Origin of the sequence: Bartonella sp. CL434QHHD (genome assembly GCF_042195145.1) — a bacterium.
Lineage (GTDB): Bacteria > Pseudomonadota > Alphaproteobacteria > Rhizobiales > Rhizobiaceae > Bartonella.
Map to the genome: position 1 here is coordinate 1 of NZ_JBHINT010000040.1, position 57,671 is coordinate 57,671.

At 35.5% G+C, this 57,671-nt stretch carries 41 protein-coding genes and 2 pseudogenes (1 of these 43 running past the window's edge); 15 read left to right on the forward strand and 28 right to left on the reverse strand.

Annotated features, from left to right (window positions below; translation table 11 throughout):
• The first annotated feature begins 2,268 nt into the window (after positions 1–2,268).
• The 3 genes from ACFILN_RS06840 (at position 2,269) to ACFILN_RS06850 (ending at position 4,778) form a co-directional block, all read left to right on the forward strand.
• Positions 2,269–2,607: a P-II family nitrogen regulator gene (locus tag ACFILN_RS06840; RefSeq protein ID WP_015856528.1), complete on the forward strand. Its 339-nt coding sequence runs from the start codon at positions 2,269–2,271 to the stop codon at positions 2,605–2,607.
• Positions 2,608–2,666: 59 nt separating this feature from the next.
• Positions 2,667–4,076 carry a type I glutamate--ammonia ligase gene (gene glnA, locus ACFILN_RS06845; RefSeq protein WP_273791493.1) on the forward strand — a complete coding sequence of 470 codons (1,410 nt, stop codon included), beginning with the start codon at positions 2,667–2,669 and terminating at the stop codon, positions 4,074–4,076.
• Positions 4,077–4,232: 156 nt separating this feature from the next.
• The gene (locus tag ACFILN_RS06850; RefSeq protein WP_375621407.1) at positions 4,233–4,778 is read left to right on the forward strand and encodes a hypothetical protein; all 546 of its coding nucleotides are present in this window, start codon (positions 4,233–4,235) and stop codon (positions 4,776–4,778) included.
• Positions 4,779–4,812: 34 nt separating this feature from the next.
• Here the strand turns inward: ACFILN_RS06850 and ACFILN_RS06855 are convergent, their stop codons facing one another.
• Positions 4,813–5,595 (reverse strand): ATP12 family chaperone protein, encoded by a 783-nt coding sequence (locus tag ACFILN_RS06855; protein ID WP_375671151.1) that lies wholly within the window; start codon positions 5,593–5,595, stop codon positions 4,813–4,815.
• Positions 5,596–6,395: 800 nt separating this feature from the next.
• On the opposite strand from ACFILN_RS06855, the gene ACFILN_RS06860 reads away from it, so the two are divergent.
• From ACFILN_RS06860 to ACFILN_RS06880, 5 genes are all read left to right on the forward strand, one after another.
• Positions 6,396–6,713: a hypothetical protein gene (locus ACFILN_RS06860; protein WP_375631307.1), complete on the forward strand. Its 318-nt coding sequence runs from the start codon at positions 6,396–6,398 to the stop codon at positions 6,711–6,713.
• A 71-nt stretch (positions 6,714–6,784) separates the two neighbouring features.
• Positions 6,785–7,540 carry a hypothetical protein gene (locus tag ACFILN_RS06865; RefSeq protein ID WP_375671153.1) on the forward strand — a complete coding sequence of 252 codons (756 nt, stop codon included), beginning with the start codon at positions 6,785–6,787 and terminating at the stop codon, positions 7,538–7,540.
• Positions 7,519–7,989, forward strand: coding sequence for a hypothetical protein (locus ACFILN_RS06870; RefSeq protein WP_375663648.1), 471 nt, complete (start codon positions 7,519–7,521; stop codon positions 7,987–7,989). The genes ACFILN_RS06865 and ACFILN_RS06870 overlap by 22 nt, the downstream gene beginning before the upstream one ends.
• Positions 7,986–8,933 carry a DMT family transporter gene (locus tag ACFILN_RS06875; RefSeq protein WP_375671156.1) on the forward strand — a complete coding sequence of 316 codons (948 nt, stop codon included), beginning with the start codon at positions 7,986–7,988 and terminating at the stop codon, positions 8,931–8,933. The genes ACFILN_RS06870 and ACFILN_RS06875 overlap by 4 nt, the downstream gene beginning before the upstream one ends.
• Positions 8,930–10,195, forward strand: a complete 1,266-nt coding sequence (locus tag ACFILN_RS06880) for an acetyl-CoA carboxylase biotin carboxylase subunit family protein (RefSeq protein WP_375671158.1) — start codon at positions 8,930–8,932, stop codon at positions 10,193–10,195. Before ACFILN_RS06875 ends, ACFILN_RS06880 begins: the two co-directional genes overlap by 4 nt.
• Before the next feature lie 972 nt (positions 10,196–11,167).
• Here ACFILN_RS06880 and ACFILN_RS06885 read toward each other — a convergent pair.
• From ACFILN_RS06885 to ACFILN_RS06925, 9 genes and pseudogenes are all read right to left on the reverse strand, one after another.
• Entirely contained in the window at positions 11,168–13,921 is a 2,754-nt protein-coding gene (locus tag ACFILN_RS06885) for an autotransporter outer membrane beta-barrel domain-containing protein (protein WP_375660580.1), read from the reverse strand.
• Positions 13,922–14,822: 901 nt separating this feature from the next.
• Positions 14,823–15,272 carry a hypothetical protein gene (locus ACFILN_RS06890; RefSeq protein WP_375671160.1) on the reverse strand — a complete coding sequence of 150 codons (450 nt, stop codon included), beginning with the start codon at positions 15,270–15,272 and terminating at the stop codon, positions 14,823–14,825.
• A gap of 162 nt (positions 15,273–15,434) precedes the next feature.
• The gene (locus ACFILN_RS06895) at positions 15,435–15,836 is read right to left on the reverse strand and encodes a hypothetical protein (protein ID WP_375631301.1); all 402 of its coding nucleotides are present in this window, start codon (positions 15,834–15,836) and stop codon (positions 15,435–15,437) included.
• 363 nt (positions 15,837–16,199) lie between these two features.
• Entirely contained in the window at positions 16,200–16,613 is a 414-nt protein-coding gene (locus tag ACFILN_RS06900; RefSeq protein ID WP_273791503.1) for a hypothetical protein, read from the reverse strand.
• Positions 16,614–16,828: 215 nt separating this feature from the next.
• Positions 16,829–17,119, reverse strand: a pseudogene (locus ACFILN_RS06905) (hypothetical protein); the annotation flags it as partial.
• A 740-nt stretch (positions 17,120–17,859) separates the two neighbouring features.
• Positions 17,860–19,236 (reverse strand): amino acid permease, encoded by a 1,377-nt coding sequence (locus ACFILN_RS06910; protein WP_273791505.1) that lies wholly within the window; start codon positions 19,234–19,236, stop codon positions 17,860–17,862.
• Positions 19,237–19,685: 449 nt separating this feature from the next.
• The gene (locus tag ACFILN_RS06915; RefSeq protein WP_375631298.1) at positions 19,686–20,045 is read right to left on the reverse strand and encodes a hypothetical protein; all 360 of its coding nucleotides are present in this window, start codon (positions 20,043–20,045) and stop codon (positions 19,686–19,688) included.
• Between the two features lie 415 nt (positions 20,046–20,460).
• On the reverse strand, positions 20,461–21,999 hold the full coding sequence (gene hutH / locus ACFILN_RS06920; RefSeq protein WP_273791578.1) for a histidine ammonia-lyase: 1,539 nt from the start codon (positions 21,997–21,999) through the stop codon (positions 20,461–20,463).
• A gap of 1,305 nt (positions 22,000–23,304) precedes the next feature.
• The gene (locus tag ACFILN_RS06925) at positions 23,305–24,081 is read right to left on the reverse strand and encodes a class I SAM-dependent methyltransferase (protein ID WP_375671164.1); all 777 of its coding nucleotides are present in this window, start codon (positions 24,079–24,081) and stop codon (positions 23,305–23,307) included.
• A gap of 423 nt (positions 24,082–24,504) precedes the next feature.
• Here ACFILN_RS06925 and ACFILN_RS06930 point away from each other — a divergent pair, with 423 nt between their 5' ends.
• From ACFILN_RS06930 to parE, 4 genes are all read left to right on the forward strand, one after another.
• Positions 24,505–25,137, forward strand: coding sequence for a LemA family protein (locus ACFILN_RS06930; RefSeq protein ID WP_273724085.1), 633 nt, complete (start codon positions 24,505–24,507; stop codon positions 25,135–25,137).
• Positions 25,137–25,988, forward strand: coding sequence for a TPM domain-containing protein (locus ACFILN_RS06935; protein ID WP_375664707.1), 852 nt, complete (start codon positions 25,137–25,139; stop codon positions 25,986–25,988). The genes ACFILN_RS06930 and ACFILN_RS06935 overlap by 1 nt, the downstream gene beginning before the upstream one ends.
• A 146-nt stretch (positions 25,989–26,134) precedes the next feature.
• Entirely contained in the window at positions 26,135–26,872 is a 738-nt protein-coding gene (gene lipB / locus ACFILN_RS06940) for a lipoyl(octanoyl) transferase LipB (protein WP_375660573.1), read from the forward strand.
• A gap of 81 nt (positions 26,873–26,953) precedes the next feature.
• Complete coding sequence (gene parE, locus ACFILN_RS06945) at positions 26,954–29,020, forward strand: DNA topoisomerase IV subunit B (RefSeq protein WP_375654498.1); 2,067 nt, start codon at positions 26,954–26,956, stop codon at positions 29,018–29,020.
• Positions 29,021–29,037: 17 nt separating this feature from the next.
• Here parE and recJ read toward each other — a convergent pair whose 3' ends face one another.
• A complete protein-coding gene (gene recJ / locus ACFILN_RS06950; RefSeq protein ID WP_273791583.1) occupies positions 29,038–30,822 on the reverse strand; it encodes a single-stranded-DNA-specific exonuclease RecJ in 1,785 nt (594 codons plus the stop codon).
• Positions 30,823–31,118: 296 nt separating this feature from the next.
• Between recJ and rplM the strand changes: the two genes are divergently transcribed.
• On the forward strand, positions 31,119–31,583 hold the full coding sequence (gene rplM / locus ACFILN_RS06955; protein WP_015856544.1) for a 50S ribosomal protein L13: 465 nt from the start codon (positions 31,119–31,121) through the stop codon (positions 31,581–31,583).
• A gap of 2 nt (positions 31,584–31,585) precedes the next feature.
• Positions 31,586–32,071: a 30S ribosomal protein S9 gene (rpsI, locus tag ACFILN_RS06960; RefSeq protein WP_015856545.1), complete on the forward strand. Its 486-nt coding sequence runs from the start codon at positions 31,586–31,588 to the stop codon at positions 32,069–32,071.
• 311 nt (positions 32,072–32,382) lie between these two features.
• Here the strand turns inward: rpsI and ACFILN_RS06965 are convergent, their stop codons facing one another.
• The 7 genes and pseudogenes from ACFILN_RS06965 to ACFILN_RS06995 form a co-directional block, all read right to left on the reverse strand.
• Entirely contained in the window at positions 32,383–32,748 is a 366-nt protein-coding gene (locus ACFILN_RS06965) for a response regulator (protein ID WP_005773308.1), read from the reverse strand.
• 538 nt (positions 32,749–33,286) lie between these two features.
• Positions 33,287–33,646, reverse strand: a complete 360-nt coding sequence (locus tag ACFILN_RS06970; protein ID WP_273791584.1) for a hypothetical protein — start codon at positions 33,644–33,646, stop codon at positions 33,287–33,289.
• Positions 33,647–34,632: 986 nt separating this feature from the next.
• On the reverse strand, positions 34,633–34,992 hold the full coding sequence (locus ACFILN_RS06975) for a hypothetical protein (protein WP_375631292.1): 360 nt from the start codon (positions 34,990–34,992) through the stop codon (positions 34,633–34,635).
• Positions 34,993–38,033: 3,041 nt separating this feature from the next.
• A pseudogene (locus ACFILN_RS06980) lies at positions 38,034–38,821 on the reverse strand (ABC-2 family transporter protein).
• The gene (locus ACFILN_RS06985) at positions 38,805–39,629 is read right to left on the reverse strand and encodes an ABC-2 family transporter protein (protein ID WP_375631291.1); all 825 of its coding nucleotides are present in this window, start codon (positions 39,627–39,629) and stop codon (positions 38,805–38,807) included. Before ACFILN_RS06985 ends, ACFILN_RS06980 begins: the two are co-directional and overlap by 17 nt.
• Positions 39,604–40,623: an ATP-binding cassette domain-containing protein gene (locus ACFILN_RS06990; protein WP_375631290.1), complete on the reverse strand. Its 1,020-nt coding sequence runs from the start codon at positions 40,621–40,623 to the stop codon at positions 39,604–39,606. The genes ACFILN_RS06985 and ACFILN_RS06990 overlap by 26 nt, the downstream gene beginning before the upstream one ends.
• 783 nt (positions 40,624–41,406) lie before the next feature.
• The gene (locus tag ACFILN_RS06995) at positions 41,407–42,390 is read right to left on the reverse strand and encodes an RluA family pseudouridine synthase (protein ID WP_375637442.1); all 984 of its coding nucleotides are present in this window, start codon (positions 42,388–42,390) and stop codon (positions 41,407–41,409) included.
• 206 nt (positions 42,391–42,596) lie between these two features.
• Between ACFILN_RS06995 and ACFILN_RS07000 the strand changes: the two genes are divergently transcribed.
• Positions 42,597–44,378, forward strand: coding sequence for a glucan ABC transporter ATP-binding protein/ permease (locus ACFILN_RS07000; RefSeq protein ID WP_375637441.1), 1,782 nt, complete (start codon positions 42,597–42,599; stop codon positions 44,376–44,378).
• A 1,211-nt stretch (positions 44,379–45,589) separates the two neighbouring features.
• Here the strand turns inward: ACFILN_RS07000 and alaS are convergent.
• From alaS to secY, 10 genes are all read right to left on the reverse strand, one after another.
• Positions 45,590–48,256 (reverse strand): alanine--tRNA ligase, encoded by a 2,667-nt coding sequence (gene alaS, locus ACFILN_RS07005; RefSeq protein WP_375671162.1) that lies wholly within the window; start codon positions 48,254–48,256, stop codon positions 45,590–45,592.
• Between the two features lie 205 nt (positions 48,257–48,461).
• Positions 48,462–49,505, reverse strand: a complete 1,044-nt coding sequence (recA, locus tag ACFILN_RS07010) for a recombinase RecA (protein ID WP_273791424.1) — start codon at positions 49,503–49,505, stop codon at positions 48,462–48,464.
• A 965-nt stretch (positions 49,506–50,470) separates the two neighbouring features.
• Entirely contained in the window at positions 50,471–51,796 is a 1,326-nt protein-coding gene (locus ACFILN_RS07015; RefSeq protein ID WP_375643221.1) for a replication-associated recombination protein A, read from the reverse strand.
• Between the two features lie 8 nt (positions 51,797–51,804).
• Positions 51,805–53,199: a DegQ family serine endoprotease gene (locus ACFILN_RS07020; protein WP_273791422.1), complete on the reverse strand. Its 1,395-nt coding sequence runs from the start codon at positions 53,197–53,199 to the stop codon at positions 51,805–51,807.
• Between the two features lie 268 nt (positions 53,200–53,467).
• Complete coding sequence (rplQ, locus tag ACFILN_RS07025) at positions 53,468–53,896, reverse strand: 50S ribosomal protein L17 (RefSeq protein WP_273791421.1); 429 nt, start codon at positions 53,894–53,896, stop codon at positions 53,468–53,470.
• A 24-nt stretch (positions 53,897–53,920) separates the two neighbouring features.
• Positions 53,921–54,934 carry a DNA-directed RNA polymerase subunit alpha gene (locus ACFILN_RS07030; protein ID WP_273791420.1) on the reverse strand — a complete coding sequence of 338 codons (1,014 nt, stop codon included), beginning with the start codon at positions 54,932–54,934 and terminating at the stop codon, positions 53,921–53,923.
• A 94-nt stretch (positions 54,935–55,028) separates the two neighbouring features.
• Positions 55,029–55,418, reverse strand: a complete 390-nt coding sequence (gene rpsK / locus ACFILN_RS07035; protein WP_007347762.1) for a 30S ribosomal protein S11 — start codon at positions 55,416–55,418, stop codon at positions 55,029–55,031.
• A 116-nt stretch (positions 55,419–55,534) separates the two neighbouring features.
• On the reverse strand, positions 55,535–55,903 hold the full coding sequence (gene rpsM / locus ACFILN_RS07040; protein WP_026500557.1) for a 30S ribosomal protein S13: 369 nt from the start codon (positions 55,901–55,903) through the stop codon (positions 55,535–55,537).
• A 180-nt stretch (positions 55,904–56,083) separates the two neighbouring features.
• Positions 56,084–56,662 carry an adenylate kinase gene (locus ACFILN_RS07045; RefSeq protein WP_375631284.1) on the reverse strand — a complete coding sequence of 193 codons (579 nt, stop codon included), beginning with the start codon at positions 56,660–56,662 and terminating at the stop codon, positions 56,084–56,086.
• Positions 56,659–57,671: the 3' portion of a preprotein translocase subunit SecY gene (gene secY / locus ACFILN_RS07050; RefSeq protein WP_273791418.1), read on the reverse strand. The gene runs 334 nt beyond the window's last position; 1,013 of the gene's 1,347 nt are visible here — the last part of the coding sequence; the start codon falls outside the window, past its right edge; it ends in the stop codon at positions 56,659–56,661. The genes ACFILN_RS07045 and secY overlap by 4 nt, the downstream gene beginning before the upstream one ends.

The following is a 57,671-nucleotide window of genomic DNA, read 5'->3' on the forward strand; positions in this document are numbered from 1 at the left end:
TTATGGTTATAAACGCATATAAAATGCATTGCTATAAACATATCATAAAAGAGAGAGTAAAATAAAAAAAAGCCGTGCCAAGTGATATGACGCGGCTTTCAAATAGCGTTTTTTATTGATTAAAATGAATCATCCACAATGGAGTAATGAATGCATATATACAAAATGTATCATATTGCAAGCGCTCTATTAGAGATATGAAAACTTATCAAAAGGAATGTAAATGTGCGTATGATCTTTAATCACTCATTTGAATGAGAGAGCCTATAAAACGCTTGTTATGGCTATCAAACGTATCAAACAAATCAAAACGCTCGGTAGCTTTAACAATCCAATCAAAAGCAAATTCATATTAAGTGAATGTCTTGTAAAAACGTTCTTTTTACATTTACGAGCGTTAGGTTTCAAAAGCAGCTTTTCATAAGATAAATAAACAAACGCTTTTATAAAGTGTAAGGTTTTTAAGATTTTGCTCTGCTGTGAAATCTAGATCTTCATTTTTCATAAATGAAACGTTCTTAAGAGCAAATGATAACTAAGTTACAACTGTAATAAAAAAAAGTTTTAACGTTTCTTATAAAGATCTCATTTTATGTTTCAAACGTTTAAAGGTTCATTTAAAGAGGTTCTCATAAGCGTATTTGTACTTTTCTTTAAAACCTAATTTCTTTAAATATTAGCCGGTCCATTTTTGGGGGCGTTATCTTAGAATAGAGCATTCTTTAAACATTACAGCTTTTGACTCAAAATTAAGTAAAAACCGATACCTTATGATGTTACAACGATTTTAAATTTTACTTGCTTATCTTGTCTAAATAGCTGCCCCAAATTTGGGGTGACTAAATTCACTCAGCCCATATTTGGGCTCTGTGCTTTAAATGTAACTTTTAAACGTTTTTTTGATAGCTTGCTTTTATTCATTAAAAAGGCTTTTGATTTCATAAGATATAACTTTTTGAATTTCATATCTGTTGTGATGATAGGATCTGTATAATGCCTGCCTATCGTTTTCTAAATTTTTAGAAAGCGTTTTAAATATGATTTTGTCTTTAAATCTTTTTATGCAATTTTATAAATTAAACTTATAAGCTTATAATAGTTTCGCTAAAAATTTAGCGAAATTAAAAAAGTCTATATTACTAACTTCAATGCGATTTTTAAGTGATAAAAACGTATCATAAAATTTATAAACTGTTATGAATGATAACAGCTTTTCATTTCATTTGAATACACACATGCGTTATAATCTTTACATCATGATTTGCTTTTTATGCTCTATTCATACATGGCAATCTTATATCAAAAATGGTCAAATGAATCATGCATAAAAGAATGGATTCTTAAGTGGATTCATATAAAATAATTGCAAACAACATATTGACTTTATTGCGTTTTTTGATATGATATCTTNGAATGGATTCTTAAGTGGATTCATATAAAATAATTGCAAACAACATATTGACTTTATTGCGTTTTTTGATATGATATCTTTTAAGGTTTCAAAGGAATCCGCGGCAATATCTTATAATGAAGATTGCCATTGCTTCACGCTTTTATTCATCGCGTTCCTTAATGGGATCATATTCCTCACGAAGGGACAAAACGCCCCAAACGGAATATATTTGCATTGCCAATTCACACATCTGTTTTAAAGAAACATTTCTCAATGCTCCCAAGCCCATTTCACAACAGCAGCTATGAATGCTATAATGATAAACTCATTTATTGTACACCACCATTTTTACGTTTATGAAGAAGCATAATCAGCAACATCACACTCTTTTCCAATATTTATCTCCCCTACTCCCTAATATTGTAAAGCCTTTAGTTATCGAAAGCTTTCATAAAAAACATTTTATTTCTTTTTTCAAATGTTGTTACCCACACACTCGTACTATTTATGATATATAAAGGTATTGTTTTGATTGATTGACGACAAAAAGATCTAAAATGAGAAAATCCTACGCTATTAGAGTTTCTCATTTAATGTGGAAAATGTCTAATTATCCTTATAAGTAAATGTGTTATCTAAAAAAAAAGAAACAAAACTCTTTTATTGTATAATTTGAATTCTTGTAAAAGAATTGTAAGGTTTTTTCCCAAAAAACAGTATTTGGCTGTATTCTACAAAAGAAACTCTCCTAACAGAGCTTAGAGTGTCATTATTTGCGACTTTTTGTGCACAAAGTATCTGTTGGACATCTTACAGTTGTCAATATAATGTGATGCAGTCTAAAAAGACAAAATAACGTTGGAGATAATTTCAGCATGAAAAAAATTGAAGCCATTATAAAACCTTTCAAACTTGATGAAGTGAAAGAAGCGCTTCAAAAAATTGGGTTACATGGTATTACAGTAACAGAAGCGAAAGGTTTTGGTCGTCAAAGGGAACATACAGAACTTTATCGTGGTACGAAATATGTTGTTGACTTTCTACCTAAAGTAAAGATTGAAATTGTTGTGTCCGATGAAAAACTGGAACAAACTGTTGATGCAATACGTAAAGCAGCTCAAACCAAACATATAGGAGATGGAAAAATATTTGTCTTTTCCATTGATGATGCAATTCGTATAGGCACGGACGAAACCGGTATCGATGCCCTTTAATAAATAACGAGAAAATTCACTTTTTTATCCACCTCAACGCCACATTAAGGAAATTGAATATGACAACCGCATCAGATATTATCAAACAGATTACAGACAACGAAATCCGTTTTGTTGATTTACGTTTTACTGATCCACGAGGAAAATTGCATCACATTACAATGGATATCGCAGAGATCAGCGAAGATACTTTTAGTGATGGTGTCATGTTTGATGGTTCTTCAATTGCTGGTTGGAAAACAATTAATGAATCTGACATGGTTTTAATGCCAGATCCAGAAACAGCACACATTGATCCTTTTTTTGCTCAATCTACTTTGGTCATATTTTGTGATGTACTTGATCCTGTCTCTGGTGAATTTTATCGTAGAGATCCTCGTTCTATCGCCAAAAGGGCTGAGGTTTATATGAAATCTTTAGGCATTGGAGATACAATCAATGTAGGTCCAGAAGCAGAGTTTTTTATCTTTGATGATGTGCGCTATAAAACGGACCCTTACAACACAGGGTTTAAACTCGATTCAAGTGAACTTCCCTCCAATGATGATACGGAATATGAAACAGGAAATCTAGGGCATCGCCCACGAATAAAGGGAGGCTACCTTCCTGTTCCGCCAATTGATTCCTGCCAAGATATGCGTTCTGAAATGCTCACAGCACTCAAGGATATGGGCGTACAGGTCGAAAAACACCATCACGAAGTAGCAGCAGGCCAACATGAATTGGGTATTCGTTTTGATACACTCGTTCGCGAAGCTGACAAGATGCAAATTTTTAAATATGTTGTACATCAAATAGCAAACAGTTATGGGAAAACAGCAACCTTCATGCCAAAACCAGTTTTTGGTGATAACGGCTCTGGAATGCATGTCCACATCTCCATTTGGAAAGATGGCAAACCCATTTTTGCAGGAAATGAATATGCCGGACTATCAGAAACCTGTCTGTTTTTTATCGGTGGTGTTATTAAGCACGCAAAAGCAATCAATGCTTTTACAAACCCATCCACAAACTCCTATAAACGTTTGGTTCCTGGTTATGAAGCTCCTGTTCTTCTTGCCTATTCAGCACGTAATCGTTCTGCATCTTGCCGTATTCCAATGAGCTCCTCACCAAATTCAAAACGCGTAGAAGTTCGTTTTCCAGACCCAACAGCAAATCCCTATTTGGCATTTGCAGCCCTTTTAATGGCTGGTCTTGATGGCATCAAAAACAAAATTCATCCCGGACATGCTATGGATAAAGATCTTTATGATCTTCCCTTAAAAGAACTCAAAGAAATCCCTACCGTTTCAGGAAGTCTACGTGAAGCGCTTGAAGCACTTGACAAAGATCGTGGCTTTCTTAAAGCTGGCGACGTTTTTGATGATGATCAGATTAATTCCTTCATTCAAGTAAAGATGCAAGAAGTCTTGCGCTACGAAACAACACCTCATCCTGTTGAATTTGATATGTACTATTCTGTTTAAACAATCAATACGCATTCTTTTGATTTTGAAAATGGAGGCAAAAGCCTCCATTTTTGTGGATATTCTTCTCATGCAAAAGCGCAAGAGGCTTTTTGCTCATCCGCTTTTCCTTTATAATGTGTTGAATCTCTTCAAATGAATTAACAAAGGTTTCTAATGCCGCGAATTTGTTTTCTCGTTCCCGTTCTTTTATGCATTGTCTTTATCACATCAACAACTAAAGCACATACAATAACCAACCAAAAACTTACAACTCTTGAGAAAGCAACATCTGCTTATAGTAAAGCACTTAAAAATGCCGATGCAAATGCCATCTTAAATGCTATTCCTCCCCAAGTCATCAACCGCTTAACCGCCAAAAAAAATCTTAATCAATCACAATTTCTACAAATCATGAAAAGCCAAATAGAACGGTTGGCAGAAAGTTACAAGATTGAAACGATCAACATTGATCAAAAACAAAAACGTGAAGGTACCCTTGATAATGGTACCCCTTATTTTGTTATACCCGTGGAGCTTGTAACCACAACAAATGCTGGAAAAAAATGCTCTATTCAAACTGAAATTATTGCCCTACTTCACGATAACCAATGGTATTTTATCCGTGGTAATGACGAAGCGCTCTTAACCATAACCAATGAACTATTTCCTGGACTTGATAAAGTAAAAACCAATCCTCAAAAAGTCACAAAAATACTCTGAGCCAAAAGAATGCACGTAAATAAAAGATTTTCCCCTATAAACAAGTTGTAACAATTGTAGCAGCAGCCTTAAATTCAACTTTTTTATGAGCACGACGTACCATTGTTTCTTTATCTATTCCCCATTGTTCCATCATCCAATCTTCATCTAAATGGGCAATAGACCAAGCATGATCAGCATCAATGTTTCCCGCAGCAACAGCAAGAGCAATGAGAGCAGATCCCGTTAAGGTTGTCATCATATGAAGTGCAGCAAGCATATAAGCAGACTCAACGCTACGTAAATAATGACTCACAGCTTGAAGTGCTTCTGGTGATTGTTCCACATGCATCAGCCCTTCTGTCAAATAAAACCTTGCACCCAGTTTTTTTTCTGCCCAATCTAATAAAGGATCCCATTGCTCAGATTGTTTTTGCACCAACTCTTTAGGTGTCTGTGCACGATAAAAGATCATATCACATGCAACGAAACGCAATAAATCTTCAAAAACCACCTGCATATCATCAGCGATACCATCAATAACAGTATTAACCAAACGCGTCATCGGCATTTTTGCAGGATCAACAACGTGCTTTTGGTTCTCAAATTCCTGAGCAACATATTCAGCAAACACTTCTGTTGGCACATGAAAATGACGCCTTGCGGGCGTTTTTACGGGACGTTCATCCAACAAAATCGTAAAGCCGACCTCCTCACAAGCGATCTTCACTTGCTTATAAAACCGTTTTGGGTGTGATTGGCATGAAAGATTTTGAATCTTTTGAACAGAACTCTTCTTATTCAATGGTATATCAAAACGATCCAAAATCCCACGCATATTTGTTTACCTCTGATCTTTTCAAAAAAACGACTGTTTTTTTAGGTTCTATAGCTTCAATAAGGTTTAATCTGACCTTCTTAACGATTCCAAAGAAGAAAAAATCTAGCCAATCCCACTCTAATTTAAGAGTTATATTTCATGTTTCTTTTTACAAACAAGACAATGATGATTGCTTTTTATATATTCAATACAATCATAATAGTAAAACAATTTTTAAAAGTATGATCTTAATTAAGAAATTAAATATATTGAGTTTTATAGCAAAGATGTTCACGCCTTACCAATTTGCTTATTATTCACCTACAATAGTATTATCAATATGAATAGATTCAAAAACGCTGATCATCCAAAAAATGATAGAGCAGTACGGTTTACGTATCATTCACCTTCGCTTAACCATTCCAATAATTCTCTAACATATCCAATAAATACCCTGCATAGAATTTTTCCTGCTCAATCACTCCCCTAAACGACGATGTTTTACGGCATGATAGAATAATGAACAAACAAAATTATATCGTAAATTTTATTTCACATATACATGATTTTATAAAGCACTAAATTACTTAACGCATTGTGCTTGATATACTCTATCATATTACACTAATTTAAATTTAGTCGCATAATTAAAAGAATAGAGATCATGTAATCTGAAAATAATGCCTTTACACTTGTCCCTGCAGATACTAACTGTGCAACTACAGAATAATGGTGGCTTAACAATCACAATAAAAATATTTTGTCCACTGACTCGAGATCCCGTATTATCTTATACGCAACTCTTGAAGAAGCATTTAATGAACTTGCTCAAAAAAAAAGATAGGTATCTTCTAAGCCGTGCTGCTTACCCTGATTTACATACACTCATATTTACCCGTTTAGGTGATATGCAATTATTTGACAGCTTTATCATGCCTACTCACTCTATGGTTTTAGCTAAACGCAATAACATTGATGAAATTAAAACCGTAGCGACTCATCCTGCCCCACAATCTCTGGTAGCTCATCAATATGACAAAGTATTTGCCAACAGCAATGCTGATGCAGCCGTTCTTTGTAAGGCTGAAAAAGCAAGATTCTTGTATCACAACATCGGTTGCGGCAAATCGCTATAGGCTGAATATTGTTGAAAATTTTGGACAAGTGCCAATGGCCTTTTTGCTCCACTCGCTAAAGTCAACTAATCATGAAAAAATCTGAAGCGCTTCTTTCCATTGTTAACTTGGTTGACAAATTCCGTATGCGCCAAGAACGAGATGGGAGCATTAAAGAACCAACTTCAGCAGATAATAATATGATCAATGAATTGATCACTCTGCTGAACCACCATGCCAATATTCTTGACGGATTATCTCCAAAACTTTTAGCGACCATTTCTGATGATCTTCATCAGTGGATAATCAGCGGTTTAACGACCCCTCCTAAATTTGATAACACTTTGGCTGCTTTCAAAGCCCCATTACCAGATGCTCCCTTGTTTTTCTTGGCTCCAATGCGTGCAACAAATGGACCTGATCCAGAAGGATTCCGGCTGGAATTAGTTACAGGATATCGTCATGAAACGGCCTATCTTGCTGACGCCTCAAAATATACAAATAATTATGTATCACCTTTTCAATGTATAAAAATGGGAATAGCATCAAGAAGTTTTTTAGAAGGCAATTGCATTGTTCTATTCCCAGAATCTGTAGCGGCTGCTCAAAAAAAACAAAGCAAGCATTTGCTTTGTTTTTTTTCAGTAAATTCTTTGATATTTACAACAAGCAGACAATTGTGGAAGCTGAACGTTTACTCGGTCGAGATAGTAAATTCCTGTTCGGTCAATTGCATAGTCGTAACTTATCTAAAGAAGACATTTTCGATGCTTGCTGTTTGTGGGGCTATTATCATGACTATGCACATCATACCGGACCGCGGCCATTGGATAAAAATCTGTATATAAAATTAAATTGGTTTACAGGTCTTCTAGAAGAAACTAAAGTTGATTTAATTACAGTGCGTATTATGCTACAAAATCATCCAAAATTTTGGAAAGAAATAACTGAATTTATCCTATTAGAACGCATATTTCGTTATCCAAAAGATTCTGATCAGCATATGACATTCGATGCTGGTACAGGGATCTTGCTTTTTGAAATATTGATGCGGAACAAAGCATTGATTGAAACAAATCAAGGTTATCTTCAATTTGATTTGGAGCGTCTTGAAAAAGTAATAATATTGATGATAGCAGATATAGAAGCACTTGAAGCATTAGATGATGACGCTTATTTGGCAGGAGCTAAAGATTATATCCAAAATAATCTTGGAAAACCACAGACCTCAAAGTCACGATTTAATTTTTCAACATCATCTTATGCACAGCGAGTGATTAGAGGATTAAATCATTGAGTTTTATAAAAGGACGATTATTATTATTTACTTTTGCCATTCTAGCATTGTTTTCCATAAGTTGGTTATTATCTAAGAATTTGGTTAGCAATATACCCGTCATGCATGCGGTTGGACTTAGGTTGTTTGCCACCGCTGCCACCTTATGGCTGATTGCAATATTTCGTGAGAAAGCTGTTTTCAGATCCCTACCATTGCTTTCCATGATACCTTCTTTTTTAATTCTCTCAGTGTTAGGATTCTCGCTGTATTTTGTATGCAGCTTTGGTGCATTAAAATCACTCAAAGCCAGTGATTTAACTATGGTTCTCGCTACTATTCCAGGGATTACTTATATATTAGGTGCATTGACAAATGTCCTTAAATTCTCATGGCTGAAGTTTAGCGGAGTGATAATTGTCAGTGTAGCAGCTATAGCATTTAATATAAACAGTGGAGAAGGTGGATATTATAACCTAATAGGAATAGCTCTTGCTTTAACAGCAGCACTTTCTTACTCTGCTTATGGCTTATTGTCTAAACGTTATCTTAAAAATTTACCTTTGCTCACCTCACTGGCTTGGATCACGACAATTTCTGCAGCATCATTTATGCCATTATTTATTTTTGATCCTGCCCCACTCTTATATCTTAAGTTAGAAGATATATTTAAAATATTGATTTTAGGAACTGTTTGCTCGGCACCAGTTTACGTATTATACCAAAAAGTTTTAGCCGAAGGAGGCGTATTATACGCCAACACTATCGGCGTATTATCCCCTTTTGCAGTGGTTGCATGTGAATGGATAATCGGCTCGAGCCCTTCTCTCAATATGATCAAAATAATTGCTATGATTGTAGTTGTTATAGGGATGACACTCTTATTTATAGATGCATCAAAGGTATCTACATGGCAACAGAAACGTCGTGCCCAAAATTCCAAATTTAATGAGGAAACAAAATGAAAAAACTTGCGTTAATTTGCCAGCGCAATGCAAAATTACCATTTATATTTGAAGCAGCACAAGCAGCTAATATCGAATTAATAATGATCTATGATACCGCTGAAAGCGCTCCCTCTCAACACCCCGCAGCAGTAACTTCAACTTGGCAACTTCCTGTTTTTGATAACCCAGAGGCAGCTTTAGACACTTTTGCAACAGGAGCAAAAGAACGCAATATTTCTGGGGTTATAACCCTTCGCGAAGAAGCCATTCTATGGACAGCTTTGGCTGCAAAAAAAATCAACACTCCAAGTATTGAACCAGAAGTAGCAGCATTAACCAGAAATAAATATCTCATGCGTCAAGCTTTTGCTAACGCAGGCTTAAGAACACCAGGATTCTTTTATATAGATAATCCAGAAAACCTATCACAAACACAAGCCTTAGACTATCCGCTCGTTATTAAACCCGTCTCTGGATGGGCAAGTACAGGCGTAATGTTAGCTAAAAATCCCGTTGAACTTTCTAATCTCATTAAAGCCGTATGGAATGTTCAGCATAAAGATATGGCACGTTTTAATGATAAAAGTAAACCTGTAGGTTTAATCGTAGAACAGTATTTGCCAGGAAAAGAGTTTGTCGTAGAATGCTTTGTTGATACAGCAGGTGTACACGTTCTGGCCGTTGGAGACAAGGGACAGCCTGAGGGACCATGGTTTGAAGAAACAATTTATCGTCAACGCTGTGATATAGATGATCCTTTAATTATTGCTTTATGTGAGGCTGCATGCTCTGGAGTTAAAGCTCTTGGTATAAATATGGGGGCTGCCCATGTAGAGCTACGCCTAGATGCTAATAATTTACCTTATGTCATTGAGATAGGCGCTCGTATAGGTGGTTCGGGTGTCTCCCATTTTATTGTTGAGCAAGGTACAGGGATTTCATTTGCAAAACTATGTATGAATGCCGCTTTAGCTGAACAAACCCCAGACCTTCCCGATATACTCCCAGCTGAAAAAGTGGCAGCAAATTACATTATTCCTCTTCGTGGTCATGGACGGTTTTCTGGATTTTTAGGTCTAGATAAGGTTGCACAGCATCCTCAAACCGCCAGAACTATCATTTTCTTTGAAACCAATCATCTTTCACCACCTCCACCAGCATTTGGTGGATATCCTGGTTTTATTTTCTCTGTTCATAACTCAAACGAAGAAGCACGCAATTATCATAAATGGCTCGATGATACCTTAAGCATCATATGGAAACACCATGTTTATCAATAGTCCGATAAAGATATTTTTACTGCCCCTGAACTTTAATATAAATCTTATCGATACAAACGAACTCACAATGCGAATGCGATTGCCTAAAACTTTGCAAACATCTTCCATTAAAGGTGCATATTTCAAAAAACAGGAATTGAGGAAGATATAATCTACTTTTACACTCCATTTTAATAAAAGCTCTTCAATGTTTCTATATTTGAAACAATAATAAAAACTTCTAAACGACTTTTTTGATACGATCAACCTCTTCTCCCCACGTCTTAAAAGAAGAAAAAAAGATCTTACCTCCCCCACTTTGATTTAAAACTTATATTTCATATCTATTTAACAAAGAAGACATGATCTTGTTCATATATTCAATACAGCCATTAGAACAATTTTTTTAAAGGATTTATCTTTATTAAGAACTGAAAATATTGAATTTGATGTTAAAAGTGTTCAAGCTTTACCACTTTTCTCATTATCCACCTACAATAATGCGATCGATACGAACAGCTTCAAAAACGCTTTTTGCAAAATTTTAAAGCATAAAAATACGCATCATCCACGAAACGATCGAGCTGTATATTGTACATATCTCCTCCTTTGCTTAACAGCAAAAGCTTTTAATCAACAGTCAATATCTCCCTGCCTTTCATGATTGATATCAGCGACCTCAAACGCCAGTACTTTACAGCATGATCGGATAATAAGGCTACTATTTTAAAAAGCTGATGACAAACACATCCCCAATATTTATAGTCAAAATAACACAAATAGATTCACAGTCCCATTATCAATTTTTTTGAAGCATTTAAGCTCCCCTATCAACCAGATAAAAAAATAAATCAACGTGATCCTTCCATACTTATTAAAACACATGATAGCATTATTAAAAGAAGCAATTAAAATTCTGCACCATCAATGGTTTAAATCCCGACAATAAAATAAAACTTTAAAAATTACATTTATTATTTTTAAAAAGATTTATTAAAAATGATAGCGCAAACCACCAGAGAAATGAACTCCAGAAAAACCAGCCTTGGTTAACCTATGCTGATAGCTAAGATCACTGTGAAGTGTAACTTTAGAAGAGAACTGCGCATTGATACCCAAACCTGTTTCTAAGGAAGACCCGAAAGAACCCAACTGGAAAACATCTTTAAAATGAACAAATTGTTCTTTATCAAAACAATGAGCAAGATGAATAGTGCTATAAAAAGAAATGATACGATCCTTTTCAGAGGCTGTAAATGTTTTACTTAAACGCCCACCAACACGCATAAACCATTGATCTATTTTTTTCATCTCAACATCAAATCCGTCAATATCAAGAAACTTATCAAATTGAAGATGTTGATAAATAAGCTGAAATTGCGGATCAAAAATAAGACCTTCACGTCCTATCATAGACACTTTACCAGCAGAAAAAGAAACGTTGAGAGGTTTTGCTTTTAATGTCGCCGTCTTACCCCAAACACGGCTATGCACATCCCCTTTAAACAAGCCATAAGATAAAAGACCGTCTACGTAAAAATCAGTGTAATGTTTCACACTAGCATATGCCGTAAATGACCATTTATTAAATGTACTCTTTTGACTTTGTTCCACATTATGAGGTTGTAAGGAAAGTTTTCCATAGGTTCCCATAATCCCAAAAGATGTCGTATTATGTGCACTCTCTACCGTTTTAAGCAAAAGATCTGTTTCTATAGCGTTATAATCAACATGTCCATCGTACCCATATTTAAGTGTAGAAAGATCTGAGACATAACGATAACGTCCACCATAACTCTGAACAGATAAAGCAAAATTCCCTTCAACTTTTAATAATTTACGAGGCATAGACCGCCTAACTTGCAACTGCTTTTGTTGATGACTAATATCCATGAGCCCAACATGAAACAAAGCATTTGGTACCAGAAGGTAAGTGGGAACCTGTGGAACAACCTCCCTGATCTTTAACTCAGAAGGGGGAATAGCAGACACCTCTAAAGCAGGCTGAATATATTTACTTTCAAGGCGGAAATCCCAAAAATCTCCATCTCCTTCAACCAATCTTTGAGAAGTTTGTGCATTTCCAAGAGCAGAAGCTGGACCATAAGCATGAAGATAATATTGGTAAGGCAAACCCTCTAATGCGATATAAGCACGATTTAACTGAAAAGAATCCTCTGCCGCTTTTCCAGAAACCTGAATAAGTGAAATACTATGAGCATTTTCACCGGTTGCTATCTCACCCTGATTTCCTGAAACAAATTGCACATAAACTGTCGTTTTTCCAGAAACATCACCATGTATCAAAAGCCGATCAGTTTTTTTATTATCGAGCAAACCATCACTACTGAGATGTGTATTGAGATAAATATCTGCCCTATCTTGCGCACTATAAACTTCTTTTTCTCCCTTCCCAATATAAAGTGTCTGATACTCCTGAAACATTGGAATCTCAAAAGCAATAAAACTATCAGAAACTTTCACAAATGAAATAGACGAACTTGTACGGTTTGCAACTTGCAAATCTATCCCTTTTCTTTTTGTCAAAAACCATTTTGATCCCCCTGTTAAATAAAGTTCAGCAATAGAATCATCGGCAACACGAGTCCCTCCTATCAATGAAGAGGAATCAGCCAAAATCGCTACAGTCCCCCCCTTTTCAGCTGTTAATAATAAATCACCAAAAATTTTTGTACCTTCTGTTACTCCAATATAACTACGACTTTTATTACTATGAATAGCTGTTCCGTCTGGAACCTCAAAAATTGTCCTTTTCAAAAAGACAAGTCCCTGTTCATACGCATCATTTTCCCCATCCCTCTCAAAATACATACCATGTTTGTTACCGATTGCTTTAATTGTTGAATCTTCAATATTAACCCGTGAAATTAAAATATTTCCTTCCCTGCCATTATTGGATGGTGTGTTAGAATCTTGTCCAACTGTTAAAACATGAACATCCGTAGAAATAATATTCGTATTTTTTACATAAACAGAACCATGATGTTTTACATTGAAAACTGTATGTGTAATTTTTTCATTTGTATTTTCTTTGTCTTCTGTTTTTTGATATTTTGAAGCAATGGTAACACCATCTAAAGTCGCACTACCCCCTCTCCCCACATAAAGCGCAGCAGCATCATTCACATCAATAAATCCACTTTTCATCTGAATACTCGCATCAGCCCTAACGAAAAGAGCACTCTCTTGACCGATACCCAAACCTTCCACTTTAATTTCTGTATCCGTTAACGTAACAGATGCTCCTAGATTCTCTGCATAAGCAGCAATCTGAGAAGCCTCAATTGTTCCACGATTAACCTCAATCATTCCACTATCAGCTTTAAGACCTATTGATACATTTTTAAAAGCTGAATCGCTCAAAACAATTTTGCCCCCTTGTGATACCAAAACACCATAAATATCTTCTATACCTGCAGTAGCTTCAACCTCTACACGCATTGCCTGAATAACTGTATTTGGCTCCTGCACTACTATAGCAGCAGGTAACATGAGAGACCGCCCCTCCCCATTCTTTTCTTTAACAGGTGCCGTGAATTTATATACTTTATCACTAATTGTATGCTTTGAACCATCACTGCATTCATAAGGTAATTTGTTTTTGTCACATGACAGTGATGTATATGAATGAGAATGTGCCTCAATATTTATATTTAACAAAAAAGAAAAAATAGCTGCTGTAAAAACGCACGAATACAAGTGATTGTTAGATACCTTGACTATCATTGTTTTTCAAAACTTTCTTTTTTCAACAAAAAAAAATGCTGGCAAAAAAATAAACCACAAATTAAACACAACAAGAATGAAACAAACAAAATTATTTTATTTTTTATGATAAATTACAGCATTAAATAATATGTTTTGTGTCTTATGTAAAGAAAGAACAAAAAGTTTAAAAATACCATTTAAGATGACAATCCCTTTAAAGAAGGCATCTCAAAAACCGCTGAAAACTGCAATTACAAAGTGCCGAAACACCAATCTTTAAAAAAACGTGAAAAAATGCGAACTTTGAAGAGATACAATATTCAATTTATCTCACCACCGAAAAATTAAAATACAACAAAATGAGAATAACTTTTAAGATTAAACGATTAAAACGTTTTAATAAAACACAGCACAAATAAGATACAGTATACGCAATCTATAACCGCATTATTCCTTCAACCACAACAAAAAAACAAGAAATTGCACACTAATGTATAAGCTAATCTACATAATTTCTATATTAGAAATGCTAAACATCTAACAAAAAAATTTGAATTAATAAATGTAATATTTTAGATCTTTTGATAAAATCTAAATACAGTAAAACACTCACCATTCTGAAATTAAAAAACACCAAAATAAAATTTCATCAAAATCAGCTCTATGAAAGCTATCTGTTGATTATCGTTAAAGCAGATATTTTAGCAAAGCTATTATTTTCCATTCTTTATATTGAATAAATTTCTCTAAACAACAACTCACTATCCACCGCTATCATCATCTGACAACAACATTATTGCTAATCTCGTAGCTGATGAATATAACTACATTGGAGACAAAAGACCGATATTTCTCTCTTCTCCCGTTTAATATTTTTATTCAATTATTGCTTTAAAAATCAACGTTCTACTATTGGCGATCACTTGTGCAAAGCTTTTTTTATTTTCTGGCGCTTTTTATCATTTTCAAAACGTAACATCAAATCTCGCTCTTGTTTTGTCGAATTGGTTACACCAAAAGTATCATTGTCCATAGCCTGCTGATACCCTGCTACCATTAAATTGACTAAAAATGAATCACTTCGCGGCGCTGATGAAAAATAGATTCCCTTTGAATCTTGTAATTTGTACCGATAACCTGCTTTAGTCATGCACTCATAAACTGCTGCAAAATCACTTGCACGCGAATCCATATTTTCAGAAGAAGCGTAGATTGGTTTCCAACCACATTTTGACAGTGCTTGTTGGACCATAGACTTATTGACACCGGGCTTTTCCCATAATTCTAATGTCGATGGGGGAGGTTTGCTAATACACCCAGCAGTGCTTAATAAAATTATAGCACTCAATAATTTCAATGTTTTTTTCATTCCCCCTCCTTCAATATTTACGATAGAAAGACTGATAAGTCTTCTAATATTTGCTCACACGCAAGATGACTCTTGTTAGCATATAGATATTGAAGAAACAATCCCACCCACCCCATGCAAAAACAAGAATGTAAGGATTTTTGATTACAGCAGCCTCAATACTTAAGGTTGACATTCAGGTTGTTCTTTATGCTCTTTACAATGAGGACTATTCAAACGCCTCTCTACACTTCGCTGAGGAATAACTGCATCAGGTTGACAAATTGGAAGATTTTCATATTTCTCACACCACTTCATTCTTCCCAATTTATCTTGAAAACCTGCTTGGATCATACATGCATTCACAGACTCCTCTGCATTGAATTTTTCATCCATACTTATTTCTGTATCAAGACGACCATCAAGATGCTGTATTCCACATTCTAACAGGGCTTTTTTTATCTCAAGCTGATCTGCACCGGATTTTTCCCATGCATCTACAGCTGTTCGAGAAGGCTGCTCTGGGTAACATCCTGCCATAACAAATAAGGTTATCCCGCTTAATAATTTTAAAATCTGCTTCATTTTCCTATCCTTGAGTAATTTTGATATTACGAAACAATCTATAAATTATTATACATGCTGTTTTTTATTTCCAAAACAATGATGAACATTATCAGCCTATATTATTTTTATCTTTCCGAAGATTATGCCATAATTATTATAGCAAAAATACGGTAAAATTATTACTAAAACCATATTCTATCAACGATATGCTTATAATTATTATCAATATTTTGATTACAACCAAAATAGATATTTTATATCATTGCGCCAACAGTTGTTGTCCTCATAAATAATTAGCATTGACATGCTGAATTAAGCCATCCCCGTACGGGCATGAGAAGCATGAAGGTAGGGATTGTTGATCATCACAAACAGCAAAACTTAAGGTTTGCATTCAGGTGCATTTTTATACTGTTTACAATAAGGGCTGTTCAAGCGCTTCTTGACACTGGGCCTAGGGATCACAGCGCCTGGACGACAAATGGGAAGGTTTTCGGCTCTAAAAGTATAACATGGCCCACCCGCTCTTGCTACTTCTTCATCTTTATAGCGAAAACCTGATTGAAGCATGCAAGCATAAATTGTTGCTTTTGCATTGATGCTCTGCTTTCTATTTTCTGGATCAACATCATAAGGTGTTGGCATGCCACATTCTAACAGGGCTTTTCCTATCTCAGTAAAATCTGCTCTTGGCTTTTCCCACGCACTCAAATACCCTCCAGGAGTTTTATTAAACTGACATCCGGCTATACTCAATAGAGTTATCGCACTTAATAATTTTAGAGTTTGTTTCATTTTTTACTCCATGATTTAATTCAAGGCTTTTGTTCTAGATGAGATGTGCCATAAAAACTTTTGGCATTTATAACCCACATCTCCAAGACAGGTATGGGAGCTTATGGGATTTGTAGCCACTCTCAACCATTCTATCAAAACGTTACTGCCAGCAGGGAGTGTCCCGTAGGTATAGCCATTACCGCCAATCCATCGGCTTACAAAGTCATATCTATGCCCATCAAAAAACCTGTTTCATGCGTCTGTGAATGGCTGCTATGATGGTCTGTCATGCCAACAATCGTCATACTTTCTCCCATTACATTGATATCTTGACCGGAAATCAGATGAGAAGCAGAAATCTTGGCTTCTCCTTGTGCGTCTAACACGATGTTGCCCGTCGCCCCAAGGATAGAGGAGACCGTTGTGGTATGCGATTAAGAACTATCGGACGATTTCTCATGCAAAAAGCCACTTGATGACGATTGTTTTTGCTGATCGTAGTGTTCTTGAGCACCTTTTATGGTAGTATTGAATAATTTTGCACCGCAATACAGTTGCGGAGTGCATTTTGTCCGCCTCCACTTGTGATAAAAATTACTCTCGTATCAATATTATAAAAAATAAGTTTGATCCTTGCTATTGTGAGCGCAATAACAATAAGAGTCGTAACACTGTCACACGTTCATTGTTCTCTTTAATTTACTCTTCTATGAGATTTTATTGTGATACCTTGCTGCTCTTTATTAAAGTTTTTGCAAATACAATCATACAATGCCTCTAATGACTTTGTTATCCACTATTTTCTACCAACGCCAATCCTCTTTGAGAAAAAATACATAAAGAACTTTATCTTCGATTCTAAAAGCAATAGTAGTTTTCTAAACAACAAAATTTAAACAACCAATTTTTTAAAGAGCTTAAAGAACAATTCTTACAATAACTTCTCTTGTGGAACAGAACTTCATTAATACGTTTAGAAAAAGATATCTGCCTATAATCTTGTATCTGGTAAAATCTATTTGCACTATTAGGCATTTTTACCTGAAAGACTTATATTGATTGCAGGGCTCACCATCAAAAAATGCCTAATATTTATATGATTTGGTCGTTACCGTAAGCAATGGCTCACAAAACTTCCAAAGCAAAATAATAACGAGCAGATTTTTTCAATCTAGATTGTTCTAACCTTTAGAGAATAACAATCAAACACCTGTTTTCCTGATGACATCAGCTATTTGTTTTGAGCTTTATCTCTATTCACATTTTATTGCTGTTTCTTTTGCTTAAAATTATAAAGTTTAAGTGCATAGAAACAAATAATAAGCCAAGCAATCCAACTAAAACCTATAATTAAAACCGGTCGTGTCTCATCAAAATACCATAACAGAATAAAAATAAAAACCATAAATAAAATAGAAAAAATCGATCCTATTGGCCAAAATGGAATGGGAAATTTTAAACCATTCTGTGCTTCTTTAGGCATCTTAATTCGCATAAAAAATTGTGAAAGTAGAATCATCATCCAAACAAAAACTGTCGCAAATGTTGCCATTGCGGCAATAAGAAAAAAAAGCTTTTCATGGTAAAAATAATTAAGGACAGCACCAAGAAGAAAGATACCGAAGATCATCAAAATAACAAAAACTGGTATACCATTTTTTGATAAATATTGAAACTTTTTTAAAGCATAACCTTCCTGCGATAAACCATGGATCATACGACAAGCACCATACATTCCACTATTCATTGCTGAAATAGCCGCTGTAACAACAACAATATTTAAAATATTTGCTGCATACGAAATCCCAAGATTTTCAAAAATAGATACAAAAGGGCTATCCATAAGACCAATCTCATTCCAAGGATAAAGAGACATTAAAATAGCTAACGTCATGACGTAAAAAAGCAAAATACGAACTGGAGTAGAATTAATTGCCTTTGAAATCGTTTGATGAGGGTTTTGAACTTCCATAACTGCCATGCCAATAATTTCTATGCCACCAAAAGCAAAAACAACAACACTAAAGCAAGCTAAAAAACCAAACCAACCATTGGGAAAAAGTCCACCATTTTTCCATAAATTATGAACAGTAACGGTAGAAAAATTTGCACCTTCACCCCACCCCCAAAAAATAATTGCTATTCCTAAAATAATCATCGCAATGATAGCGATAACTTTAATAGAAGATAGCCAAAACTCTAGTTCACCATAGACTTCTACAGCAGCTAAATTAATACCTGTGATGATTAATGTAATACTCAGTGCCCATACCCAAGGAGCAACATCAGGATACCAAAACCCCATATAAGTCGCAAAAGCTGTAATATCAGCCAAACCAACAAGAATCATCTCAAATACGTATGTCCATCCCGTTAAAAAACCTGCTAATGGTGATATGTAATTTGCCGCATAACGAGCAAAAGAACCAGGTAATGGATTATGAAGTATCATCTCTCCTAGAGCCCGCATAACCATAAAAATAGCTAAACCAGCAATACAATAGGCAATCAAAACACTGGGACCGGCAAGCTTAATTGCCTGTGCAGACCCATAAAAAAGACCTGTTCCAATAGCAGAGCCAAGAGCTAAAAAAATAACTTGGCGCTTACTCATCCCTCTTTTCAGTTTATTTATTGCCATTTCTTTCCTTACTTTTTGAAATGCTGACACTCCACACCACGATAACAGCTTTATGATAAATAAAGCCTCATGTTTCTTTCACAAATATATTTCAAAAAACATTGAAGACCAGCCCGTCAAACACTTTGCTCTAAACAATGAAAAAATACTTTTATTGCGAATTACTCAGCTTTTATAGCCTGCAATTTCGTATTATTTTATTCAAATAAAGTGATAATGAATTTTTTTATAATTGTCATTTAATTCATTTCGTATTCTCTAGTTTTTTACAGAGAAAATTAATCTTAATGTAATCTAAACTTTTAGGCTTCTATTTCCGTGCGCGGAAATAGAAGCCTAAAACTTCATAACAAACGCATTAACTATGCGTACAATTAATTTTTTGTTACTTTAAGAAAACTCTCTTTGAGCCCACAAAGCAAACTTTTTACGCCAATTGAATAGCTCAATCAATGATAATACGAATCTCGCAAGCCTTCAAAAGTATGAGAAATTGTATTTACAACCCATCTTTTAAGGACTCCAACTGTCTTAAAGATAAACTTTCCAATGGAAAAAAAATATGCGCTAAAAATAGAATCTTTGACTGTTGGCCTAATGATAGCATTCTCCTTATCTTCGGGATTTTGCCCTGAGATAGCAATAAAATCTTTGTTTTTCGCTAAAATCAGAGGCTCCTTCTCTTGGTCCACTATTGTAATGAAAACTTCCTCTGGAAAGCCACCTCTCCTACAATTTGCATGAATCTCAAGAATTTGAGAGAAAAAAATAACTGTTATTGATACACATAATCTAGCACTTTTAAACATTTCTTTCTCCTTTTTTATTTAAAATATCAAAAATGAAATATAAAATTCATAAAGTATTAACAAATAAGAAGAATCTACAATAAATTTTTTATTTTTACTTAATATAATACATATATTATAATTTGTACTTATAAAAATATAATATTACAACATATAATTTGTGAATATTATTTAACTTAGATTAAAATTTCTGATAGAAATCAGAAAGTATAGGTACTTTAAATTTATAGTTTCTATAAAATTATGATGCTAAATCAGATACCTATAAAATAATAAAATATCTAGTTGACTATAAATAACATATATATACATAATTCATTAAATAATTCAAATATAGTATTGATCTTCTATATTTTCATATGAGGAAGTTTCAAAATTCAATATCCGCCCTTCATCATTGTCCTTAAAACAAATATTATTGAAAACTTAATGAAGGAAAAATTGTTTCTGGTAAAACAGATAATAAGTGCCCTTCACGCACAAGTATATGTGCTTGATGAAGATCTGGAGCCAGATAGCGATCTTCCTTAAGAGAAGCAACATTTTTGCGTAAACATTCCATAACAGATTGCAAAAAAGTACTTGTTTTTAAAGGTGCACGATATTCAATTCCTTGTGCTGCAACAAGCGTTTCAATGCCAATAAGTGTAAAAAGATTTTCGCTCATTACCAATAACCGACGAGCTCCATGACAAGCCATTGAAACATGATCTTCTTGATTGGCTGAAGTTGGGGTTGAATCAACGGAAGCAGGATGGGCCATTTGCTTATTTTCAGACATTAAAGCTGCCGCTGTTACTTCAGCAATCATAAAACCTGAATTAAGACCCGCATTATGCGCTAAAAAAGCTGGAAGTCCATAAGAAACTGCTGGATCAACCATAAGAGCAATACGCCGTTGAGAAATAGATCCTATTTCACATAAAGCAAGAGCAATCTGATCAGCAGCAAACGCTACAGGTTCAGCATGAAAATTCCCACCTGATACAACTTCACCATTCCTTAAAATCAATGGATTATCTGTAACAGCATTTGCTTCAATAATCAGTGTTTTTGCTGCTGCCAGCAAAATATCAAAACATGCCCCCATGACCTGTGGCTGGCAACGTATACAATAAGGATCTTGTACACGCTCATCACCCCGTAAATGTGCTGCACGAATTTCTGAATCCTCTACAAGCTTTTCTAATGTTTTCGATACGGCAATCTGCCCATAATGTCCTCGTAAAATATGAATATCAGGATGAAATGGCGCCGTTGATCCCATGATGGCATCTGTCGTCAAGGCCCCTGCCAACAATCCACCACACAATGCCCGATAACCTCGAAAAAGACCGGCAAGTGCGAGGGCTGTTGATGTTTGAGTCCCATTAATAAGAGCTAGACCTTCCTTTGCCTCTAAAATAATAGGGGACAATCCCGCTTTCTCTAATGCAACAGCTCCACTCATACGAATATTTTGAAAAAATGCTTCCCCTTCTCCCATCATAACAGCCGCCATGTGAGCAAGTGGAGCTAGATCACCTGAAGCACCAACAGACCCTTTTTCAGGGATGACAGGAATGACGCCCTTTGCAAGCATATTTTCCAGCAAATTTACCAATTCTAGACGAACTCCTGAAGCTCCTCTTCCTAAAGAGATAAGCTTTAAGCTCATTATCAAACGCACAATATTTTCAGCTAAAGGTTCTCCTACCCCACAACAATGGGACAAAATAAGATTTCTCTGTAAAACAGTAACATCGTCCGCATCAATTTTAATGGAAGCCAACTTCCCAAAACCAGTATTAATACCGTACACAGGCTCACTTCCAGCAGCAATTTCAGCAATGCGCAGTGCCCCTTTCTCGATAGCTAAATGCGTGTCATTATGAAGTTTACTCACTTCACCATTAAAATAAATAGCCGCAAGTTCACTAAGCGTCACCTCGCTCGGTTTCAGTATAATAGTCATAATTTACTTTCTTTTTTATCAAAGTATAATGTTTAGCATTATTGATGCTTCTATAAAACAAAAAAACTATAACGACTCTTTAAAGCGAGAATACTTTTTTAAAGGTATTCCTTACAATGGAGTCATTATCCAAAAGTAGAATAGTTGACGATAAATGAAATATTGACAAGCATAACCAAGGTTATAGATTTCAAAAATAGATAACGCATTAATTTATAATTATAATCTAGCATGATTCATATTAAATGAGAGAGCGGAATATCTTAAGACTCTCTCATTCCAAATCTGTGTATGTTGAATCAATCAACACCATTCGCTTGCACGTCATAAGCGAAATTGGCGTATAGATAAAACTGTAAAAAAAAGGACTACTCCTCTTATAAGCCGTGTCAAGAGCTGTCGCAACATTGGGAGATGACAAAGTGTGTGATAGTGCAGGCTTATTCTTTTATGAAGCGTAAAGATGGAGAACTCAATAGATTTATCATTAAGCTATTCCTACTAAACTTATAAAAATCTTAGACAGATAGCTGTCACAATCTATCATGATTGCAAAAATTAAACTCTATAGAAAATTAAAAAACTTATTCAACACATCACAACAGAGAAGAAATTGAGCTTTTTTGCTACTTCTAAAATTGTATTTAAAGCGCCAGATTGAAACCTAAAAAGCACATCTTCAATAAAACCACACAAGACTCGCCCTAACCCGTTATTTAAAATAAAAATAAAAGAAGTTTTCTTATATCAAAAAATTTAATTAACATATTGTTTTTATATTATATCTTTAAAAAAGAGAAATGCTCCATATAACATATTTATATTTTACTTTTTTGTTATATTGAATCTGAATTTAGAGATAATTTCAAAATGAGTTGTTTTTTAAAGGTGCTTCCAAGCCATTACCTTTTTTACTACAAATTTCTGATTATGATAATTTTTATACTTTTTCAGTTGTTTTTGTCAAAATTTATTAAAAACACTCTCATTTAATAATAAAAAACAATCATAAAAACAAAGAATTATCAAATATTTCTATTCAATCTACCTCTTCTTATTTTATAAAATAATCTGTTGTTAAACTGCAGTAAAGAAAGCGCTTCAATACTATAATGCAGTGCATAAATTTTCTATTTAAACTCTCTCATATCAAGTGAACAATGAAAATCAGACGTAATAAGATGTCAACGTGAATGCTGAAGAAAAAAACCGTCCCCCTCAAAATCTGCCTTAATAAGGCGTTAATTTCCTGAATACCGCCTACTCTGATGTGCTAAAAGAGCAAAAGTAATCATCGATATCAGATTATCCCGCATACATATAGAGCTCACTTCGATACAAAAGCTCCAAATTGCCTTGCACTTCATATTTCTTTATCAATGAGACCAATTGCCGCAAATATTCTTCCCCATAGCAAGCAATAGCGCGTTGCGCTTGCGTTGAAGAGCGGCTCATTCCAATAAAAGCTTCAGATGGGATCATCATCGTCCAATTATGCGTATGAAAAAAAATCTTTTCTGGATCTACCCCAAAGCCATCACTCATTTCCTGTAAAAAATCAAAATTACGATAATAACGGGAATAGTTCGGACTCATTTTTTCTAACAATGTCTCATAAGCCTCTAGAAATTCGCTATGCTTGAAATCGCGATTATTTTGAATAACCGCCATGACACCATTGACTCGAAGTTGATCTGAAACAGAACAAAGCAACTTGGGACGATCCATCCACTGAAACGCTTGCGCTGCAATGACAAGATCAACCTCGCCAATTTGAGGCAATAGGTCTTCGGCACGGCCCTGATACCACTGCACCGTAGGAAATTTTTTTCGCCCCTGCTTAATCATATCTGCCGATACATCGATAGCATGATATTGGTGCTCATTTCCTAAAAATTTAACAATTCCCTCTAATGCGATGCCTGTCCCAGCACCCACATCCACAATGGACAAATGCTTTTTGTTCTTAAAAGAATGGAGCATGGTTTTAAATAAAGTGAGGGGGTAGCGAGGACGATAACGATCATAATCATTAGCCAATCCATCAAACTTTTCACTTTGCCGTTGAACACCTTCTATCACAGGATTTTCCGCCTCCTTCACAATTACTACCATACATAGTTAAAAAGCTTTTTTTGTCCAATCTATTAAACATAACTTCTAAAGGAGTGAAAATAAGAACTGCCCTTACCTTCTATCTTTCCATAAGATTGATACTTACATTTTTCCCTTTTCCAATTGTGATCTGCACGTTGTGAAACACAAAAATACTACGAAAATAATATAATTTTCTGTAATAATAATTGATATAAATATTATTGAACTTTTATAAGATGACATCTATATTACCCGTATTATTTTAATATCAACGAGTCACTTAAGCGTGCCTAAAACGCATAGAGATGTCGATTTATTGATAAATATGCCTGTTTATAAAATTCAAAATACTTTCCACCAAGAAGATAAACCCTATATAATACATAAAATATCTGTGGAGACATCTTTATGTTAAATGTACAAACTTCTTCAATTTCAATGTTTAAAATATTAAAACAATTTTCAATCGTGATTTTTTTGGCATGGTTAGTGCCATTTTTAAGTGGGTGCGGATTTAATACGATACCAACAAATGAAGAAAAAGCACATGCAGCATGGAGTGAAGTGCTCAATCAATATCAACGTCGTACAGATCTCATCCCCAATCTTGTAGAAACAGTTAAAGCTTACGCAGCTCATGAACAAAGCGTTTTCACAAATGTAATTGAAGCACGTGCTAAAGCAACGCAAGTCAACATTAATGCAGATATGTTGAATAATCCAGAAGTTATGCAGCAATATCTCAAAAATCAAGCAAATTTATCAAGTGCACTTTCGCGGCTTATGGCTGTTGTTGAAAACTATCCGGATCTTAAAGCAAACCAGAACTTTCTTGCTCTTCAATCACAACTAGAAGGAACAGAAAACCGTATTTCCGTTGCGCGCCGCGATTATATTGAAACAGTACGTGCCTACAATACTGCACTCAAAACAATGCCGACGATGATTTGGGCAAAATTATGGTTTCGTGATGCTAAACCTATGCCAACTTTTACCATCGATACTGATAGCCAACAAACACCAAAGGTTAATTTTAATTAATGAAATCATTTCGATACTCTTTGCAACGTATTGTATTTCCACAATTATGGGCTTTTATCTGCTCTCTGTATTTAGTTGCTGCATTGGGAAGTATCGCTTGTTCGCAAATAAAATTTCCTCATTTAACAGGCTATGTTAATGATGTGGCTCATTTGCTCGATAATGCAACCAAGGAAGACTTGACAAAAAAACTGGCAGCACTCGAAGAGAAAACGGGAGATCAAATTGTTCTTGTGACACTCCCTACTCTTTCGGGCAATGATATAGAAACATACAGCAATTCTCTTTTTCGTACATGGGGATTAGGCCAAAAGAAGATCAATAATGGTGTATTACTGGTCATTGCACCGAATGAACGCACAGCACGTATCGAAGTAGGATATGGTTTGGAAGGAGAGCTAACAGACGCTCTTTCCTCTGTCATTATTAATAGCTTCATGATTCCTAATTTTCGCGAAGGAAATTATCAAAAAGGAATTGCTGAAGCAGTTGATGCAATTATCAAAGTTATTACAGAAAGTAATTCTGATTTTACTTTTCGTATCAAAGAAAAAGCTAAAATCGTTGAAGAACAACGTAAACAAGCTGAAAAAGAAGAAATGGTAATCAATGCAATTATGTTTTTAGCCTTTTTTATAATGTTTGGTCTCCCTATTCTTGCAATGATTTTTGGTAAAAAAGTGGGTCCACAAAAGTATCTCTGGCTGGGGATCATCTTCACACCTTGGTTTCTTAACTTAAGTGCCGGTGGCAGATATCCTGGTGGAAGGTTCGGTGGTCCTCGAGGTGGAGGGGGCTTTAGGGGTGGTGGTGGATCATCAGGTGGAGGCGGTGCAACAGGAAGATGGTAAAAGGAGCGTGGATTTTTAAGCGTAGTAAATCTTCTTAAGATAAAATTTATGAACGTATTCTCTTTTATTCAACAATTCTATACCTTACTCTGTAATCACTTTTATTGATTACAATATAAACTCAAACATCAAGATAAGTATTACCAATGACATTTGAATTGAAACATACGGATCGTAATCACTTATCACATCATTTTAATGCAATTCTAGGAAATCCACCCGTTGAATGGAAGATAAGTGATCATCTAGTTGAGTATCCTGAAGCTCTGCGTTATATGCAAGAACGTGTAGAAAAAATTCTTGCAAAAACCGCGCATGAACAAGTTTGGCTTCTTGAACACCCTTCCCTTTATACAGCGGGGACGAGTGCAAATAAAAAAGATCTTTTGGCGCCTAATTTATTCCCTGTTTATGAAGCAGGACGTGGAGGTGAATTTACATATCACGGTCCAGGACAGCGTATTGCTTATATCATGCTTGATCTTAAACGCCGAAAACAAGACATTCGTGCTTTCATTAGTGCATTAGAAGAATGGATCATACAGATGCTTGCAAACTTTAATATTAAAGGCGAACGCAGAGAAGATCGCGTTGGTGTCTGGGTTAAACAATCTCATTGCCCATCAAAACAAAATGATCTTTCTTCCGAAGATAAAATTGCAGCTATTGGCATTCGAGTGCGAAAATGGATAAGTTTTCATGGAGTTTCTATCAATGTTAATCCTAATTTAGCCCATTATTCAGGAATTGTTCCTTGTGGAATTACAAACCACGGTGTAACAAGCTTTCTTGATCTAGGTTGCCCTGTAGCAATGCATGATATTGATATTGCTCTCAAACACGCTTTTGAACAAATTTTTGGTCCAACAATTGATGTTTTCTAAGTGCATTGATTTTTAAATAAAAAACAGGCATAAAATTATTTTAATAAACATTTTATTTTATGAGGTAGATAGTTAAACGCTATGAGCGATAACAAAAAGGATCTTTTTAGTGTTTTAAATAAAGCCCAATCTCGGGTAAATACAAAAGAAAACACTCTGCAGCCTCCAATGAAATCAAAAGCGATGATTTCAAGAAAAAGTGCAAAAGATACGCAAGAAGATGACTATAATGCCCTCTCTATTCGAGTTCTTGAGGGTTTAGAGCCCGTGCGTTTACGCCCTGGAATGTATATTGGTGGAACAGACAGTAAAGCGCTTCATCATTTATTTGCCGAAATTATTGATAACGCGATGGATGAAGCTGTTGCGGGTTATGCAGATTCTATTGAGGTCTCATTAGATAGGAACGGTTATATAACCGTTACAGATAATGGACGCGGTATTCCTGTCGAAAATCATCCTCAAATGCCTGAGAAATCTACTCTTGAAGTTATTATGACACAACTCCACTCCGGGGGAAAATTTGATGGAAAGGCTTATCAAACTGCAGGTGGACTTCATGGAGTAGGAATTTCTGTCGTCAATGCTCTTTCTGATGATATGGAAGTTGAAGTTGCACGAGAACGAAAACTGTACCGCCAACGTTTCTCACGCGGAATTCCTCAATCTGGATTGGAAGATCTGGGAGATGTTTATAATCGTCGTGGTACGCGCGTTCGTTTTCATCCTGATCATGAAATTTTTGGTGAAAAAGCAGCTTTTGATCCAGAAAAAATCTATAAGATGACATGCTCCAAAGCCTATCTTTTTGGTGGCGTAAAAATTCGCTGGACTTGTGATCCCGTCATACTTGAAGGCGTAAAAAATATTCCTGAAAAAGCTGTTTTTCATTTTCCCAATGGACTTAAAGACTATTTACTTGCGTCACTAAAAGATGAATATCGAGTAACGTCAGAAATTTTTTCTGGCAAAACACAACACAATAATGGCCATGGCTCCGTTGAATGGGCTATCGCTTGGCATGGTGGTGATTCTTGTGTGCAATCTTACTGCAATACGATTCCTACAGGAGAAGGCGGAACGCACGAAATAGGATTACGTCAAGCTCTTTTGCGTGGATTGAAATCCTACGCTGAGTTAATAGGAAACAAGCGCGCAGCGATTATTACGTCTGACGATATTATGATTTCAACAGCCGCAATACTTTCAGTCTTTATCAGTAACCCTGAATTTGTTGGACAAACAAAAGATCGATTAGCAACCATTGAAGCACAGCGTATCGTTGAGAATGCAATCCGCGATCCTTTTGATCATTGGTTAGCAAATTCCCCGCAAGAAGCAACAAAACTTCTCGATTGGGTTATTGAACGTGCTGAAGAACGTGTTAGACGACGCCAAGATAGAGAAATAAGTCGAAAAACTGCTGTCCGCAAATTACGTCTGCCCGGTAAACTTGCAGATTGTAGCCAGAACCATGCTGTGGGTGCTGAACTATTCATTGTTGAAGGGGATTCTGCAGGAGGATCTGCTAAACAAGCAAGAAATAGAGCAAACCAAGCAATTTTACCTCTTCGTGGTAAAATCTTAAATGTCGCCAGTGCTGCACATGAAAAAATGAACTCAAGCCAAACAATTAGCGATCTTATCCTTGCTCTTGGATGTGGAACACGCTCCAAGTATCGTGAAAAAGATCTCAGATATGAACGTATTATCATCATGACAGATGCTGATGTTGATGGTGCTCATATTGCGTCACTGCTCATTACCTTCTTCTTTCAAGAAATGCCTGACCTTATTCATCAGGGACATTTATATCTCGCCGTCCCTCCCCTTTATAGAATATCGCAAGGAGGAAAAGTTGCTTATGCTCGTGACGACATTCATAAGGATGAATTGCTCAAAACTGAATTTACTGGAAAAGCTAAAATCGAAATCGGGCGTTTTAAAGGGCTGGGTGAAATGCGCGCAGAACAACTTAAAGAAACGACTATGCATCCTCAAAAACGTACATTGCTTCGTGTTTCTATTGATGCCGTGGAAATGCAAGAAACGAAAAAGACTGTAGAAAGTCTCATGGGAACAAAACCAGAAGCACGATTTCGTTTCATACAAGAAAATTCTACTTTTGCTTCTAATCTAGACATCTAATGTAAAAAATATCCCTTTCAAACCACTGCGGCTGCGTCAATCACGCGCAGCTGCGGATTGATCGTTCCATTCCAATAATTCAAACTAAGATGACCAGCTAAATGAATCATTTCACCAATATTTTCAAAAAGAAAATCACCAAGCGATGTCCCTACAGCACGAAAAGCAATTCCTTGCAGTTTTTTTCCTTCAACATTAGATACAATGAGGCGAAGATGTCCTTTACCAACTTCAGATAGATTCACCAGTCGATGAGAGGGAAGAACAAAAACAGGTGTTGCATTCCCTGCCCCAAATGGCCCTGCTTTTTCAAGCAATTCAAACAGCGTTTCATTAACACCAGAAGCAGAAAGAGAACCATCTATACTAAGAGATTTTTTTGCACGCAACTGTGAAACCATTAAAGAAACTTTTTCTTCTAGCCATTTTCGAAAAATTTCAATTTTTGTTGATTGAATTGTAATTCCTGCTGCCATACTATGTCCCCCTCCTTTTTCTAATAAATTTAATGTAACAGCTTCACGAACGAGTGCTCCTAAATCTATACCATTAATTGAGCGTCCCGACCCTACGCCATTTCCATCTTCTTTCAAAGCAATAGCAAAAACAGGACAAAAAAAACGCTCTTTGAGACGGGAAGCAAGAATACCAATAATTCCCGGATGCCATTCTTTATGTGAAATTACAAGCGATAATGGTATTTCTTGATCTTGATAAAGAGAAGTAATGTAAGATTCCGCTTGTGCTAATTGAATGTTCTCCATTTCTTGGCGTTCTTGATTAAGCCGATCTAATTGTTCTGCTATTCTGTCCGCTTCATCTTTATTCTCACAGCTAAGTAAACGTGCTCCCAAAGCTTGATCACCAATGCGCCCTCCTGCATTAATTCTAGGACCTAACAAAAAACCTAAGTGAAAACTATTAAGCGGCTCCCCTATTCGTGCAACCTTTGTTAAAGCTGTTATTCCTAGATTATGCATAGAACGAGCAACTTGAAGCCCTTTTATCACAAAAGCACGGTTAACCCCCTGTAATGGAACGACATCACATATGGTTGCCAATGCAACAAGATCAAGCATACTTAAAAGATCAGGCAGCTGCCCTTGGAATTGTTTTTTCCGCAGCAAATGATGAACCCAAGCTAACGTAACAAAAACAACGCCAGCTGCACATAAATGCCCCTGTTTAGAAAAATCATCAGGGCGATTAGGATTGACAAGAGCAACGGCTTCTTGATGAATCTCTGACATTTGATGATGATCTAAAATCACAACATCAGCACCAGCAAGCCTCGCTGCTTTTACGGCATCAGGACTGTTTGCGCCACAATCAACAGTGATAATTAACCGAGCGCCTTCTTGCACAAGCATCCTCATTGCTTGTTCATTCGGACCATAGCCTTCAACAATACGATCAGGAATATAAATTTTGACTTCAATACCAAAATAACGAAAAAAACGCGCTATGAGTGCCGATGAACAAGCACCATCAACATCATAATCACCAAAAACAGCAACCTGTTCTTGATTGAGAAGAGCCTTAACAATACGCTCTGCAGCGCATTGCATATCCCTAAAACTTTCTGGATCAGGCATAAGCGTACGTAATGTTGGATTAATAAAAGCAACAGCCTCAGCTTCATCCACATCTCTTGCTGAAAGTACTCGAGCTAACTGATCTGGAAAGCCAAATTTTTGAGAAATAGCGCGCGCATTATTTATCCCTTGAACATCAAGGGCATCTAACCAAGCTTGACCACAAGCAGAAGATTCAACATTGAGAAAATAACGAGACCACTGCATTATTTCTTATTTTATAATGAAGAACAATAAAATACAATCATGCGTTAAAGATAAAATAGTTTTTTGCAACATTCATTTTAAGTTTAAATGGTCTACAAACTTCTTTTAATGGGGTATTATAATACCTTTCTCATAACATGTTGTTTTATAAAGTTTTTATTTTCTCTTGACGTCAATCAAAAGACATTATATCAGAGCAAGTAGTATGCGTTAAATATTTCGCTATGGTAACAATTTTCAACGCAAAACAGTAAAAATTCCCTTATATTAAAAGGGTTCTAATAAAGGATACTTCTATGGCAACTTTTTCACAAAAGCCAACTGAAGTGGTGAAAAAATGGGTTATTATTGACGCAGAAAACCTTGTTTTGGGTCGTCTTGCCACATTTGTTGCTAACCGCTTACGTGGCAAACATAAAGCTACATTTACTCCACATGTTGATGATGGTGACAACGTTATTGTCATTAATGCAGATAAAATAGCTCTCACTGGCAAAAAATATACGGATAAAAAATATTATTGGCATACCGGCTATATTGGTGGAATCAAACAACGTACAGCACGTCAACTTCTTGAGGGACGTTTTCCCGAACGCGTTATTGAAAAAGCAGTAGAGCGCATGATTCCTCGAGGGCCTCTTGGTCGCCGTCAATTGAAGAATCTACGTGTTTACGCTGGAAGCCAACATCCACATGAAGCACAACAGCCTGAATCTCTTGACGTTGGTGCTTTAAACCGCAAAAACAAAAGGATTGCTTGATTATGGCTGAAATTAATTCTCTTTCTGAGCTTAGCATAGTAACAAGTATTACAGAAACACATGAAAATGTTGTTCCTGTCCACGTGCAAAAGCTTGATTCACAAGGACGTGCTTATGCAACAGGAAAGCGTAAAGACGCTGTTGCACGCGTATGGATTAAACCAGGTTCTGGAAAAATCACAATCAACAATAAGGAATTTGACAAATATTTTGCTCGTCCTGTTCTTAGAATGATTCTTCGTCAACCAATTGTTGCAACAAATAGGGATACCCAGTTTGATATTATTGCAACCGTTGCAGGCGGTGGTCTTTCCGGACAAGCCGGTGCAGTGCGCCATGGCATTTCCAAAGCTTTAACCTATTATGAACCAGAACTTCGCTCAATCTTGAAAAAAGGTGGTTTTCTTACCCGTGATAGCCGCGTTGTTGAACGTAAAAAATACGGTAAAGCAAAAGCACGTCGTTCTTTCCAATTCTCAAAGCGTTAATTTCAATTTTTGTACAATGCATAAAGCCTCGGACAAAACCGAGGCTTTTTCCCCTACTAAAACAGACTTTTAGATGAATGTAGGAACAAATCTATACCGATTAGAAAAAACAAAAATGCAAAACAACCTCCTCTCTTAAGATAAAAGGCAAGAAAATAAACCGAAAAATCTCGAAACTTCAGTTTCAATTTTTAAAATCTGTTTTACTAACTTGAATATATCCACGTGCTAAAGCAGAAAAATATTTGCACGAAAACTTTAGCAATTTTATAAGCTTTTCAATATTTTTTTCTATCATCACTTAACAAGCTTTAGTCCACAAAATGTTTTACCATTGTGATAAAATGAGGAACAGAAATAGGCTTTGACATATATTCTTCACATCCACTGGCACGAATTCGCTCCTCATCGCCTTTCATAGCAAAAGCTGTTACAGCAACAACAGGGATTGATCGAAGTTCTTCATCTTCTTTTAATTGTTTAATAACATCTATTCCAGAGACCTCTGGCAACTGGATATCCACAAGGATAAGAGATGGCATTGATGAACGCGCCAAATCTAATGCCATAAGACCATTACGCGTTTCAACAGTTTCATAACCACTCGCTTCTACAAGATCACGGAATAACTTCATATTAAGCTCATTATCTTCCACGATCATGACTTTTTTTGACATTCGTATAACTCCACCCTTCTCAAATAAAATAGAGAAATAGAAATGAATCCACATTCTCTTTGCTTAAGATAAAATGATAAAATGAATTGTAAACCACAAAGAGATTAAAAGATTCCAATAAAAGCATTTTTTACAAATATTTGTAAGACGCATCGCTATACTTATTCAGTTCATCAGTATAAAATCCACAATAACCATAAGTATTGTATTACCCTATATTTTTGAGTGAATACGCACCGTTTATGAATATCTCAATTCCAGCATATGCATTTTCATCATAGAAAAATATCAAATACAAACTTAGCTCAAATGCGTATTTTGAAGAGAAAAAATTTAATTAACTTTAAAAAGCAGCTGATTATTTAAATTTAATGTCCCCTATACTGCCATCCCCCAACAATATCTTAATGATATTAAAGGATAAATTTACCATATTATTAAAAGTAAAAAATAAATAAACCGTGATTAAACATCACGGTTTATTTAATATAAAATATTCAACAACAGAATAATTCAAAGTTCATCAAGGAATTATCTTTTAATTCAAAGCCCATGCACTATAAGCAAAAGCATCGAATGCTCTTCCACCTGTCTCTCTGTTAGGACTCGGCGGTTTTCTAGTAAAGAAATATACAAGATATGCGATTAAACCAAAAATCGCTGCCTCCATCCCCATTAAACCCGCGACTTTTTGGACATTTTTCTCAGCCCCTTGTCCTCCAAACTGGCTAATAATCATATCAACAGCTTTAATAACTCTATTTTCCTGTGTCATTACAGAAATGAAACCAGCATTTTGAAATCTATCATTTAAAGAATCAGCATTGGCTCCTAAAACCTGTGAAAAGAAAATAGCTACTGCAACAAAACATACTATACAATGCTTGAATATTTTCATCATAAACACCTATTACAATATTTAATAAAATAAATTTTCTTTACCGCCCCCTCTAAATAGAAAACATTACATCATCTATCGATAAAGTATATTTATCTTCTAATAACAAAAAATATAATACAAAATTTAATTAACAGTTTTATTTTAATTGTTAATTTTATATTATATTACATTTACAATATATCCGTTACATGTTTATTTTAATATTGTCAATTATTTTATTCGTGTTTTAATAATGTATAATTTAATGGCAAAAATGTATTAAAATAAAATTATTTTATTGTTTTTATTATAATTTTATCTTTATTATCATAAATATTATTAGATATTATAACATAAAAATATCAATATATTGTTTTTTTAGTTACACGTAATGTTTTTTATTTTTTGTATAATATAGTAAGATAAATATTTTTAAAATTTACAAAAAACAAAAAAATATTTTATTGAAATATTCTGTTAAAATAATTTTTTCTTAGTATAGATTGAGAAGAAATAGTTTTCCCAGCAAAAATTAGCGTAAGTATCAACTTAGCTCTTTGATTGAAAAAGCTAAATTAAGTAAGATAAGGGATAACTTTGGTGAACGCGCCAAATCTAATGCCATAAGGCCATTACACATTTCAAAGATTTCACAGCCATTCGTTTCTACAAGAACGTGGAATAATTTTAATAAAGTTCATTGTCTTTCAAGATTCTAACTTTCTAACATTAATATAATTCTACGACTTAGAGAAATAGAAATAAATACACATTCTTTCTAACCAAGATAAAATGATTAAAAATTTTAAACCTCAAAAAGACTATATTATGTACAATAAAGTATTTCTGTAATAATATTAAAAAAAGAGTACAGCCTAAAAACTTAAAGCTTAATGGGCATATTAATAAATATAAAAATAGCTAAACCGTGATTAGAAATCACGGTTTATTAATTATAAAAGATTCAAAAACAGAATAATTTAAAATTCATCAAATCAACATTTTTAATTAAGAGCCCATGCACTTCGAGTAAAAGCAGTGAATGCTTTTTCACCTGCGCTTTTTCTAGGATCCGGTGGCTTTCTAGTAAAGAAATATACAAGAAATGCGATTAAACCAAAAATCGCTGGCTCCATTCCTATCAAACCAGCCACCTTTTGGACATCTTTTTCTCTGCTTTGTTCTGAAAATTGACTAATAATCTCCTTAACAGATTTAATAACTCTATTCTCTTGTTTCATTACAGAAATAAAATCAGCGTTTTGAGATCTACCATTTAAAGAATCGGCATTGGCTCCTAAAACTTGTGAAAAGAAAATAGCGACTGCAACAACACATGATATACAATGCTTAAATATTCTCATTATAATAACCTATTACAATATTTAATAAAACCTTACTCTCTAAACAGAAAACATCACATCATCTACCGATGATTCATATTTTCCTACTGAGAAGAGAATGATAATATAATACAAAAATAGTTATCATTTTGTATTATATTTTTATTCTTTCCATATTTAATTTGTTTTGTCAATTATTCTATTTTTGTTTTTAAGCTGACTGATTAGATGATAAAATTTTATTACAATAATATGATTATATTATTGTTTAAATTGTATTTTTTCTTCAAAACGATTGATTTTTTTAATCACAACATTTTTAAATCACAACATAAAAAAATATTACTAAATTGTCTTTTTTATTACACATAATGGATTTTTTATATTGGTAGCATACAGTAAGCTAATTTTTTTCTTATTGTATGTTGAGAGGCAATAGCTAACCGAGTAAAAATTTAGCGTAAACAAAAATTTCGCTCTTTGATTAGAAAAGCTAAACGAGATAAGATAAGAGATAATATTGATGAAATCGCCAACTTTAATCCATAAAGCCATTAAACATTTCAACGATTTTACGACAATTCGTTTCTACAGAATCGCAGAATAACTTCAGTTTAAGCTCATTATCTTCCACGATCATTACTTTTTGATATTAATAGTGCTCCACCCATTCAAAATAAAATAGAGAAATAGATAATGAATACAAATTCTCTCTCTAACCAAGGTTAAAAAGATAAAAAATGTAAACTATAAAGAAACAAAATAACACCTAATAAAAGCATTTTTGCAAATATTTGTAATGCTCAGCATTATGTTTTTCAGTTTATCAAAATGAACTCCACAATAATCGTAAAATTATATTATTCTATATTTTTGAATCGATATGTAAAATTCATAGGTATCTAATGAATAACAATAAACTCACAAGTATTTTCATCGTAGTAAAGCTATCAATCACAAAAATTAATTCAAATACACATTTTGAAGAGAAAAAACTTACGTAACTTTGATATGCATAGATTTTTTTATCTGTAAGCAATCGGTAGTTTATATACCCAATTAAAAATTTATTCTTGTGATCTTATATTGTCTCAAACGCTTTTGTTATACATCAATACGAGCGATGCAATAACAAATCAAAATAGAACTTACTTATGTAATTTTAAACAAAACTTTAAAATGGACCACACATGTTGTTAATGCATTGTTAAATGCAAAAACAATCACAAAACTGGAAAATAAAAAACTCATTATAAATGCTAATAACTTAACAGAATTTATTTTTTTGCTTTATATAATTTTTCAAAAAATTTGGTAAGAAAATATGAGTGATACGCGAAAAAGTTCTCAATCTTTTCAATCTCTATATCAAAAATCACATTATTTTCATCACTGATAATCAAAAACATATGATCGTTATCAGTTATTTTACAACATCAAATTAAAGCATTATTTTTGTTTATTGAAAAAGAAGCTGTCTGGATTTCTCTTTATTTTTTTGGACAAATTTAAAAACATAACTTTATTAATAACATATCTCATAATCTCTATAGAAAGATACTTAAATAAAGAATACTATAAAAAATAAAATGAATATTATTGATGATTTTTTATAATATCAGTTTTAATATGCGCTTTAGAAGCATAATATAATTTTAATAAATTTATTAATAATATTAATAGTACTTAAAGTATCTATAACACTTAAAATTTATGAACTAAAATATATAGAATTATAAATAATATACCATTAAAAGATATTCTAACAATATTTCTTAGACATATTTTTCATTAACATATCTACAAAATTATTATGATTTTAGAGATATATTGCAGATATTCTATAAATTACCGTACACAATTATAAAAATGATGCACAACTCTAAAAGCCCCCTACTAGAGCACCATTTATAGTGCTGCCTACTGCTTCTCTTAGTATAGCTCCCTCCACAGCAGCAGCTACGATTAACAGGAACTATACCATCTATTTTCTATTGCAACTGCACCCGCTATACTTACGATTCCTCCAAGCACAGCACCTCCAACTGTCCCAACAGGCGCCACTATCATTGCTCCTGTTTGTCCTGTAGATTTTATTGTATCCCAATAATAACCCGAAGGACGGCATGAATTACCTGAAGCGCGTGATGAGCTTGAACTCTCCTTTTTCTTTTATAGAAAAACGCATCATATCGATACAATTAAATTTGATTATTACGCGTTTTAGACAATTGTCAAACCTAATTTTAAATTAAAATAAAATAAAAACACCGTACAAAAAAATAATATTCGCAAATACTATTAAAATATAACACATTAATTTTTCTTTTTCTTAACAAAATCATAAATTAAAATGAGTTTGCATAAGAAAAATTAAGAACCTTCTCTTGATTTACTCGCACAACAAAGAAATATATTTATTACGTTATTGAAATTAATCTTATTGCTATCGTTTTACATCTACTTTACTTGGTGAATACTTTTATTTCAAGCAATTATTAACTTAATTTTGCCTACTCAGCATGCTGAAAATCTCTATGTGATCGTTGTCTTGATAATTGCTATCATGTTGTTTAGCACAGCTCTTAGCTTTCTATCGGGCAACTTAAAAGCTTTATTCTATCAATTTTCTTATTGTTTACGCAAAAACTCATCCACGTAATAATATACTGAATGCACCAACAAAATCCGCACGAATAACCACATTCTACGCATATAAAAATTACCCACTTTGACAATTTTTTAGCACTATAACCGAAAAAGAACACATCTGGCTCGTATTATGAATGATACTAAATTGTATGCCATCTTACCATTGGCTTTTGTCATCAAGCTGCCATCTAAAATCGAACAGTTTAAACCTCTGATTTCTATTTCACGCTCCTTGCCAGTAACTGTGGGAATGCGGCCTATATTATTGTTCAATCTTATCTAACAATAAAAAAATCCTCATGTGAAAATTCTACATGCCTTATATCGCCAGAATAAATAACGATAATTTATGGTACAATAGAATTATTCACTCAATTTTTTTTATTTTTATAATCATGCTGACTTTCATTTCATCCCCCTAATCCATTAAATTTACGCATTGTTTTCTTATAACTTATGAAAGTCATGACCATGGAAAGAAAAGCGCTCAACAGAACATATCCAATATTCCATTCGCCTTTACCAAGCAACAATGACACAGGCAAGGAAGCAGAAAAAGCCATGGGAAGCATAAACAAAAGCCATTTTACGATGCTTAAAGGATAAATTCCTATTGGCACAAATGAAAGCTCGTAAATCATTTCATGAAAATATTCGACAGGCATCTTACGGCTAATAATAAATGTTACAAAATTAAACATCATGAAAAAACAAATATTGACAATAAAAACACAAAATATTGCAACAATAAAAGAGATCCATCTTAGCTTAAGATCGGATATATTCGGTAATGATACAAATAAATAGGCACTAACATAAAGAACAAAGAGCTTGATCAGATTAAGAGGTTTACACCAACCAAATAACATCAACAACCAGATTGAAACGGGCTTTATCAAGTATGGTTCAATTTTACCATCCGCTACTTTTTCAAAAAACGTTTCAATAGAATTAGTAAAAATATTCAAAATATTCCAAGTAAAACAAAGACAACAAAGATAAAATGGATTTCATCTCTGCTATAGTTACCGATCTTTCCTGAAAAAGAAGATATTCTATCAATAAATATGAATTGAATAAAATAATAGCATAGAGAAAGAATAAACTCCTCAGCCAAATTCTTACCATAAACAATCTGTCGGCGGATATTCAAACTGATAAAATGAAGGATTATTTTCATCTCAACCACCCGCTCCATTATATGCTTTCATCCCTTTATTCCAAGCAATATAAATTAAGAATAAAAAACACAAAATATAAGTAAAACTTCCGAAAATAAACTGCTGAAACAACGCTAAATTTTGCGTCGCGAAAAACTCGGCAGGAGCTGATATCATGAAACGATAAGGATTAAATTGCATAAGCGGAATAAGCCACACCGGCCAAAAAGATGGTGGTAAAAGAACACCCCCAAGAAGCGTTGAACTGAGAATACTGAAAGAGAGTAATATATTGTACTCAATCACCCAAAAGCTTAATAAGGCAATTCCAAAAGAGAGTAAAAAACAAAGCAATTGTGATAGAATAACAACCAGAAAAAAGAACAGAAAAGCGATGACCAATCCCAGAATATTTTCATAGGATAAAACAAGCTTAACAACAAAAAGAGCCAATAACGGGATGCTATATAATACACTCTCCCCTAAAAAAGTAAAAAGCATTTGTGTCATATAACTAAAGGGCTTTGTAAGATATACTTCTAATTGACCTTCTTTAACATGATGAGAGAAAAACTTAATCACATTATAACCATTATTTAAGCGACCTAGGACTAAAGCAAAAGCATAATAATACATCATATCATAAAAGCTAAAGCCATTGATGGTGTTGCCCGTATCAGAGAAAAGTGCATTCCATAATAGCAGTTGAATAACAAATGGCGAAAGTGTCCCAATGATAATATCGGTAAAAAACATTGCTCTATCACTTAGAACAGTGAGTAATCCATTCTTGGCAAAAAGAAACATACCAAAGCAGTGGTTAGATAAATTCTTTAAATTTAACACGGAGCATCTCTTCAAGCGAGGGAGTGGATACAGAGAACGTACAGTTCAATTCGGTTGTAATTTCGCGTACAAAACGCGCAAAATCCTCACGGGGCAGCGAAACCTCCAGCGAGCATTCTTCAGCGTTAAAGTGCTTATCTTTTAAAGGAGTAGATAATTTCAACGCAATCTCATCAATTTTTTCTACAACAGCTGAAGGTGCAGCCATGTGTTCACAAAAAAGTGTCATTCTCACCAAAGAAGGAATGACATTTTTAAGCGCATGAAGATTACCATGAAACTGTTTCTTTCCTTTATGCAAAAGAATAATATCATCGACGTATCCATCAATATCTCCCATATCATGACTTGTAATGATATACCCAGTGCCACGCTCCTTTTTCAGTTTTTTAAGAAGCTCCCTGATTTCATGCTTAGATGTAATATCAAGACCAATACTTGGCTCATCGAGAAACAACAGTTTAGGTCTAAAGGAGAGATTAAATGCCAATTCACTTTTCACTCTCTCACCCAGACTAAGCATCCGCACTGGCTTATCCATAATATGCTCAAGACCCAGCAACTCAGCGATCTCTTTAAGATCACGGGTAAAAGAGGCGCATTCAAGACCATATAATGGTTGAACCATATCCAGACTGTAGCGTAAGGGCAAATCCCACCATAAACAATTCTTGTGACCAAAGACCACACCCAAAGACTTGAACAGATTTTTCTTCGCTTTATAAGGATCAACACCAAGGACTTTAACACATCCCTCATCAGCGTATTGTATACCAGAAAGTATTTTAATCAGTGTCGATTTACCCGCTCCGTTAGGGCCAAGAATTGCTAACGATTGCCCTGAAAAGAGGGTGAAACTCATATCTTTTAACACATGATGATTTGTATAAACCGGCTTGAAGAGAGAAAACACCTTGTTTTTAAAACCAATTCCTCTGTCAATGTTGCGATATATTTTTGAGACGTTATTAACGTCAATCAATAATGATCCCATCAGTCACTCCTAATTTCAATTTATCCCCCTTTTGAATGTTCCCATAATAAATATCTGTTTTGTTCACTAGAAAAAACAAAAGTGTTCAAGCCCTCCCTAGAGCAATAAAACGCGTCTGACGTTTTATCTCCAATTTTTTGTCTAGATATTTTTTCAATGTGATGAGTTCACTTCAATGAAGCATTAAGATACTGAAAAATTATTTCTTCTTTTATGAAAGATAGTCTTTTGGATAAACTAAGTAAGTAGAAAAATAATTGCTCATTGAAAGGAGAACTTTGCTAAGAAGGCTTCATTGTGTAAGTAAAGATACAAAGCATAAATCTATACTATAAGCATATCAAACCACATTTATAACAGAACAAACTTCCTTGACAACAGGATTTTTTTGAGAGTCTACTTTTCCTAAGCATTACTATAAAATGCCTTCATTATTCCCCATAAAAAAACTAAAATCGCTTTCTCTATTTTAGTAAATATCTTTCAGATTTTATCTAACTCATCTCCCTCAACAGACACGCCTTCCCAATATATGACCTCTATAGATAATTCAAAGGAGCAGCTTCATAAACTCAGATTATTAAATGATACACCATATCCAAAAAATAACAATACAATCAATATGGATAAAGAGCTGTAGAAAGAAAGCCATGATATTCGAAAATTTCATCACTCAAAAACATAATTTTCTCATAGCGATTGACTTATCAAAAACTTCCTTCAAATGATGCCCTATTCATCTTATCAAATTTATATCAATCAAAAAGAACAAATGAAGTTTCTTTACTCTGTTTCAGCATCACTCTCATTAAAAGACAAAAGATTAAAACTTTGAACCATATGAGGTGGTAAAGGTGCAACAATGTCCAATATTCCTCCTGAAGGATGAGGAATACGAATACGACGTGCATGAAGATGAAGACGATTTTGAATTCCTCCTGGTAATGTCCAATTACTATCAGAAAAAAAATACTTTGTATCGCCAATGATAGGATGATCCATATGGGCAGCATGCACACGAAGCTGATGTGTTCTCCCTGTATAGGGTTCCATTTCAAGCCACGAAAGAGCCCGCCCTCGTGTATCTAAAACGCGATAGTAGGAAACCGCATGATGTGAATCTGGCTCCCCATGTTCACAAACACGCATTTTGTCACCTTGTGCAGTCATTTCCTTAACCATCCACGTTGAAATTTTGTCCTGCTTTTTTTTAGGCACGCCCCGAACCAACGCCCAATAAGTCTTTTTTGTTTCTCGCGCTCTAAAAGCAGCAGTTAAGGACTGAGCAGCTCCCCTTGATCGCGCAACAATAAGCACACCCGACGTCTCACGATCAAGACGATGAACCAAACGCGGCTTTTCACCTTTTTTATTGCGCCATACCTCAAGCATACTATCCATATGACGTGTTAAACCAGAGCCTCCTTGTACAGCCAACCCAGCGGGTTTATTAAAAACAAATACCTTTGGATCTTCATAAAGCAGCATTTTTTTCAAAACGGTCCCATCATCCTGCCCACGAAGTGTTTTATCGGTTATTGAAAGACTTTCCTTGTCATTAATAGGGAGAGGTGGAATACGAACAGCTTGCCCTATACAAAGACGCGTATCGGCTTTAACACGTCCACTATCAACCCGTATCTGACCAGAACGCAACAATTTTTGCAAAGCTCCAAAACCAAGTCCTGGATAATGCACTTTAAACCAGCGATCTAAGCGCATTCCATTTTCATCTGCCTCAACTTTTTTTATTTCTATGCCTGCCATGAAAATTCCCTTACCTGATAATTTTATTGATCTATTTTTGCGCCTTTATAAACACAAAAATTCATATTTTAGTTGGTTTTATCACACCATATTACAGTTAGTATCCAAAATTGCCTTTTCTTAACGTCCAAATTTTATTAGCTAAAAACTAAGCGTTGTAAAAATCAACAGCCTTTACGCTTAATAGCGAATGGAGATAATTAACCGTGTCCTTATTCAAAACCTATGCACGTGTTCTCACTTACCTAAATAGAGAAAAAAATGCATCCCTTTTAATCTGTACCGCTAATGTTATGTTAGCTATTATCACTATTGCAGAACCTATTTTATTCGGACGTGTTATTGATTCTATTTCAGAAAAATCAGCTATCATTCCTACTCTTACCATTTGGGTTTGTTTTGGACTTTCACATATTATTGCTTATGTCCTTGTTGCTCGCGGTGCTGACCGCTTAGCCCATAGACGCCGCTTAACGGTTTTAACGGAATCTTTCGAACGTATCATTGCCATGCCTTTAATTTGGCATCAACAACGTGGAACTTCCAACGCACTCCATACACTTTTGCGCGCAATAGATTCCATGTCAACCATATGGCTTGATTTTATGCGCCAACACCTCTCAACGCTTGTCGCCTTATTGGTTCTCATCCCCATAGCGTTTAATATGAATTGGCGTCTTTCAATAGTCTTGGTTGTGCTTGCCATCACCTACGTATTAATTGCACGTTTAGTGATGCGAAAAACAAAAGACGGACAAGCCGCTGTGGAATGCTACCACCACAACCTTTTTAAACATGTCAGTGATTCAATCTCTAATGTTTCCATTGTACAAAGTTATAACCGAATAAAAGAAGAAGCTTCTATACTGCATCAACATACAAATGCTCTGCTTAAAGCACAAAATCCTGTTCTCAATTGGTGGGCGCTCGCCAGTGGCTTAAATCGAATGGCTTCAACAATTTCAATCGTTTGTGTTCTTCTCCTTGGAGCTTTTTTTGTTGCAAAAGATCAATTACGAGTAGGTGAAGTCGTTGCTTTTGTTGGATTTGCACAACTCATGATTAGCCGCCTAGACCAAATGAGCAATTTTATTAATTGTGCAATATCCTCACAAGCAAAACTGCAAGAATTTTTTGAAATGGAAGACTCAACCTTTCATATCAACGAACCGCAAAATCTTCCTTCCCTCCAAAATGTTAAAGGCGCCATACAATTTCATCACGTGACCTATAAATTCCCCAATTCTTCTCAAGGTGTTTTTGATATTTCCTTTGAGGTTAAAGCAGGACAAACTGTTGCAATTGTAGGGCCAACAGGGGCTGGAAAAACAACATTGATCAATCTGTTGCAGCGCGTATACGACCCTACCCTTGGGCATATCTCCATTGATGGAATAAATATATGCTCAATCAATCGCGAATCTTTACGCAAATCTCTAGCAACAGTATTTCAAGACTCGGGTCTTTTCAACCGTACTATTCATGACAATATTTCAATAGGAAAAGCGAGCGCAACAAATGAAGAACTTTATGAAGCAGCAAAAATAGCAGAAGCTCACGATTTTATTCTAAAAAAAGCTGATTGTTATAACACAATGGTGGGCGAACGAGGATCTCAATTATCCGGTGGAGAAAAACAGCGACTAGCAATTGCACGCGCTGTTTTAAAAAATTCCCCTATTCTCATTCTAGATGAAGCAACAAGCGCTCTTGATGTTGAAACAGAAGCACGTGTCAAAGATGCTCTCGATTGCATAAGCCATAACCGCACTACTTTTATTATAGCACATCGCCTCTCAACAGTACGCAATGCTGATGTGATACTCTTTCTGGATCATGGTCACTTAATGGAAAAAGGAAACTTTCAAGAATTGATCGATAAAGGGGGACGTTTCTCTAATTTTTTAAAGGCAAGTGGTTTAACAATCAAACCACCAGAAAGAGAAGGAGAAAATGTTATCCCCTTACATGAAGCCATAGCATCATAAAATTGATACTCTTTTTCAAGCAAAAAAATCCTCCTCAAGATAACAAGAGTTCTTATATATGATACAAGTAAAAAGATTTCTAAAAATGCCACAATTCATTTTAGGTATTTAAGAAAAATATTAAAACAGTTTAGTATTTTCTCTGCTATTGCAATTTTACTAGATTAGAACAAAAATATTTTCCTATATCTGTGCATATTGACGAGTATACATTCTCATTTAGGGAAAATGTAAAGGTAAAAACAATTTCCAGTTTTATCGTCTTCTTTTTACTCAGCTTTACGAATTTCAAAACGAACTAAAGAAACATCTTTTAAATAATGAATATTATGTATTGCTTTGCACTTTTGTTTATCACGTTCTTTATAGTCCTCTCATAAAGAACAGAACATCATTGTTTTGCACATTCATATGACTTTTTTAAGAAACATTTTTCAATGCTCTTAAGCCCATTTCACAACGACATTCGTGAGTGGTTTTGATTAATTTAACATACCCAGAATTTGAAATAATAAAATCCTACGAATATTCGTAGCTCTTATTCAAAAGATAAAACGATAAATTATCATTATAACTCAATGTATTAAAGCAATTTTATCATAAATAAATTAAATATTAATCTAAATCTTTAGATTTATGTGATATTCCTTTGATTTATATTGATAATTCATTACTTTATAACTTTAAATAAAGATTTATAAAGATAGGAGAATATTCTTTTCAAAACCTTTTAATAATAAACCAAAAAACTGTGTACATAACAAGCAAAATGAAAACAATAGCTCTAAGATATAACAACTCTTTTATAAGCCTTTTCAAGGAAAGAGATTTTATTCATTTGAAAACTAATCGAATAATGACAGCTTATAACTTTATAAGGAGAATCGTATGCAATAAATCTTGATTTTTCCTTTCATAAAAAGAGAGGTTTCTTTAAAAAATCTATAAGAGCAACACAATAACTAGTCTTCCTAGTAAAAGAATACACAGCAAAGCATGAAGTGCTGAATAATCTATCTTATCTTAAAAAGGTGACTCCTGAAACGCTTGGACGTTATAAAGACAAACACTGTTTTTATCTTTACAATTGTATTTTTCCCCAATTACGCTGTATCTGCATTTCAGAAATACACCAGACAGATATTCATGATACATAGATGCCAACCCAATATAACAATGTAAAAAATACCTATGCAGAATGATTTCATTCTTTAATTTTTTTCAAGAAAATCTTTTAGTGCCGCAAATGCCTCATCAGCTTTGTTCCCCTCAGGACCACCAGCCTGCGCCATATCAGGACGGCCACCTCCACCTTTACCACCAAGCATCTCTGAAAGAATACGAACGAGATCTACAGCATTTAACTTATCCGTTAAATCATCCGTAACGCCGACAACAGCACTCCCTTTTCCATCCTCCGAGACACTAATAAATGCAACCACTCCAGATCCGATTTGTTTTTTCTCAGAATCGACGAGCGCCTTAAGATCCCGTGGTAAAATATTTTTAACAACGCGTCCGGTAAAAGAAAACCCATTGATGATGATAATATCACCTTGGCTCCTTTCTGTTATTCCACCACTCAACATCATTTTCTTGCGTACATCATTCAATTCTTTTTCAAGTTTACGACGATCATCAAGCAAAATTCGCACCCGTTCTTCCACACCAGCAGAAGAAGTTTTTAAAAGATCAGCAATTTCATGAATACGTTCATCTTGGCGGCTAAGATAAAGACGTGCTTCTTTGCCTGTTAAAGCTTCAATACGCCGCACTCCAGCTGAAACAGAACTTTCAGAAACAATATGAATCAAACCGATATCACCTGTTCGCTCCACATGTGTACCTCCACAAAGCTCAATTGACCAACGCTTTTTAAATCCTCCCTTTTCAAATGGCTCCCCCATAGAAACAACGCGAACTTCATCACCATATTTTTCACCAAACAATGCCATGGCACCTTCAGAAATTGCATCATCTACAGCCATGAGGCGCGTTATTACTTTACTATTTTGCAAAATAATCTCATTGGCTAAATCTTCTATTTTTTTCAACTCTTCTGGTGAAACGGATTTTGGATGTGAAAAATCAAAACGCAACCGATCTGGCGATACAAGAGAGCCCTTTTGTGTAACATGGTCCCCCAATGTTTGGCGTAAAGCTTCGTGTAACAAATGAGTAGCAGAGTGATTCGCGCGAATTTTCTTACGACGAACAATATCAACCGTTAATTCTACACAATCAGACCTCGATGCCTGACCAGATTTCATCTCCCCAATATGGATAAAAACACCATCACCCTTTCTTTGGGTATCATGCACCTTAAAAATAAAATTTTCACCAGAAATGATACCGCTATCACCAATTTGCCCACCAGATTCACCATAAAAAGGTGTCTGATTAACAACAAGCATAGCTTTCTGATCTGAAGAAATATGATCAACAATTTTACCATCACATACAAGAGCTGTAAGAATACCTTTCGCTGTCTCAGTTTCATAACCTAAAAACTCTGTGGCCCCCACTTGATCACGAACAGAAAACCAGATTTTCTCTGTTACAGCTTCTCCAGAACCAGACCAATTGGCACGTGCTTCCTCTTTTTGGCGTTCCATCGCTTTATCAAAAGCACCAACGTCAACAGATATTCCGCGACGACGAAGAACATCTTGCGTCAAATCAAGCGGAAAACCATAGGTATCATAAAGTTTGAAAGCAACTTCACCATTCAAATAGTCTCCTTCTTTAAGATCGGTACTTGCTTCGTTCAACAAACCAAGTCCTCGTTCAAGCGTTTTACGAAAACGTATTTCTTCTAACCTTAAAGTTTCTGAAATCAAAGATTCAGCACGCACCAACTCAGGATAAGCTTGTCCCATTTCGCGATTTAAAGCAGGCAAAAGTCGCCACATTAAGGGCTCTTTAGCACCAAGAAGATGCGCATGACGCATAGCACGACGCATAATACGACGTAAAACATATCCTCTTCCTTCATTAGAAGGAAGCACACCATCAGCAATCAAAAATGCCGATGAGCGAAGATGATCAGCAATGACACGATGGCTGGCAATAAAATCACCCTTTGCCTCAATCCCTGTAATTTCTTCTGATGCAGCAATTAATGCACGAAAAAGATCAATGTCATAATTATCATGAACGCCCTGTAAAACAGCAGCAATACGCTCTAATCCCATGCCTGTATCAATAGAAGGGTGAGGTAAGTTAACACGTTTTTCCTTGGAAACTTGCTCATACTGCATAAAAACAAGATTCCAAATCTCAATAAAGCGATCACCATCTTCTTCCATACTTCCAGGAGGACCGCCCCAGATTTCATCACCATGATCATAAAAAATCTCCGAACAAGGCCCACAAGGGCCTGTTTCTCCCATCGACCAAAAATTATCAGCTGTCGCAATACGGACAATTTTTTCATCTGGAAGACCTGAAATTTTACGCCACAGTTCAGCAGCAACATCATCACTCTGATAAACTGTCACCAACAATTTATCTTTTGGCAGGCAAAATTCCTTTGTTAAAAGATTCCATGATAAAAAAATGGCTTCTTCTTTGAAATAATCACCGAAAGAAAAATTACCCAGCATTTCAAAAAATGTATGATGGCGCGCCGTATATCCAACATTATCAAGATCATTATGCTTTCCACCCGCACGAACACATTTTTGTGCCGTTGTTGCCTGCGTATAAGAAGGTTGTTCAAGTCCAGTAAAAACATTTTTAAACTGCACCATCCCTGCATTTGTAAACATAAGTGTAGGATCATTCCGCGGAACAAGCGGACTAGAAGAAAGAACTTTATGCCCATTACGATGAAAATAATCCAAAAATATTGACCGAATATTATTAACACTATTCATGTTGACACCTGCTCAATACAGCACAAAACCATAAAAGAAAAATCCCCCTCATTAAATTCTCTTCGCCACGCATGGAGTCAATTTAATCAAAAATGGAATATTTGTTTTAAAAAATTGAGAAAAAAATGACTGCGTATTTAAAAACTCAAACAAAAAAACAGAAAAATCTGAAAGGGAAAAAATTATAGACGAAAAAAACACTCCATCAAATGGCTTCATCACTTTCTATATTTTCTGACCCTGCATTTTCTAACAGTTCAATCGCAATCAAACCAGCATTTTGGCGCAAAGCTGCTTCAATCTCTGTAGCTATTTCCACATGTTCACGTAAAAACTGCTTTGCATTCTCACGCCCCTGTCCTAAACGCTGAGAATTATAAGAAAACCATGCACCAGATTTTTCCACAACACCAACCTTGACACCCAAATCAATCAATTCACCTACTTTGGAAATACCTTCACCATAAATAATATCAAACTCAACCTGCTTAAATGGAGGTGCCAATTTATTTTTCACCACTTTAACGCGCGTCTGATTACCAACGATTGAATCCCTATCTTTAATGGATCCAATGCGACGAATATCTAAACGAACAGAAGCATAAAACTTTAAAGCGTTTCCACCCGTTGTCGTTTCAGGAGAACCAAACATCACACCAATTTTCATGCGAATTTGATTAATAAAAACAACCATACAGTTAGAGCGAAAAATTGCTGCGGTTAATTTTCGTAACGCTTTACTCATTAACCGAGCTTGCAATCCGGGCAAAGCATCACCCATTTCACCGTCAATTTCTGCTCGCGGAGTTAAAGCTGCGACAGAATCCACAACAAGCACATCAACTGCACCAGAACGAACCAACGTTTCTGTAATTTCCAATGCCTGTTCACCGGTATCTGGCTGAGAAATGAACAAGTTTTCTAAATCAACACCAAGCTTACGCGCATAAATAGGATCAAGCGCATGCTCTGCATCAATAAAAGCACAAATCCCACCACCTTTCTGTGCCTCAGCAATAGCATGGAGAGCCAATGTTGTTTTCCCAGAACTTTCTGGTCCATAAATCTCAACAATACGCCCCTTCGGTAATCCACCAATCCCTAAAGCAATATCCAAGGATAACGACCCTGTTGGAATTGTTTCAATTTCAACAACCTGCTCTTTTTGCCCAAGACGCATAATCGAGCCTTTACCAAAAGAACGTTCAATTTGTGAGAGAGCAGCATCGAGAGCTTTTGTTTTATCCACGATTATATCCTTGACCGAATTCATAATAACCTAAAAATTTAGTGTACACTGTACTTTTAATTTAACTAAAGGCTTGAGTTTAGATTTTCACAGACTATTTCCATTCCTATCTCCACATTATGCCCATAAACATTCATGACCATCACAATAAAGAATTGGCATTGCTTATCTTATGACACATAATAAACTCTAATAAAGTAATATCTCTATGGGAGCATAGTTAACATATTTATATCTCTCTAGAAAAGGAACAATTTAATTTTAAACACAATGTTCTACAGCCCTTCTGCTTATCCCTTTGATTAAATACTTGAGAGACTAAGAATTCTCCTGCTATTGATCACAAAAAAACGCATCATCAATCAACCTCATACCCTATTGCATCGAAGAACAAAACGCCATTGTGTTGCATATTCATACACTTGATTTAAGAAACATCTCTCAAAACTTCTAAGCTCGTTTTGTGACAACACCTATGAATGTGGTATACTACAAAACCCTTTAGGCGCCACCATCTTTACTCTATGGAAGGAGAAAGCCGGCACCCATCACACTATTTATCATCCCCCAATGTTGCAACAGTTCTCGGCACTTGAGACAATTCATAAGAAGGATTTTTAGTCCTTTCTTGTACAGTTTTTATCACACGGTAATCCTGCTTGTAACATGCAAGTAAATGATTTGATTGATTCAACAAATAACAGACTTGGGATGAGAGAAATTTACGGTATTTGAAACTTTCATTCAACTTACGAAACAGTCTATTATTATAAGTCAATATATTATTTAATAAAACCAAAAAAAATAAAGCAGCTTAAAAGTTGAATGATATATTTAAATTTGAAAAACTATGTACTTTCGAAGATATCAAAAAAAATCTCTACAAGCAATGCAATAAATGTTTAAAATATAAGCTAAATTTCTCATACAATAACATAAGAGATCAATAAAAAACGTATTTCAACTCAAATTTTATTTTGATCTTTACGTTTTTTGCGCAACTGTTGCCACCACTCAAGACGTTTCACAATTTCACGCTCAAAACCACGCTCAACTGGTTTATAATAACTCTGACGCCCAAGTTTTTCGGGAAAATATTCTTGTCCTGAAAAAGCGTCTGGTTCATCATGGTCATAACAATAACCACTTCCATACCCTTCTTCCTTCATAAATTTCGTAGGAGCATTAAGAATATGCTTAGGAGGTGATAAAGAGCCATTTTTGCGCGCACAACGCAGTGCTGCTTTATACGCGAGATATGCTGCATTTGACTTTGGCGCAGTTGCAACATAAAGACATGCTTGCGCCAAAGCCAACTCTCCTTCTGGTGATCCTAAATAATCATAGGCATCTTTTGCTGCATTACAAATGACAAGAGCTTGAGGATCCGCCAAACCAATATCTTCAACAGCCATACGAACCAATCTTCGCCCAATATAGAGAGGATCTTCACCAGCATCCAACATACGTGCCAAATAATAAAGCGCAGCATCAGGATCAGATCCACGAACGGATTTATGCAACGCTGAAATGAGATTATAATGCCCATCTCGTCCTTTATCATAAATGGGCGCACGACGCTGAATAACTTTTTGCAAAGCAACAACATCAAGAATCTCTCCCAATGGAGCAATAGACCAAACTTCCTCTGCCAATGTCAACGCTACCCGCGCATCACCATCAGACATCTCTATCAAAACGTCTCTGGCATCATTATCCAAGGGAAGAGTTTTTCCCTCCACTTCTTCAGCACGCTTCAAAAGCATGTCCAAACTTTCATGATCATGAGAAAGAAATGTTAAAACACGTGCACGCGAAAGAAGGGCAGCATTCAGTTCAAAAGAAGGATTTTCGGTTGTTGCACCTATAAGTACCACAGTACCCTCTTCCATCACAGAAAGAAAACTATCCTGCTGAGCACGATTAAACCGATGAATTTCATCAACAAAGAGAAGTGTTTTATCCCCAGATATAAAACGCCTCTGCGCAACTTCAAAAATTTTTTTAAGTTCAGAAACTCCTGTAAAAATAGCAGAAACCTGTTCAAACGCGAAATTTGTTTCAAGGGCTAACAAACGTGCAACGGTCGTTTTTCCCGTCCCTGGAGGTCCCCAAAAAATCATCGATCCAATTGAGCCAGTTGCCGCCATACGTGAAAGCAAACCATCCTCTCCAATCAAATGCTTTTGTCCCACAACATCATTGAGAGAACAAGGGCGCATTCTTTCTGCAAGTGGCTGATTTTTATTAACTTGAAAATCAAACGACGAAGTAAAAAAATCTTTCTTCAAAAAAAACCTCAACGAATAAATTGGCGAATATACATACCATCACGTTCATATTCCAATTGCCACATATTTGAGCGACCTTGCATAAGAACCTTTTTCAACTGATGAACTGTTTGAATTTTATGGCCATTTACAACACGTAGAATATCTCCTGACTGAAAAATTCCAGCTGCATTGCTCATTTCCTCAAGATTGGTAATCACAACCCCTTTTGCAGATATAGGAAGATGAAAACGTCGACTATTTTGCGGTGTTAAATCTAACACCTCAGCACCAGCAAGAGGACTGTCACCCGTAATTTTTTCAGATTTTAAAAATGCAGTTTCTGATATTGATGAAACTGTTATTTGTGTTTTTAAAGTTTTTCCACTTCGTAAATATTCCAAGGCAAGACTATGCTCAACGTCAGCTGTCATCAAACGATAACCAAGACTATCTGGACTGTCAACGCGTACCCCCTGCACACTCAAAATAACATCACCTACTTTCAATCCAGCTTTTTCAGCAGGACTATCTTTGATAACTTCAATAATCAGAGCACCATAGGGACGTTCTAAACCTAAACCACCAGCAATATCAGGTGTAACATTTTGAAAAGAAGCCCCAATATAAGGCGGCACAAAATATTTTCCACCGCGTTTAACAGTATTAAGCATTACTTTTACAAGATTAACTGGAATAGCAAAACCAATCCCTACCGAACCACCGGAACGCGAATAAATAGCCGTATTAATTCCGATTAACTGACCTTTCATATCAATTAAAGCGCCACCAGAATTCCCTGGATTAATGGCTGCGTCTGTTTGAATAAAAAAGTCAAAATCAGAAATCCCAACACGTGTACGCGCTTGCGCTGAAACAATACCACTTGTAACTGTTTGACCAACACCAAAAGGATTACCAATAGCCAGAACAAGATCACCAACTTCAACAGCATCAGAATTTCCCAAAGAAAGAACAGGAAATTGAGCATCTTTTTCCTCAACTTCAAGAATTGCAATATCAGTCGCTTCATCTTTGAGCACAACCTTACTCTCAAACTCCCGCCCATCAGAAAAAGCCACTTTAATTTCGCTTGCATCTTTAATGACGTGGTAATTTGTAACAATCAAACCACGTGCATCAACAATCACCCCTGATCCTAATGACGATTGCTTACGAACAGGAAATTTATTTTGAAAACGACCAAAAAATTGCTCAAAAAATGGATCGCCTTCAAAAGGTGATCGTGCTCTAATTTGTCGAGCTGCATAAATATTTACAACAGATGGAACTGTCTTTTTAACTAAAGGAGAAAATGAAAGAGTGATTTCTGTTTGTGTTTGAGGAACATGAGCATATACATGATCAAATGATATCTGCATCATAATTGCAAAAAAAATCCGCACCCAAAAAGAATACCTCATAATCCACTCCTTATAAAATCAGCACATTCTGTTGAAGATTAATAGAATAAAAAAACGCATCCCCGCAAATTAAGGATCTCTATTAATATTTCATAATAGAGAATAAAAACAACCTATTTGAACAATAAATATTATAAAAATAAGATAATTCAATACTCTATAATTTTCTCTCTGCACCTATTTCTCAACTAAAATAAACTTAAAAATACTCACAAAAAAACCGCCCAAAACAAGGCGGCCTTTAAAAATCCAACAGAATAAAAAAACTCTACGAAGATGTTCCCTTTTCATTCTCAGAAGCCTCCATGCGAGCACGATCCCCAGCACCCTTCGCTTCAACATCACGATCAACAAACTCTATAACAGCCATGGGTGCATTATCACCGGTACGAAACCCCGCTTTCATAATACGCAAATACCCACCGTTGCGTGATGCATAACGTGGCGCAAGCGTATCAAATAATTTTGCAACCTTTCCCGCATCACGAAGTGCTGCAATTGCTTGCCGACGCGCATGCAAACCACCACGCTTACCAAGAGTAACAAGTTTTTCAACAATAGGACGAATTTCTTTAGCCTTTGGAAGCGTTGTCACAATCTGCTCATGCTCGATCAACGAAGTTGCCATATTTGCAAACATCGCTTTACGGTGACTGGCAGTACGATTCAACTTGCGTCCTGACTTACTATGGCGCATAAGCCCTCTCCTTAAATTCTAATTTTAATATTGATCTTCATAACGTTTTGCAAGATCATCAATGTTCTCAGGCGGCCACGCAGGAATTTCCATTCCAAGATGTAAACCCATACACGCCAAAACTTCTTTAATCTCATTCAACGATTTGCGACCAAAATTCGGTGTCCGAAGCATTTCAGATTCTGTTTTTTGAATCAGATCACCAATATAGACAATATTATCATTCTTAAGACAATTTGCCGAACGAACTGAAAGTTCTAATTCATCCACTTTTTTGAGAAGTGCAGGATTAAAAGAAAGCTCAGAATCAACCTCTTCAATAGGCTCCTTCTGTGGCTCTTCAAAGTTAATAAATAACGATAATTGATCCTGAAGAATGCGTGCTGCAAAAGCAACAGCATCCTCTCCATTAACAGCACCATTCGTTTCAATCGTTAAGGTCAATTTATCATAATCCAAAACTTGACCTTCACGCGTATTTTCCACTTTATAAGAAACTTTACGAATTGGTGAATAAAGACTATCAATTGGAATAAGCCCTATACGTGCATCATCAACACAATTACGATCAGATGGAACATAACCCTTTCCTGTGTTGACAATAAATTCCATACGAATCTCAGCATCTTCATCAAGAGTACAAATAACATGATCTGGATTTAGAATTTCCATATCCCCGACTGTACTGATATCTCCCGCTTTCACGACACCAGGCCCCTCTTTATAAACGACGACACGTTTAGGCCCTTCTTCTTCCATACGAAGCGCAATTTCTTTTATATTCAGAATAATATCCGTAACATCCTCACGCACACCTGGAATCGATGAAAATTCATGCAAGACACCGTCAATCTGCACAGCAGTAATAGCAGCACCACGAAGCGAAGATAACAACACGCGACGAAGCGCATTTCCTAAGGTTAAACCAAAACCACGCTCAAGAGGCTCAGCAATCACACTTATAATATTTGGATTATCATGTGCACATGATTCAACCTTATTGGGTTTAATAAGTTCCTGCCAGTTTTTCTGGATCATATTTTTATTCCCGTTCTTTAGTTCCGTTACCATTCAATCGTAACGACCAATGTGAACATCAGAGAAATCTCCGACAACAAAAAACAACACCCAATTAAACACGCCGCCTTTTCCGTGGACGACATCCATTATGAGGAATTGGTGTTACATCGCGAATAGAAGTAATGACAAAACCAACAGATTGCAATGCACGTAGAGCAGATTCACGCCCTGATCCAGGCCCACAAACTTCGACTTCCAAAGAACGCATACCATGCTCTTGCGCTTTTCTTGCACAATCCTCCGCAGCAACTTGAGCAGCAAAAGGTGTCGATTTACGCGCACCTTTAAACCCCTGAGCCCCAGCAGATGACCAAGCAATTGCATTACCCTGAGCATCAGTAATAGTAATCATTGTGTTATTAAATGTTGAATTAATATGCACAACACCCGATGAAATATTCTTACGTTCGCGACGACGAACACGTGTGGCTTCCTTGGCCATAATTTCCCTTTCAACGATCTCATCACTGCCGTAACATCAGCAGCTCCACCTTTTTTTTCCTTGTCAAACAAATCAAACAAGAAAAAAGAATATATAAAAACCTTCCACAAAGGCCCTTATTTCTTCTTACCAGCAATTGCCTTAGCCGGACCTTTACGCGTACGGGCATTCGTATGTGTACGCTGTCCTCGGACAGGCAAAGACCGGCGATGACGCAATCCTCGATAACAACCAAGGTCCATCAAACGCTTAACATTCATAGCAACCTCACGACGAAGATCACCTTCAACTTGATAGCCCTGATCTATAGCCTCACGAATCTGCAGCACCTCAGCATCTGAAAGCTCATGCACACGACGCCCCAAAGGAATGCCAACTCTTTCAATAATTTCTTGAGCAAATTTTGGTCCAATCCCGTGGATATATTGAAGCGCAATAATTACACGCTTATTTGTCGGGATATTGACGCCAGCAATACGAGCCACGCCTACTCTCCTTAGTTATTTTGACAAATTGTTATAAAATACCTGATATACCTTACAGAAAAAAATAGACTCAGAAAAAAATTCTTCCGAATCCTCTTATTTCACTAAAATAAATTAAATTTACTTCTGATAGATTTCATCTCAAAAGTCAACTCTTTTCATTTATTTCTAAAAAAAATCTCATGAAAGAAAACTTCTAATCATACGTGTCACTTCAGCAACACCAATCATTCCATCAACAACTTTCAACATTCCCCTCTCTGAATAAAACTTTGATAAGGGAGCTGTTTTTTCACGATATTCCACTAATCTTTTTGCAAAAGCAACAGGATTGTCATCTAAACGAACCTGTCCACCAGCCGCTATTGTTTCCTCAACACGCTTCTTCATACGTTCAATCAACACGTCTTCATCAACACACAACTCAATAACAGCATTAAGCCGCGTATTTTTTGAATCCAGTATCTGTTGCAACGCTTCCGCCTGCCCCACAGTTCGCGGATATCCATCCAAAACAAAACCGTTTACACAATCAGCTTCATCAATCCGATCTGATACGATTTGGTTAACAATACTATCAGGAACCAAAGCACCAGAACTTATAATAGCTTTAGCTTTTTTACCAATCTCCGTTTCTTTGGCAATCACCTCACGCAACATATCCCCTGTTGATAAATGAGGAATGTTATATTCCTCAGTCAACATTTTTGCTTGCGTACCTTTTCCCGCTCCAGGAGGACCTAAAAGAATAACTCTCATCGATTCCTTCTACCTCCACGAAGTTTTGATTTTTTTATCAACCCTTCATATTGGTGGGCAACAAGATGCCCCTGAATTTGAGCAACCGTATCAAGTGTAACAGTAACAACAATCAACAAGGATGTTCCCCCAAGATAAAAAGGAACCTGTAATGCAGATATCATAAATTCAGGTAACAAACAAACCAAGATAATATAAACAGCGCCCACAACAGTAATACGCGTCAAAACGTAATCAATATATTCAGCTGTACGCTCACCTGGACGAATCCCTGGAATAAAACCAGAATGCTTTTTCAACTGATCTGCAGTATCACTTGGATTAAACACAATAGCTGTATAAAAAAAGCAAAAAAACGCCATTAAAAATGCATAAACAATCATATAAAGTGGCTGTCCATGACCAAGAGCATAAGAAATCTCCTGAACCCATTGTGGCATTTTATCAGAAAAATTATTAATAGTGGCAGGCAATAATAATAAAGATGAAGCAAAAATAGGTGGAATAACACCAGCAGTATTCAACTTTAAAGGAAGATGCGACATATCTCCTTGAAACATTTGATTACCGACCTGACGTTTCGGATATTGGATAAGAATTCGCCGTTGTGCACGCTCTATAAAAACAATAAGCCCAATAACCAAAACAGCAATAAGAACGATTCCTATTAAAAGAAAAGTTGATAAATCAGCCTGACTATGAGCTGTCAAAAGCTGAGCAAAAGTAGAAGGAAAGTTGGCTACAATCCCTGTAAAAATGATAAGAGAAACCCCATTACCAACACCACGTGACGTAATTTGCTCGCCAAGCCACATAAGAAACATCGTTCCGCCAACAAGTGTAATAACAGAAGAAAAACGAAACATAAGACCTGGTTCTAAAACAATTTGAAGCCCCGACCCTATACCGCTTTCAAGCGCAACCGCAATACCAAAAGCTTGTAGAATTGCCAATACGACTGTTACATAACGCGTATATTGATTGATAATCTTACGACCTAAATCCCCTT

What these genes read in the sequence shown, in the direction of transcription:
- ACFILN_RS06840 (WP_015856528.1), top strand. Translation starts at nt 2,269, where the DNA reads ATGAAAAAAATTGAAGCCATTATAAAACCTTTCAAACTTGATGAAGTG.
- glnA (WP_273791493.1), top strand. Translation starts at nt 2,667, where the DNA reads ATGACAACCGCATCAGATATTATCAAACAGATTACAGACAACGAAATC.
- ACFILN_RS06850 (WP_375621407.1), top strand. Translation starts at nt 4,233, where the DNA reads ATGCCGCGAATTTGTTTTCTCGTTCCCGTTCTTTTATGCATTGTCTTT.
- ACFILN_RS06855 (WP_375671151.1), bottom strand. Translation starts at nt 5,595, where the DNA reads ATGCGTGGGATTTTGGATCGTTTTGATATACCATTGAATAAGAAGAGT.
- ACFILN_RS06860 (WP_375631307.1), top strand. Translation starts at nt 6,396, where the DNA reads ATGAACTTGCTCAAAAAAAAAGATAGGTATCTTCTAAGCCGTGCTGCT.
- ACFILN_RS06865 (WP_375671153.1), top strand. Translation starts at nt 6,785, where the DNA reads ATGAAAAAATCTGAAGCGCTTCTTTCCATTGTTAACTTGGTTGACAAA.
- ACFILN_RS06880 (WP_375671158.1), top strand. Translation starts at nt 8,930, where the DNA reads ATGAAAAAACTTGCGTTAATTTGCCAGCGCAATGCAAAATTACCATTT.
- ACFILN_RS06885 (WP_375660580.1), bottom strand. Translation starts at nt 13,921, where the DNA reads ATGATAGTCAAGGTATCTAACAATCACTTGTATTCGTGCGTTTTTACA.
- ACFILN_RS06890 (WP_375671160.1), bottom strand. Translation starts at nt 15,272, where the DNA reads ATGAAAAAAACATTGAAATTATTGAGTGCTATAATTTTATTAAGCACT.
- ACFILN_RS06895 (WP_375631301.1), bottom strand. Translation starts at nt 15,836, where the DNA reads ATGAAGCAGATTTTAAAATTATTAAGCGGGATAACCTTATTTGTTATG.
- ACFILN_RS06900 (WP_273791503.1), bottom strand. Translation starts at nt 16,613, where the DNA reads ATGAAACAAACTCTAAAATTATTAAGTGCGATAACTCTATTGAGTATA.
- ACFILN_RS06910 (WP_273791505.1), bottom strand. Translation starts at nt 19,236, where the DNA reads ATGGCAATAAATAAACTGAAAAGAGGGATGAGTAAGCGCCAAGTTATT.
- ACFILN_RS06915 (WP_375631298.1), bottom strand. Translation starts at nt 20,045, where the DNA reads ATGTTTAAAAGTGCTAGATTATGTGTATCAATAACAGTTATTTTTTTC.
- hutH (WP_273791578.1), bottom strand. Translation starts at nt 21,999, where the DNA reads ATGACTATTATACTGAAACCGAGCGAGGTGACGCTTAGTGAACTTGCG.
- ACFILN_RS06930 (WP_273724085.1), top strand. Translation starts at nt 24,505, where the DNA reads ATGTTAAATGTACAAACTTCTTCAATTTCAATGTTTAAAATATTAAAA.
- ACFILN_RS06935 (WP_375664707.1), top strand. Translation starts at nt 25,137, where the DNA reads ATGAAATCATTTCGATACTCTTTGCAACGTATTGTATTTCCACAATTA.
- lipB (WP_375660573.1), top strand. Translation starts at nt 26,135, where the DNA reads ATGACATTTGAATTGAAACATACGGATCGTAATCACTTATCACATCAT.
- parE (WP_375654498.1), top strand. Translation starts at nt 26,954, where the DNA reads ATGAGCGATAACAAAAAGGATCTTTTTAGTGTTTTAAATAAAGCCCAA.
- recJ (WP_273791583.1), bottom strand. Translation starts at nt 30,822, where the DNA reads ATGCAGTGGTCTCGTTATTTTCTCAATGTTGAATCTTCTGCTTGTGGT.
- rplM (WP_015856544.1), top strand. Translation starts at nt 31,119, where the DNA reads ATGGCAACTTTTTCACAAAAGCCAACTGAAGTGGTGAAAAAATGGGTT.
- rpsI (WP_015856545.1), top strand. Translation starts at nt 31,586, where the DNA reads ATGGCTGAAATTAATTCTCTTTCTGAGCTTAGCATAGTAACAAGTATT.
- ACFILN_RS06965 (WP_005773308.1), bottom strand. Translation starts at nt 32,748, where the DNA reads ATGTCAAAAAAAGTCATGATCGTGGAAGATAATGAGCTTAATATGAAG.
- ACFILN_RS06970 (WP_273791584.1), bottom strand. Translation starts at nt 33,646, where the DNA reads ATGAAAATATTCAAGCATTGTATAGTATGTTTTGTTGCAGTAGCTATT.
- ACFILN_RS06975 (WP_375631292.1), bottom strand. Translation starts at nt 34,992, where the DNA reads ATGAGAATATTTAAGCATTGTATATCATGTGTTGTTGCAGTCGCTATT.
- ACFILN_RS06990 (WP_375631290.1), bottom strand. Translation starts at nt 40,623, where the DNA reads ATGGGATCATTATTGATTGACGTTAATAACGTCTCAAAAATATATCGC.
- ACFILN_RS06995 (WP_375637442.1), bottom strand. Translation starts at nt 42,390, where the DNA reads ATGGCAGGCATAGAAATAAAAAAAGTTGAGGCAGATGAAAATGGAATG.
- alaS (WP_375671162.1), bottom strand. Translation starts at nt 48,256, where the DNA reads ATGAATAGTGTTAATAATATTCGGTCAATATTTTTGGATTATTTTCAT.
- ACFILN_RS07020 (WP_273791422.1), bottom strand. Translation starts at nt 53,199, where the DNA reads ATGAGGTATTCTTTTTGGGTGCGGATTTTTTTTGCAATTATGATGCAG.
- rplQ (WP_273791421.1), bottom strand. Translation starts at nt 53,896, where the DNA reads ATGCGCCATAGTAAGTCAGGACGCAAGTTGAATCGTACTGCCAGTCAC.
- ACFILN_RS07030 (WP_273791420.1), bottom strand. Translation starts at nt 54,934, where the DNA reads ATGATCCAGAAAAACTGGCAGGAACTTATTAAACCCAATAAGGTTGAA.
- rpsK (WP_007347762.1), bottom strand. Translation starts at nt 55,418, where the DNA reads ATGGCCAAGGAAGCCACACGTGTTCGTCGTCGCGAACGTAAGAATATT.
- ACFILN_RS07045 (WP_375631284.1), bottom strand. Translation starts at nt 56,662, where the DNA reads ATGAGAGTTATTCTTTTAGGTCCTCCTGGAGCGGGAAAAGGTACGCAA.